This is a genomic window from Streptomyces sp. YS415 (genome assembly GCF_023544665.1).
GTDB lineage: Bacteria > Actinomycetota > Actinomycetes > Streptomycetales > Streptomycetaceae > Streptomyces.
On the sequence record NZ_JAMJFL010000014.1, the window covers coordinates 1 to 56,570 of the forward strand.

54 protein-coding genes, 2 tRNA genes and 1 riboswitch (1 of these 57 running past the window's edge) are annotated in these 56,570 nt (G+C 70.6%); of the genes, 34 read left to right on the plus strand and 22 right to left on the minus strand.

Annotated features, from left to right (window positions below):
* A partial coding sequence (locus tag M8H82_RS19310) for a mycoredoxin (protein WP_250075753.1) occupies positions 1–217 on the minus strand: 217 nt, incomplete at its 3' end.
* 184 nt (positions 218–401) lie between these two features.
* Between M8H82_RS19310 and M8H82_RS19315 the strand changes: the two genes are divergently transcribed.
* From M8H82_RS19315 to M8H82_RS19335, 5 genes are all read left to right on the plus strand, one after another.
* Positions 402–2,597, plus strand: a complete 2,196-nt coding sequence (locus tag M8H82_RS19315) for an ATP-dependent DNA helicase UvrD2 (RefSeq protein ID WP_250075755.1) — start codon at positions 402–404, stop codon at positions 2,595–2,597.
* A 165-nt stretch (positions 2,598–2,762) separates the two neighbouring features.
* A complete protein-coding gene (locus M8H82_RS19320; protein ID WP_250075757.1) occupies positions 2,763–3,092 on the plus strand; it encodes a hypothetical protein in 330 nt (109 codons plus the stop codon).
* 172 nt (positions 3,093–3,264) lie between these two features.
* Complete coding sequence (locus M8H82_RS19325) at positions 3,265–3,633, plus strand: WhiB family transcriptional regulator (protein ID WP_250075759.1); 369 nt, start codon at positions 3,265–3,267, stop codon at positions 3,631–3,633.
* Positions 3,630–3,953, plus strand: coding sequence for a hypothetical protein (locus M8H82_RS19330; protein ID WP_250075761.1), 324 nt, complete (start codon positions 3,630–3,632; stop codon positions 3,951–3,953). Before M8H82_RS19325 ends, M8H82_RS19330 begins: the two co-directional genes overlap by 4 nt.
* A gap of 135 nt (positions 3,954–4,088) precedes the next feature.
* Positions 4,089–4,298 (plus strand): hypothetical protein, encoded by a 210-nt coding sequence (locus M8H82_RS19335; protein ID WP_250075766.1) that lies wholly within the window; start codon positions 4,089–4,091, stop codon positions 4,296–4,298.
* 4 nt (positions 4,299–4,302) lie between these two features.
* Here the strand turns inward: M8H82_RS19335 and M8H82_RS19340 are convergent, their stop codons facing one another.
* Together M8H82_RS19340 and M8H82_RS19345 are read right to left on the minus strand one after the other, a co-directional pair.
* Positions 4,303–5,670, minus strand: a complete 1,368-nt coding sequence (locus M8H82_RS19340) for an AarF/ABC1/UbiB kinase family protein (protein WP_250075768.1) — start codon at positions 5,668–5,670, stop codon at positions 4,303–4,305.
* Positions 5,663–6,880, minus strand: coding sequence for a TOMM precursor leader peptide-binding protein (locus tag M8H82_RS19345; protein ID WP_250075770.1), 1,218 nt, complete (start codon positions 6,878–6,880; stop codon positions 5,663–5,665). The genes M8H82_RS19340 and M8H82_RS19345 overlap by 8 nt, the downstream gene beginning before the upstream one ends.
* A gap of 237 nt (positions 6,881–7,117) precedes the next feature.
* Here M8H82_RS19345 and M8H82_RS19350 point away from each other — a divergent pair, with 237 nt between their 5' ends.
* The 4 genes from M8H82_RS19350 (at position 7,118) to M8H82_RS19365 (ending at position 11,046) form a co-directional block, all read left to right on the plus strand.
* Entirely contained in the window at positions 7,118–7,714 is a 597-nt protein-coding gene (locus M8H82_RS19350; protein ID WP_250075773.1) for a M48 family metallopeptidase, read from the plus strand.
* Positions 7,715–7,846: 132 nt separating this feature from the next.
* Complete coding sequence (locus tag M8H82_RS19355; protein ID WP_250075776.1) at positions 7,847–9,580, plus strand: TerD family protein; 1,734 nt, start codon at positions 7,847–7,849, stop codon at positions 9,578–9,580.
* A 13-nt stretch (positions 9,581–9,593) separates the two neighbouring features.
* Positions 9,594–10,274: an AIM24 family protein gene (locus M8H82_RS19360; RefSeq protein ID WP_015657951.1), complete on the plus strand. Its 681-nt coding sequence runs from the start codon at positions 9,594–9,596 to the stop codon at positions 10,272–10,274.
* Positions 10,275–10,290: 16 nt separating this feature from the next.
* A complete protein-coding gene (locus M8H82_RS19365) occupies positions 10,291–11,046 on the plus strand; it encodes an AIM24 family protein (protein WP_250075777.1) in 756 nt (251 codons plus the stop codon).
* A 44-nt stretch (positions 11,047–11,090) separates the two neighbouring features.
* Here M8H82_RS19365 and M8H82_RS19370 read toward each other — a convergent pair whose 3' ends face one another.
* Together M8H82_RS19370 and M8H82_RS19375 are read right to left on the minus strand one after the other, a co-directional pair.
* A complete protein-coding gene (locus tag M8H82_RS19370) occupies positions 11,091–11,606 on the minus strand; it encodes an NUDIX hydrolase (protein ID WP_250075779.1) in 516 nt (171 codons plus the stop codon).
* Positions 11,603–13,030: a zinc-dependent metalloprotease gene (locus tag M8H82_RS19375; RefSeq protein ID WP_250075780.1), complete on the minus strand. Its 1,428-nt coding sequence runs from the start codon at positions 13,028–13,030 to the stop codon at positions 11,603–11,605. The genes M8H82_RS19370 and M8H82_RS19375 overlap by 4 nt, the downstream gene beginning before the upstream one ends.
* Before the next feature lie 193 nt (positions 13,031–13,223).
* Between M8H82_RS19375 and M8H82_RS19380 the strand changes: the two genes are divergently transcribed.
* The 3 genes from M8H82_RS19380 to M8H82_RS19390 all read left to right on the plus strand — a co-directional run bounded on the left by M8H82_RS19380 (position 13,224) and on the right by M8H82_RS19390 (position 16,341).
* A complete protein-coding gene (locus M8H82_RS19380; protein ID WP_250075782.1) occupies positions 13,224–14,336 on the plus strand; it encodes an SDR family oxidoreductase in 1,113 nt (370 codons plus the stop codon).
* Between the two features lie 133 nt (positions 14,337–14,469).
* A complete protein-coding gene (locus M8H82_RS19385; protein ID WP_250075783.1) occupies positions 14,470–14,931 on the plus strand; it encodes a molybdenum cofactor biosynthesis protein MoaE in 462 nt (153 codons plus the stop codon).
* A gap of 315 nt (positions 14,932–15,246) precedes the next feature.
* The gene (locus M8H82_RS19390) at positions 15,247–16,341 is read left to right on the plus strand and encodes a PDZ domain-containing protein (protein WP_250075786.1); all 1,095 of its coding nucleotides are present in this window, start codon (positions 15,247–15,249) and stop codon (positions 16,339–16,341) included.
* A gap of 16 nt (positions 16,342–16,357) precedes the next feature.
* Here M8H82_RS19390 and M8H82_RS19395 read toward each other — a convergent pair whose 3' ends face one another.
* A complete protein-coding gene (locus M8H82_RS19395; protein ID WP_250075788.1) occupies positions 16,358–16,900 on the minus strand; it encodes a PPA1309 family protein in 543 nt (180 codons plus the stop codon).
* Between the two features lie 164 nt (positions 16,901–17,064).
* On the opposite strand from M8H82_RS19395, the gene M8H82_RS19400 reads away from it, so the two are divergent.
* The 4 genes from M8H82_RS19400 to M8H82_RS19415 all read left to right on the plus strand — a co-directional run bounded on the left by M8H82_RS19400 (position 17,065) and on the right by M8H82_RS19415 (position 22,279).
* Positions 17,065–20,001: a UPF0182 family protein gene (locus M8H82_RS19400; protein ID WP_250076145.1), complete on the plus strand. Its 2,937-nt coding sequence runs from the start codon at positions 17,065–17,067 to the stop codon at positions 19,999–20,001.
* A gap of 41 nt (positions 20,002–20,042) precedes the next feature.
* Positions 20,043–20,116: transfer RNA gene (locus M8H82_RS19405), tRNA-Met, on the plus strand.
* A 208-nt stretch (positions 20,117–20,324) separates the two neighbouring features.
* Entirely contained in the window at positions 20,325–22,118 is a 1,794-nt protein-coding gene (locus M8H82_RS19410; protein WP_250075790.1) for a tetratricopeptide repeat protein, read from the plus strand.
* 87 nt (positions 22,119–22,205) lie between these two features.
* Positions 22,206–22,279, plus strand: a tRNA-Met gene (locus M8H82_RS19415).
* Positions 22,280–22,407: 128 nt separating this feature from the next.
* On the opposite strand, the gene M8H82_RS19420 is transcribed toward M8H82_RS19415, so the two are convergent.
* Positions 22,408–22,827 carry a Fur family transcriptional regulator gene (locus tag M8H82_RS19420; RefSeq protein WP_250075792.1) on the minus strand — a complete coding sequence of 140 codons (420 nt, stop codon included), beginning with the start codon at positions 22,825–22,827 and terminating at the stop codon, positions 22,408–22,410.
* A gap of 142 nt (positions 22,828–22,969) precedes the next feature.
* Here M8H82_RS19420 and M8H82_RS19425 point away from each other — a divergent pair, with 142 nt between their 5' ends.
* Positions 22,970–24,442 (plus strand): catalase, encoded by a 1,473-nt coding sequence (locus M8H82_RS19425; protein ID WP_284049099.1) that lies wholly within the window; start codon positions 22,970–22,972, stop codon positions 24,440–24,442.
* A 79-nt stretch (positions 24,443–24,521) separates the two neighbouring features.
* On the opposite strand, the gene M8H82_RS19430 is transcribed toward M8H82_RS19425, so the two are convergent.
* Together M8H82_RS19430 and hisN are read right to left on the minus strand one after the other, a co-directional pair.
* Positions 24,522–24,914 (minus strand): cyclic nucleotide-binding/CBS domain-containing protein, encoded by a 393-nt coding sequence (locus M8H82_RS19430; protein ID WP_250075796.1) that lies wholly within the window; start codon positions 24,912–24,914, stop codon positions 24,522–24,524.
* Between the two features lie 116 nt (positions 24,915–25,030).
* The gene (gene hisN / locus M8H82_RS19435) at positions 25,031–25,831 is read right to left on the minus strand and encodes a histidinol-phosphatase (RefSeq protein ID WP_250075797.1); all 801 of its coding nucleotides are present in this window, start codon (positions 25,829–25,831) and stop codon (positions 25,031–25,033) included.
* A gap of 155 nt (positions 25,832–25,986) precedes the next feature.
* On the opposite strand from hisN, the gene M8H82_RS19440 reads away from it, so the two are divergent.
* Complete coding sequence (locus M8H82_RS19440) at positions 25,987–26,595, plus strand: TetR/AcrR family transcriptional regulator (protein WP_250075799.1); 609 nt, start codon at positions 25,987–25,989, stop codon at positions 26,593–26,595.
* Positions 26,596–26,600: 5 nt separating this feature from the next.
* Here the strand turns inward: M8H82_RS19440 and M8H82_RS19445 are convergent, their stop codons facing one another.
* The 4 genes from M8H82_RS19445 to M8H82_RS19460 all read right to left on the minus strand — a co-directional run bounded on the left by M8H82_RS19445 (position 26,601) and on the right by M8H82_RS19460 (position 30,200).
* Positions 26,601–26,924 (minus strand): multidrug efflux SMR transporter, encoded by a 324-nt coding sequence (locus M8H82_RS19445; RefSeq protein WP_250075801.1) that lies wholly within the window; start codon positions 26,922–26,924, stop codon positions 26,601–26,603.
* Between the two features lie 120 nt (positions 26,925–27,044).
* Positions 27,045–28,055, minus strand: coding sequence for a ribosome small subunit-dependent GTPase A (gene rsgA / locus M8H82_RS19450; RefSeq protein ID WP_250075803.1), 1,011 nt, complete (start codon positions 28,053–28,055; stop codon positions 27,045–27,047).
* Between the two features lie 16 nt (positions 28,056–28,071).
* Positions 28,072–29,388 (minus strand): 3-phosphoshikimate 1-carboxyvinyltransferase, encoded by a 1,317-nt coding sequence (aroA, locus tag M8H82_RS19455; RefSeq protein WP_250075806.1) that lies wholly within the window; start codon positions 29,386–29,388, stop codon positions 28,072–28,074.
* Positions 29,389–29,486: 98 nt separating this feature from the next.
* Positions 29,487–30,200, minus strand: a complete 714-nt coding sequence (locus tag M8H82_RS19460; protein ID WP_250075809.1) for a M50 family metallopeptidase — start codon at positions 30,198–30,200, stop codon at positions 29,487–29,489.
* Between the two features lie 50 nt (positions 30,201–30,250).
* On the opposite strand from M8H82_RS19460, the gene M8H82_RS19465 reads away from it, so the two are divergent.
* From M8H82_RS19465 to M8H82_RS19510, 10 genes are all read left to right on the plus strand, one after another.
* Positions 30,251–31,066 carry an SOS response-associated peptidase gene (locus M8H82_RS19465; RefSeq protein WP_250075811.1) on the plus strand — a complete coding sequence of 272 codons (816 nt, stop codon included), beginning with the start codon at positions 30,251–30,253 and terminating at the stop codon, positions 31,064–31,066.
* Position 31,067: 1 nt separating this feature from the next.
* Complete coding sequence (locus tag M8H82_RS19470) at positions 31,068–31,697, plus strand: alpha/beta family hydrolase (protein ID WP_250075813.1); 630 nt, start codon at positions 31,068–31,070, stop codon at positions 31,695–31,697.
* A 257-nt stretch (positions 31,698–31,954) separates the two neighbouring features.
* A complete protein-coding gene (gene sigR / locus M8H82_RS19475) occupies positions 31,955–32,650 on the plus strand; it encodes an RNA polymerase sigma factor SigR (RefSeq protein ID WP_250075816.1) in 696 nt (231 codons plus the stop codon).
* Positions 32,647–32,949, plus strand: a complete 303-nt coding sequence (gene rsrA, locus M8H82_RS19480) for a mycothiol system anti-sigma-R factor (protein WP_250075818.1) — start codon at positions 32,647–32,649, stop codon at positions 32,947–32,949. The genes sigR and rsrA overlap by 4 nt, the downstream gene beginning before the upstream one ends.
* A gap of 123 nt (positions 32,950–33,072) precedes the next feature.
* Positions 33,073–34,365 carry an HD-GYP domain-containing protein gene (locus M8H82_RS19485; protein ID WP_250075820.1) on the plus strand — a complete coding sequence of 431 codons (1,293 nt, stop codon included), beginning with the start codon at positions 33,073–33,075 and terminating at the stop codon, positions 34,363–34,365.
* A complete protein-coding gene (locus tag M8H82_RS19490) occupies positions 34,362–35,609 on the plus strand; it encodes an HD-GYP domain-containing protein (RefSeq protein ID WP_250075822.1) in 1,248 nt (415 codons plus the stop codon). Before M8H82_RS19485 ends, M8H82_RS19490 begins: the two co-directional genes overlap by 4 nt.
* 118 nt (positions 35,610–35,727) lie before the next feature.
* Entirely contained in the window at positions 35,728–36,708 is a 981-nt protein-coding gene (locus M8H82_RS19495; protein WP_250075824.1) for a hypothetical protein, read from the plus strand.
* A gap of 61 nt (positions 36,709–36,769) precedes the next feature.
* Positions 36,770–37,420 carry a peptide deformylase gene (def, locus tag M8H82_RS19500; protein ID WP_250075826.1) on the plus strand — a complete coding sequence of 217 codons (651 nt, stop codon included), beginning with the start codon at positions 36,770–36,772 and terminating at the stop codon, positions 37,418–37,420.
* Positions 37,421–37,710: 290 nt separating this feature from the next.
* Positions 37,711–38,796 (plus strand): epi-isozizaene synthase, encoded by a 1,086-nt coding sequence (gene cyc1 / locus M8H82_RS19505; protein WP_250075828.1) that lies wholly within the window; start codon positions 37,711–37,713, stop codon positions 38,794–38,796.
* Complete coding sequence (locus tag M8H82_RS19510; RefSeq protein ID WP_250075830.1) at positions 38,793–40,169, plus strand: cytochrome P450; 1,377 nt, start codon at positions 38,793–38,795, stop codon at positions 40,167–40,169. Before cyc1 ends, M8H82_RS19510 begins: the two co-directional genes overlap by 4 nt.
* Positions 40,170–40,173: 4 nt before the next feature.
* On the opposite strand, the gene M8H82_RS19515 is transcribed toward M8H82_RS19510, so the two are convergent.
* The 7 genes from M8H82_RS19515 to M8H82_RS19545 form a co-directional block, all read right to left on the minus strand.
* On the minus strand, positions 40,174–41,139 hold the full coding sequence (locus tag M8H82_RS19515; protein WP_250075832.1) for a GlxA family transcriptional regulator: 966 nt from the start codon (positions 41,137–41,139) through the stop codon (positions 40,174–40,176).
* A 241-nt stretch (positions 41,140–41,380) separates the two neighbouring features.
* Positions 41,381–42,394, minus strand: a complete 1,014-nt coding sequence (locus tag M8H82_RS19520) for a ribonucleotide-diphosphate reductase subunit beta (protein WP_250075834.1) — start codon at positions 42,392–42,394, stop codon at positions 41,381–41,383.
* Complete coding sequence (locus M8H82_RS19525) at positions 42,394–44,745, minus strand: ribonucleoside-diphosphate reductase subunit alpha (protein WP_250075836.1); 2,352 nt, start codon at positions 44,743–44,745, stop codon at positions 42,394–42,396. The genes M8H82_RS19520 and M8H82_RS19525 overlap by 1 nt, the downstream gene beginning before the upstream one ends.
* A gap of 123 nt (positions 44,746–44,868) precedes the next feature.
* Positions 44,869–45,011, minus strand: a riboswitch (cobalamin riboswitch).
* A gap of 35 nt (positions 45,012–45,046) precedes the next feature.
* Positions 45,047–45,553, minus strand: coding sequence for a GNAT family N-acetyltransferase (locus M8H82_RS19530; protein WP_250075838.1), 507 nt, complete (start codon positions 45,551–45,553; stop codon positions 45,047–45,049).
* A gap of 72 nt (positions 45,554–45,625) precedes the next feature.
* Positions 45,626–47,221, minus strand: a complete 1,596-nt coding sequence (mctP, locus tag M8H82_RS19535; protein ID WP_250075840.1) for a monocarboxylate uptake permease MctP — start codon at positions 47,219–47,221, stop codon at positions 45,626–45,628.
* Positions 47,218–47,472, minus strand: coding sequence for a DUF3311 domain-containing protein (locus M8H82_RS19540; RefSeq protein ID WP_250075843.1), 255 nt, complete (start codon positions 47,470–47,472; stop codon positions 47,218–47,220). Before M8H82_RS19540 ends, mctP begins: the two co-directional genes overlap by 4 nt.
* A 254-nt stretch (positions 47,473–47,726) precedes the next feature.
* Positions 47,727–48,491, minus strand: a complete 765-nt coding sequence (locus tag M8H82_RS19545; protein WP_250075845.1) for a GntR family transcriptional regulator — start codon at positions 48,489–48,491, stop codon at positions 47,727–47,729.
* A 308-nt stretch (positions 48,492–48,799) separates the two neighbouring features.
* Here M8H82_RS19545 and M8H82_RS19550 point away from each other — a divergent pair, with 308 nt between their 5' ends.
* The 5 genes from M8H82_RS19550 (at position 48,800) to M8H82_RS19570 (ending at position 54,269) form a co-directional block, all read left to right on the plus strand.
* Positions 48,800–50,077 (plus strand): extracellular solute-binding protein, encoded by a 1,278-nt coding sequence (locus M8H82_RS19550; protein ID WP_250075847.1) that lies wholly within the window; start codon positions 48,800–48,802, stop codon positions 50,075–50,077.
* Positions 50,078–50,153: 76 nt separating this feature from the next.
* On the plus strand, positions 50,154–51,146 hold the full coding sequence (locus tag M8H82_RS19555) for a carbohydrate ABC transporter permease (RefSeq protein WP_250075849.1): 993 nt from the start codon (positions 50,154–50,156) through the stop codon (positions 51,144–51,146).
* Positions 51,143–51,973 carry a carbohydrate ABC transporter permease gene (locus M8H82_RS19560; RefSeq protein ID WP_250075851.1) on the plus strand — a complete coding sequence of 277 codons (831 nt, stop codon included), beginning with the start codon at positions 51,143–51,145 and terminating at the stop codon, positions 51,971–51,973. Before M8H82_RS19555 ends, M8H82_RS19560 begins: the two co-directional genes overlap by 4 nt.
* Positions 51,974–51,982: 9 nt before the next feature.
* Positions 51,983–53,470, plus strand: coding sequence for a glycoside hydrolase family 3 protein (locus M8H82_RS19565; RefSeq protein WP_250075853.1), 1,488 nt, complete (start codon positions 51,983–51,985; stop codon positions 53,468–53,470).
* A gap of 124 nt (positions 53,471–53,594) precedes the next feature.
* On the plus strand, positions 53,595–54,269 hold the full coding sequence (locus M8H82_RS19570; RefSeq protein ID WP_250075854.1) for a DNA alkylation repair protein: 675 nt from the start codon (positions 53,595–53,597) through the stop codon (positions 54,267–54,269).
* A 65-nt stretch (positions 54,270–54,334) separates the two neighbouring features.
* Here the strand turns inward: M8H82_RS19570 and nagB are convergent, their stop codons facing one another.
* Positions 54,335–55,120 carry a glucosamine-6-phosphate deaminase gene (gene nagB / locus M8H82_RS19575; RefSeq protein WP_250075857.1) on the minus strand — a complete coding sequence of 262 codons (786 nt, stop codon included), beginning with the start codon at positions 55,118–55,120 and terminating at the stop codon, positions 54,335–54,337.
* Between the two features lie 153 nt (positions 55,121–55,273).
* Here nagB and M8H82_RS19580 point away from each other — a divergent pair, with 153 nt between their 5' ends.
* Complete coding sequence (locus M8H82_RS19580) at positions 55,274–56,347, plus strand: SIS domain-containing protein (protein WP_250075858.1); 1,074 nt, start codon at positions 55,274–55,276, stop codon at positions 56,345–56,347.
* Positions 56,348–56,518: 171 nt separating this feature from the next.
* On the opposite strand, the gene M8H82_RS19585 is transcribed toward M8H82_RS19580, so the two are convergent.
* On the minus strand, positions 56,519–56,570 hold the 3' end of the coding sequence (locus M8H82_RS19585; RefSeq protein WP_250075860.1) for an SDR family oxidoreductase. The gene runs 701 nt beyond the window's last position; 52 of the gene's 753 nt are visible here — the last part of the coding sequence; its start codon lies off the right edge, out of view; the stop codon is at positions 56,519–56,521.

The following is a 56,570-nucleotide window of genomic DNA, read 5'->3' on the forward strand; positions in this document are numbered from 1 at the left end:
GCGCCAGCGACGGGTTGGTGAGGGTCGAGCCGTCCGGGAAGAGCACGGTCGGCACCGTCTGGTTTCCGCCATTGGCCTTCTCGACGAACGCCGCGGAGGCCGGGTCCTGCTCGATGTTGATCTCGGTGTACGCGATGCCCTCGCGGTCCAGCTGCTTCTTCAGCCGCTGGCAGTAGCCGCACCAGGTGGTGCTGTACATCGTCACAGTGCCCTGCATGTCTCGCGCGCTCCTTCGATGGCTCGGGGACCAGGTCGTCCGAAGAGGGAACGCACGCGCCCGGCCCGCCATTCCCGCCCGGGGTATGGCCGCGGACGTGACGCCTGCCGCATTAGTACGACTGCGGGCCCCTGCCTGTGGACAACCGGCTCACCCGTCACCCACGACCTGGCAGCATGGCTGTGTGACAGCAGCAACGCACTCCCCGCTCTTCCCGCAGGTACCGGACTCGGCCGACGCGGTGCTCGAGGGACTCGACCCCGAGCAGCGCGAAGTGGCCACCGCCCTGCACGGACCGGTGTGCGTGCTGGCCGGGGCCGGCACCGGCAAGACCCGCGCGATCACCCACCGCATCGCCTACGGAGTGCGCGCCGGGATCCTGCAGCCGTCCAGCGTGCTCGCCGTCACCTTCACCAACCGGGCCGCCGGAGAGATGCGCGGCAGGCTCCGCCAGCTCGGCGCCGGGGGCGTCCAGGCCCGGACGTTCCACTCGGCGGCCCTGCGGCAGCTCCAGTACTTCTGGCCGAAAGCGATCGGTGGCTCCATGCCCCGGCTCGTCGACCGCAAGATCCAGCTCGTCGCGGATGCGGCCGCCGCCTGCCGCATCCGCCTGGACCGGGGCGAGCTGCGGGACACCACCGGCGAGATCGAATGGTCCAAGGTCACCCAGACCGTCCCCGCCGACTACGCGCTCGCCGCGGCCAAGGCAGGCCGCGACACCCCTCGCGACCCGGCCGAGATCGCCCAGCTCTACTCCGCCTACGAGGACCTCAAGCGCGAGCGGGGCGTCATCGACTTCGAGGACGTGCTGCTGCTGACCGTGGCGATCCTCCAGGACCGCCACGACATCGCCGAGCAGGTCCGCTCCCAGTACCAGCACTTCGTCGTCGACGAGTACCAGGACGTCAGCCCGCTCCAGCAGCGGCTGCTGGAGCTGTGGCTCGGCGACCGCGACAACCTGTGCGTGGTCGGGGACGCCAGCCAGACGATCTACTCGTTCACGGGAGCAACCCCCGATCATCTGCTCGACTTCCGCATCCGCCATCCCGGCGCGACCGTCGTCAAGCTGGTCCGCGACTACCGTTCCACCCCCCAGGTCGTCCACCTCGCCAACGGCCTGCTCGCCCAGGCCCGGGGCCGCGCCGCCGACCACCGCCTGGAGCTGATCTCCCAGCGCGAGGCGGGCCCCGAACCCGGTTACGCCGAGTACCCCGACGAGCCCGCCGAGGCCGAGGGTGCCGCGCGCCGCATCCGCGAACTCCTCGACTCCGGCGTCCCGGCCAGCGAGATCGCCGTCCTGTTCCGCACGAACTCCCAGTCCGAGACGTACGAGCAGGCCCTCGCCGACGCCGGGATCCCCTACCAGCTGCGCGGAGCGGAGCGCTTCTTCGACCGCCCCGAGGTACGCAAGGCCGGGATCGCGCTGCGCGGAGCGGCCCGCTTCGGCGGCAACGACTCCCTCCTCGACGACGCCGTGGACCTGCCCTCCCAGGTGCGCGCCGTGCTCTCCGGAGAGGGCTGGACCAGCGAGCCGCCCGCCGGATCGGGCGCCGTCAGAGAGCGCTGGGAGTCCCTGGCCGCCCTGGTCAACCTCGCCCAGGACTTCGCCGCCGCCAGACCCGCCGCCACCCTCGGTGACCTCGTCGCCGAGCTCGACGAACGGGCGAGCGCCCAGCACGCCCCCACCGTCCAGGGCGTCACCCTCGCCTCCCTGCACTCGGCCAAGGGCCTGGAATGGGACGTCGTCTTCCTGGTGGGTGTCGCCGAGGGCATGATGCCGATCACCTACGCAAAGACCGACGAGCAGATCGAGGAGGAGCGTCGGCTTCTCTATGTCGGCGTCACCCGCGCCCGGGAGCACCTCCATGTCTCCTGGTCCCTCGCCCGCTCACCCGGCGGCCGCGCCAACCGCCGGCCCAGCCGCTTCCTCGACGGACTGCGCCCCGGCTCCACCGGCACCGCGGGACGCGCCGGCGCGCTCCGGTCGGGGGGCGTGGAGCGCGGCTTCACCAGCAGACCGCAGGCCGCCCCGCGCCGCACCCAGCGCACCGTCGCGCGCTGCCGGGTCTGCGGACGCACCCTCACCGACGCCGGTGAGATGAAACTGATGCGCTGCGAGGACTGTCCCTCCGACATGGACGAGGGTCTGTACGAGCGGCTCCGGGAATGGCGCGCGGACCAGGCGCAGCGCAGCGGCCAGCCCGCCTTCTGCGTCTTCACCGACAAGACACTGATGGCGATCGCCGAGTCGAGCCCCGAGGAGGAGGGCGACCTCGCCCGGATCCCCGGCGTCGGCGTGCGCAAGCTCCACCGCTACGGTGCCGATGTCCTGGCCATCTGCGCAGGCCGGGAGCCTGGGGAAGAAGAAGACGGGCACTGATGCGAACTCGTCGAAGAAATAGTTTGCGCATGCCCCAGCAATCCCCATAGGTTCTTAGGCATTGGAACGGAGGCCTTCCTGGAGGCCCCAATTCCGTGTTGTACTTGCATACCCGTCGGACTGGCTCACCCCAGTCCCTCTAGACGCCGAGAGGAGGCGAGTCCAGTGGTCAGCATCAACAGCAGCTCCATCGTCAGCACCGTGAAACTGACCGATCCCTCGGTCATCGCCTCCCTGTGCATGCTCGGCGCCTCGAACGACGGCACCGGTCTGTCCGGCATCCGTGCCGTCCGTCCGGCCGCCTCCCTGTCCCTCGCGGGTCTTCCTGTCCGCGAGCGGAATGAGCGACCGACCAAGGCACTGGAAGCGGCAGTAGTGGCACAGGCACACGCCTATGCCTTTACGGCGACCGGTGCCGGATTCCGGAAGCAGACGACGCAGCACCACCAGATGTGGGCCTTCCGTGGGCCAGAACCCTGGAGTGATCCAGCCTGATTGATTCAGGCCGGCGCCTTCAGGGCCGCGGAACCCCATCCGGGATCCGCGGCCCTTCTGTTTGTCCCCGAACGGGGACGACGGAGCGAAGGGGCCTCGGGACAAGAAAAGAACCCGGTACCACCGCCACCCGGTCCCACCCGACCGGAACGACAGACGAGGAAGACGACCCGTGCAACTCGAAGCGCACGCCCCGTCCGTACCGCCTTCCGAAACGCTCCCCCCGCCCGGCCTCACGGAGGACTCCACCTTGACCCCGCTCACCGCGCTCACCGCGCTCGACGACGCCATCGAGAACCTGGGCGTTCCCGTCCCGTGCCGCTCCTACGACCCGGAGGTCTTCTTCGCCGAGTCGCCCGCGGACGTCGAGTACGCCAAGTCCCTGTGCCGCACCTGCCCGCTGATGGAGGCCTGCCTCGCCGGCGCCAAGGAGCGGCGCGAGCCCTGGGGCGTCTGGGGCGGCGAGCTGTTCGTCCAGGGTGTCGTCGTCGCCCGGAAGCGGCCGCGCGGCCGCCCGCGCAAGAACCCGGTCATGGCATGAACACCCCAGGAACGATCGACCGCCCCCTCACGCACGACCCCAAGAAGCAGGCCCCGATGAAGCCGTCCCTCAACGAGCACGCAGGCGCCACGCCTGAAGACTTCACCACCACCGGCGCGTTCGACTCGCGCCAGAACAGGACCCGCGAAATGCAACTCATCCCAGAAGCCCTGGCACGTGCGCATATGCACGAGCGCCTGCACGCGGCGGAGCAGGAACGCCAGGCGCAGCGCCTGGTGACCGCGCGCCGTATGCAGCGCCGCGCCGAGCGTGCCTCGATGCGCGCCCGCCGCGCGATCGCCATGGCGGTCATGCAGTAACCGATCCGACTGAAGCCAGTCGCCTCCCGGCACGGGAGGAAGCAGCTCCCCGCTGGGGCCGGTCCGTCCGAACGGACCGGCCCCCGCGGTGCGTTGTCTCCGCGGAGGCGCCGACGGCGGCGATATCGTCGCGGGGTGACGAGTCTTCCCGGAGGCAGTGACGACGCCGGCTCCGCCCCGGAGCCGCAACCCCTGATGTGTGCCGGGTGCGGCGCCACGGCCGAGGGCCCGCAGGCCACCTGGACCTTCTCCGTGGAGAACGGCGAGCGCCGCTACTTCTGCGACGTCTGTTCCCGGAAGAACCTCAGAGCGATCGAGGGGCGGCTGGACTCCTCCTGGTGGTAGCGGCTCAGGCCTCCGCGGCCGACTCCTGCGGGGCCTCTTCCTCCGGGACGAATCCGGGCAGCCACTCCTCCAGCTCCTCCCGCAGCCGGACGGTGGCACCCAGCTGGCACAGGACACCGATCGTGCTCAGCGTCACCCGGTGGATCAGCAGGTAGGCGGGGGGCAGGTTGAGCTGCTTGCCCAGCTGGTAGGCGGGGGAGCGGGGGTCGGCGACCCGGGCCGCCTGACTGCGCATCCAGCCCCGGCTGAAGGCGAACGCGTCGACCTCGGCCGGTTCGATGATCGGGAGGAGGTAGTCCAGGACGGCGTCCGGGTCCAGCTCTATGGACTCCTTGACGAAGCCCTCCCGGCGCAGCAGTTCGTAGACGCCCTCCGCGTCGCTGTCCAGGGTCATGCGCAGCGACTCGCCGATCGGGGTGGGCAGGCCGCCGGGGAGGCGGTCGACCGTGCCGAAGTCCAGGACCCCGAGGCGCCACTCCTCCTCGTCGTCCGGGCCGCCGGGCAGGAGGCGGAAGTTGCCGGGATGCGGGTCGGCGTGCAGCAGGCCGGTACGGGCCGGACCGGAGAAGAGGAAGCGGGCCAGCAGCTGGCCGGCACGGTCGCGCTGCTCCTCGGTGCCGTCCGCGATGATCTCCGACAGCGGTATGCCGTCGATCCACTCGGTGACCAGGACCTGGTCGCACTGGTGGACCACGTCGGGAACCACCACGTCCGGGTCGTCCGCGAACTCCTCGGCGTGGGCGCGCTGCGCCTGGGCCTCGAGGCCGTAGTCCAGCTCCTCGGAGACCCGGTCCTTGAGCTCTGTGATCAGCGGCTTGATGTCCATGCCGGGGACCAGGGGCCCCAGCAGCCGGGCGAACCGGCTCAGCTGGGTGAGATCGGAGAGCAGGGCCTCACCGGCCCCGGGGTACTGCACCTTGACCGCCACGGCACGGCCGTCCTGCCACACCGCCCGGTGCACCTGGCCGATGGAGGCCGCAGCGGAGGGCTTGTCGTCGAACTCGGCGAACAGTTCGCGCCAGTCCTCCCCGAGCCGCTCGGCGAGCACCGCGTGCACCGTGCGGGTCGGCATCGGCGGCGCCGCCTCCTGCAGCTTCGTCAGGGCCGCGCGGTAGGGACCCGCGACCTCCTCGGGCAGCGCCGACTCGAACACGGACAGGGCCTGCCCGAACTTCATCGCACCGCCCTTGAGCTCGCCGAGCACCTTGAACATCTGGTCGGCGGTGCGCTGCTGCAGTTCTCTGCCGACGAGTTCCGCGGACTCGCCCACGATTCGCTTGCCCAGTCCCCAGGTCGCCCGTCCGGCGAAGCCGAGCGGGAGCGCGGCGAGCTTGGCGGTGCGGGTGACCGCCTTGCGGGGAAGATCAGACATGCGCCCTCCAGGTCCCAGCCGGCCGTGCGTCTGCCTGACGGCGTGACATTCTTGACGGCCGTTGCTCCGCCATTGTCTCGTGCGCCTCCCCCTCCTTGGGTGTGTGTCCTTCCTTACCTTTCTCCGCGGCCCCGCACGGACATGCGGGATGGGCCCAGACCGGGCGCGCGTGCCAGGTCAGACCGGGCAGCGACACCTCCCAGCGGGCGCCGGCGCTGGACGGGGTCCCGCCGTCGAGGAACGCCAGGGCGTGTGCCGCCGCCAGTCCCGCGACCATCGCCGCCAGTGCCAGGTCGCAGGCCGGCACCGGGCGGGCCCGGCCCACGCCGGAACGCCACTGGGCGACCAGCCGGGGCCAGACCGGGTCCCGGTCGGTGCGGCCCTCGTGGAGACAGCCCGCACAGCCGGTCTCGCCCGGCAGGACGAGCGGACCGACGACACCGGTTCCCTCGACCACTCCGGCGTACAGATGAGGAGTGCCGGAAGCGATCAGCGGCTCGGCGGTGGAGGGCAGCGGCGCGTGCACCCCGACCTCGTCCCGCGGGGCGAGGATCACCAGGGAGTGTCCCGGGTCGGCGTCACCGGGCCCCGACCCCGGGCCGCGGCGGGGCGGGCGGTCGGGGGCGGCCCGGCGTACCGCCCGGCGGGCGGCCTCCTCCCGGCGCTCGCCGATCGCCTCGGCGGCCAGTCCACCCGGTGCCACGTCCCACGGCTCGACCCGGCCGCCGTCGCGCACCTCGACCTCGCCGACGCCCGCACCGGACAACAGGGAGGCCAGTACCGCCCCCACCCGGCCGGCACCGCGCACCTGGACGCGCAGGGAGCCGCGGGCGGTCAGCCGGTGCATGGCCTCGCCGGGCTCGGACGTGGTCAGGGAGAGCGAGGCCAGGTCGGGGCGGAGCCGGTCCATGGCCTCCTTCCTCCCGCGCAGCTCGGCACCGCGGGGGCCGCCCCCGCGCGCGTCGTCGAGCAGCCCGGCCCGGGTCAGCCGCGTCACCAGCCCGTCGACATGGCCGTCGGGCAGGCGCATCCGCCGTCCCTCGGCGCGCAGGAGGTCCATCCCCCGGGTGCCGTTGAGCAGGTCGAGGAAGCTGCCGGTCGCCGTGTCCATCGGGCCGAGCGTCATCGCGTGCGCGGGCGTCATCCCGAACTGCACGGTGTTGAGGTCGCGCCAGCCGCGCCTGAGCGCCGGCTTCACCATCGGATGCATGACAGGCCCCCGTAAGTCATGGTTCGTCCCCGTGTGCCGAGGGCCGTCGTCGCCTGCCCGTAGCAGTCGGTCGCGGTCGCCCCGGCAAGAGCCAGCATGCCCGCAGGCGGGGTCCGGCGCCGAAAGTTGTCCACAGGCCGCGGAAATCTTCGTACAAATCAAACGCCTGGTGGGGTCTCGGCGCGGAACCGTACCGGAGTCGGGACTTCCCCCGTGTGCAGCGGGTAACGTCGGGGCGTGTCCGTCGACCCACTGCACCGCGCCGGAACGCCACAGCGCCGCACGCCGAGCCCGCCGCCGAACGGTTCGGGGGCGAGCGCGATCGAGGTGCGCAGAAGTTCCCGTCGGCGCCGGACGGTCTCCGCGTACCGCGAGGGCGATCGCACCGTCGTGCTGATCCCCGCGCGCATGTCCGAGGCGGAGGAGCGGCGCTGGGTGAGCGTCATGCTCGACAAGCTGGCCGCCCAGGAGAGCAAGCGGGTGCTGGGCGACGCCGAGCTCGCGGAGCGCGCGGAGCGGCTCTCCGCCCAGTATTTCGACGGCCGGGCCCGGGCCAGCTCGGTCCGCTGGGTCACCAACCAGAACACCCGCTGGGGCTCGTGCACCCCGTCCGAGGGCAGCATCCGGCTGTCGCACCGCCTCCAGGGCATGCCCGAGTACGTCGTCGACTACGTCCTGCTGCACGAGCTGGGTCATCTGCTGGTGCCCGGACACGGCCCCCGGTTCTGGCGGCTGCTGGAGGCGTATCCGCGGACCGAGCGGGCCCGGGGGTACCTCGAAGGAGTGGTCGCCGCCGATCGGTTGCCGCACCTGCCCGGCACAAGCGGAGAGTGACCGCCCGCCGACCTTCCGGTACCGAGGGGCGCCGGTTCTGTACCGGCTCTGTACCGACATCGTCCGGTGTCCGAGTTTGCCGTTAGCCTGTCGCGACGCACTTGTATTCGGGATGGGGGACGGTCGTTACGCATGGCCAGGGAATTCCAACGCGGCCACAAGGCCAGGATCAGTGACCTCACCGCGGGCACGGATCTGTACGTAGGCGTGCAGATCTCCGGTCCCGGTCTGACCTTCGACATCAGCTGTTTCGGTCTCGACGCCGATGAACGGCTCTCGGACGACCGTTACTTCGTCTTCTTCAACCAGCCGAAGTCCCCGGAGGAGTCCATTCAGCTCCTGGGCGCGCAGGCCGGTGACACGGAGTCCTTCCGGGTCACGCTGGACCGGATCCCGCCGCAGATCCACAAGCTGTCGTTCACCGCGACACTCGACGGCGCCGGGCAGATGTCGCAGATCAACCCCGGATACATCCGCATCGTGGCCGGTGGCGAGGAAGTCGCCCGGTATGCGTTCAACGGCTCGGAGTTCAGCACCGAGCGGGCCGTCATGCTGGGCGACTTCTATCTGAAGGACGTCTGGCGGTTCGCCGCGGTCGGACAGGGTTTCGACGGCGGTCTGGACGCGCTGCTGAAGAACTTCGGCGGCGAGGTCGCGGAGGAGGAGGCTCCCGCTCCGGCCCCGCAGCAGCCGCAGCCCGGTGCCAATCCCGGGTTCGCGCCCCCGGCGCAGGCCACCGCGCCCCCCGCCTTCGGCGCCCCGGCTCCGGCACCCGCACCCGCTCCGGCCCCCGCGCCGCAGCCCGCCCACCAGGGCTTCGCGCCCCCGCCGGGAGCCACGCCCCCGCCGCCGGCACCGGCCCCGGCGCCGTCGGTCCACGCCCAGCCGACGATCATCGCGCCGATGACACCGCCCGGCGGCACCCAGGTCCCCCCGCCGGCTCCGGCCCCCGCGCCCTACGGCCAGCCCGCCCAGCCGCAGCAGCCCTACGGCCAGCCGCCTCAGCCGCAGCAGCCGTACGGCCAGCCGCCTCAGCAGCAGCCCTACGGCCAGCCGCCGAGCGCACCGCTGCCTCCGGGCTACGGCCAGCCCGGGGCCCCGCAGGCACCGCAGGGGTACGGCCAGCCGGCGCCGCCTCCCGGCTACGGCCAGCAGCCCGCGTACGGACAGGTCCCGGGCCAGGCCGCCCCGCACGGCGCCCAGGCGCCCGGCGTGGCCGGCGCGCTGGACCAGTTCAGGGAGACGCCCACCGGGCAGCGCTGGACGCAGCAGAACAAGAAGATGGTCCGGGTCGACCTCGGCATCGGCGGTCAGCCGGTGCTGGCCCGGCAGGGCAGCATGGTGCTCTACCAGGGCAAGGTCGACTTCAGCTACAAGGGCGCCGGGTTCGCGGGCCGGATCGCGGGCAACGCCACCGGCCAGGAGATGCAGCTGATGCGCTGCACCGGCCAGGGCCAGGTGTTCCTCGCCGAGAACTCCACGATGCTGCACCCCATCGAGCTCCAGGGTGACGGGATCTGCGTCTCCGCCGAGAACGTCCTCGCCTTCGACGAGAGCCTCCAGTACGAGGTCCGCCGCATCGAGGGGCACGGCATCCCCGGCGGCGCGCTGTTCACGATGCAGTTCACCGGCACCGGCACGATCGTCGTCAAGACGCACGGCACGCCCGTGGTGCTGCCGGTCACGCCCACGACGTTCGCCGACTGCAACGCCGTGGTCGCCTGGTCGGCCGCCGCCCAGGTGGTCGTCTCCAGCCAGGTGCGGATGCGGCGCAACGCCTACCCCGGCGACACCGGAGAGAGCGTCAATCTCCAGTTCCGGGCCGCTCCCGGCAACTTCATCGTCGTCCAGCCGTACGAGATCTGAGGGAGAGCCCGTCATGAACCAGCCGCTCGCGGGCTACGCTCCCGCGCCCGTGACCGCCCGCATGGAGAACCACGGCAACCACATGCTGAAGGTCGCCATGCAGACGGGGAACGACCTCCTCGCGCGCGTGGGGTCGATGGTCGCCTACGAAGGGTTCGTCCAGTACGAGCCCAACCCGCCGGCCGTGCGCCAGATCGCCAAGGACTGGATGACCGGCGAGGGCGCGCCCCTGATGAAGTGCTCCGGCGACGGACTGCTCTACCTCGCCGACTACGGCGCGAACGTCGTCGTGATCAACCTCAACGGCGACGGCATCTCCGTCAACGCCACCAACCTGCTGGCCTTCGACGCCCACCTCACCTGGGGCGTCGAGCGGGTGAAGGGCCTGGCGAAGTTCGCCGGACAGGGCCTGTGGAACACCAAGATCTCCGGGCAGGGCTGGGTCGCGCTGACCTCCCGGGGCAAGCCGATCGTCGTCGACTGCGGCGGCGGCGAGAACGAGACGTACGTCGACCCGGACGCACTCGTCGCCTGGTCCCCGAACCTGAAGGTGAAGGGCAAGCGCAGCTTCAAGGCGCAGTCGCTGATCGGCCGGGGCAGCGGCGAGGCGTACCAGATGGCCTTCTCCGGCCAGGGCATCGTCGTCGTCCAGCCCAGCGAGGACAGCACCGACCGTCTCCGGGTCCGGGGCTGAGGGGGAGCACCACACCATGCAGAGTTCGCTTTTCGCCCACAACGACCAGCAGACCCAGGAGCGCTGGAGCCTGCAGAACAAGCAGATGCTCCGGCTCACCCTGGAGGGCCACGACGACATCCTCGCCCGCAAGGGCACCATGGTCGCCTACCAGGGCCTGATCGAGTTCGACGCCGAGTACCAGAGCAACGACCAGGGACGCTCGCGCGCCCACACCGGTGAGGGCCTGGACCTGATGCGCTGCCACGGGCAGGGCACGGTCTACCTCGCCAACCTCAAGCAGCACATCCATCTGATGGACGTCGACCAGGACGGGCTGACCGTCGACAGCAGCTATGTGCTGGCGATGGACTCCTCGCTGCACCACGAGGTCATCGCGGTGGACAGCCTCTACGGCATCTCCGGCTCCGGGAAGTACCAGCTCAACATCACCGGCCGCGGCAAGGTCGCCCTGATGACCTCGGGCATGCCGCTGATGATGCAGGTCACGCCGGACAAGTACGTCAACTGCGACGCCGACGCGATCGTCGCCTGGTCCACCAGTCTGCGCGTGCAGATGCAGGCCCAGACGCACTCCTCCGGGGTGTGGCGGCGCCGTGGCAACACCGGCGAGGGCTGGGAGCTGAGCTTCATGGGCAGCGGCTACGCGCTGGTGCAGCCCAGCGAGCTGCTGCCGCCGCAGAACGCCCAGCTCGGCTCGGGCGTCGCCGCCCAGTACGGCATGGGCCAGCAGGGCGCCCGCGGCCAGAACCAGGGCAACGTCTGGAGCTGAGACCGGGTGAGGGGTGACCGCGAGGGCGGTCACCCCTCACGGCGTCACAGGCTCGCGCGGGTCGCGTCGAGCAGCCGTACGACGGAGTCGTCCGCCACGTCCGCCACCTCGCCGTAGGCGAACCAGCGCAGGTCGAGCGACTCGTCGCTGATCGCCTCCACGGCCCCGCTCGGGGCTATGGCGGCGTACTGCACGTCCAGGTGCCATGCACAGGGCGTCCGGTGCCGGTCCAGGCGGACCGGGGTGCCGCGCAGCAGGCGCAGCGCAGGGATGCCCGACTCCTCCGTGGCCTCCCGGAGCGCGGCGCCCGCGAGCGTGTCGTCGCCGGGTTCGCAGTGACCGCCCATCTGGAGCCACATGCGCAGCTTCTTGTGGAGCGTGAGCAGGACGCGCTCACGCTCCGGGTCGATCACCAGGGCGCTTGCCGTGATGTGCCCGTCCCCGCAGCTCTTCCACATGCCGTCCGGATGGCCGTCCAGATGGTCCAGGTAGACCTGGCGGAGCTCCTGCTGGTCCTCGTAGGCCTTCAGCACCTGGACCGCGTCGCCGTGCAGAGTCACTCGGAGTCGTCGTCCTTCTCCGGCTTCCCGGCGGAGCCGTCCGCCGCCTCCCCGAGCATCTTGTCGAGCTCGGAGAAGTCCAGCTGCTCGCGGTGGACGAAGCCGTCCGGGTCGTCCAGGTCGGTCGCCGTCGGCAGCATGTCCGGGTGGGACCACAGGGCGTCCCGGCCGTCCACCCCGCGCGCGTCCGTCAGCGACGCCCACAGACGCGAGGCGTCGCGCAGCCGGCGCGGACGCAGCTCCAGACCGATCAGCGTGGCGAACGTCTGCTCGGCCGGGCCGCCCGAGGCGCGGCGGCGGCGCAGGGTCTCGCGCAGCGCGTCCGCGGACGACAGCCGCGGCTTCGCGGCCGCGTGCACCACCGCGTCCACCCAGCCCTCGACCAGTGCCAGCGCCGTCTCCAGACGGGCCAGGGCGGCCTTCTGCTCGGGCGTGTCCTCCGGCTGGAACATGCCCTGCTGCAGCGCGTCCTGCAGCTGCTCGGGGTTCTGCGGGTCGAACTGGCCGACCACGTCCTCCAGCTTGGCGGTGTCGACCTTGATCCCGCGCGCGTAGCCGTCGACCGCGCCGAACAGGTGCGAGCGCAGCCACGGCACATGCGTGAACAGGCGCTGGTGGGCGGCCTCGCGCAGGGCGAGATACAGCCGCACCTCCTCCTTCGGCACGCCCAGGTCCTTGCCGAAGGCGTCGATGTTGACCGGCAGCAGCGCGGCCTTGCCGGCCGGACCGAGCGGCAGGCCGATGTCGGTGGAGCCGACGACCTCGCCCGCGAGCACGCCGACGGCCTGCCCGATCTGCGTGCCGAACATGGCGCCGCCCATGGACCGCATCATGCCGATCAGCGGGCCCGCCATGGCCTGCATCTCCTCCGGCAGGACATCGCCCATGGCGGTGCCGACGCGCTCGGCGACCGGGTCCACGAGCTCCTTCCAGGCCGGCAGCGTCGCCTCGACCCACTCCGCGCGGGACCACGCCACCGCGGAGCCGGCACCCGAGGGCAGCGACGTCGCGTCGTCGAGCCACAGGTCGGCGAGGCGGACGGCCTCCTGGACGGCGGTGCGGTCGGCGGGGCCGACACTCGCGTCCTTGGTGCCGTCCGACGTGCCCTGGGAGACCGTCTGGCGGGCGATCTGCTTGGCCATGTCCCAGTTCACCGGGCCGCCCTCGTACGAGAGCATCTGGCCGAGCTGCTGGAACGCGGCGCCCAGGTCGGTGGGGTTCAGCGAGCCGAACATGGCAGCGAACGGGTTGTCGGCACCTGGACCGCCCGGGCCGCCGAAGCCCCCGCCACCGGGCAGGTCGCCGAAACCGAACGGGTTGGCAGGTCCCTGACCACCACCGCTCTCCTGGTCCTTCTTCTTGCCCTCGTCGCCGTCGTCCGGCTCCTCCGGCGGAAGGCCGAATCCGAATGGGGTGTCACTCACGGGATTCCTCGGCTGGTAAGGCCGCCGGTTCTGCTCCGACGGCACGACTGCCCGATAACACCACCCAGCGTAGACACCAAGCGCGGATAGGGCCTCGGTGCTTCGCCGACTCTCGGCCTGCGGCAGGATGGATGCCACCTGGTACGGACGCGTCACTCGCGCCCGTACTGAAGACAACCGCTGGAGACGCCCGGTGAGTTCCCCTGATCCGCAGGTTCGCGCAGCGCGAAACCAGTCAAGCAGTCCCGCCGCGCGCGGGCCCGTCGTGGCGGTCACCGGTGCCGCGTCCGGCGTAGGAGCGCTGCTCACCGAGCGGCTGGCCGCGTCCGAGGAGATCAAGCAGGTCATCGCCATCGACGAGCGGCGCGGCGAGTGCGCGGACGCGCTGTGGCACATCCTGGACGTGCGGGATCCGGCCATCGCGGAGAAGCTGCGCGGCGCCGACGTGGTCGTCCATCTCGCGCTCGACCTCGATCTGGAGACCGACGGCGCCGCCCGGACGGCCTACAACGTCCGGGGGACCCAGACCGTGCTGACCGCCGCCGCGGCGGCCGGGGTGCACCGGGTCGTGCTCTGCACGTCCGCGATGGTCTACGGCGCCCTTCCCGACAACGAGCTGCCGCTGTCCGAGGACGCGGAGCTGCGGGCGACCGCGGAGGCCACCGGTGTCGGGGATCTGCTGGAGGTCGAGCGGCTCGCCCGGCGGGCGCCCCGGGCGCATCCGGGGCTGAATGTGACCGTGGTGCGGCCCGCCGTTCTCGTCGGCGGCACCGACACCGCGCTGACCAGGTACTTCGAGTCGCCACGGCTGCTGGTGGTGGCCGGGTCGCGGCCGGCCTGGCAGTTCTGCCATGTCGAGGACCTGTGCAGCGCCCTGGAGTACGCCGTCCTGGAGAAGGTCGACGGAGAGCTCGCCGTCGGGTGCGACGGCTGGCTGGAGCAGGAGGAGGTCGAGGAGCTCAGCGGGATCCGGCGGATGGAGCTGCCCTCCGCGGTCGCGCTCGGAGCGGCGGCCCGCCTGCACCGGATCGGGCTGACGCCGTCGCCGGCCGGGGACCTCGCCTACACCATGTACCCCTGGGTGGTGAGCGGGAGCCGGCTGCACGCCGCCGGCTGGCGGCCCCGGTGGACCAACGAAGAGGTGCTGGCCCAGCTGCTGGAGGAGGTCACCGGGCGGCACACGGTGGCCGGACGGCGGCTCGGCCGGAAGGACGCGACGGCTGCCGGGGCGGCCGGGGCGACGGTGGCCCTGCTGGGCGCGGCCGCGGTCGTGCGGCGGGCGCGGAAGGCCCGGCGGCGGATCTGACGGGGCGCCCGCTGCCGCCACGGCCCGGCTGCCGTCGGCAGCCGCCGCCTGTAGGAGGCTCCAAAGCCGCACGCGTGTGTGCCGGGTGATTTCGGTATTCCGCGGGTTCCTCCGGGTGGGGCACGATGGGGGCATGGCACCCATGAACGACCACCCCGGCGAGCTGGCCGGGCAGGACCCCATCAAGTTGATCGCCGTCCGGGAGACCGCGCTCTCGCTCGACGAGGTCTTCCGGGCCGTCGGGGACGACGCCGCCGGGGGGACCGCCCTGTTCGTCGGGACCGTGCGCAACCATGACGGGGGTGCCGACGTCGACGAGCTGGGGTACTCCTGTCATCCCAGTGCCGAGAGCGAGATGCGGCGGGTCGCCGAGAAGGTGGTCGGTGCGTACCCGGTGCGGGCGCTCGCCGCGGTGCACCGGATCGGGGATCTCCGGGTCGGCGATCTGGCCGTGGTCGTCGCCGTCTCCTGCCCCCATCGCGGTGAGGCCTTCGAGGCCTGCCGGAAGCTGATCGACGATCTCAAGCACGAAGTGCCCATCTGGAAGCACCAGAAGTTCTCCGACGGCACCGAGGAGTGGGTCGGCGCCTGCTGAGCCGTGCCCCGCCTGCCTGTCCGGTTGCGTAACCGCACCCCTGCCCCGAGCGTTGTCACTGCGGATGGTTAATCTGCTGATCAGTCAGTTGCGGTCGCTCATCGGGGTTGGGAGGACGGCATGGCGGCGCTCGCCTGGTTGCTGATTCCGCTTGTCGCTGCGATCGGCGCCGGTCTGTGGGGCAGTTGGGCCCACCGGACCCGGAAGGCCCGTAGCGACGGTCCTGAGCTGGACGGATATGCCCGGTTCCGCGCGGCCATGGAGAAGACTCGGCCCTGACGGGACGCCGACAGGGGTGTCCCGTACTGTCGAGGCATGCCACGCCGCACCGCGACGATGCTCGCCTCCACCCTGATGCTGATCGCGCTCCTGTGCGCGGGAGTGTTCATCCCCGTGCCGTACTCGGAGATGTCCCCGGGGCCGACGGTGAACACCCTGGGAGACCACGGCGGCGAGCCGGTGCTGCAGATCTCGGGACGCAAGACGTACGCCACCAGCGGGCATCTGAACATGACCACGGTCCGCGTCACCAGCGCCGACTACCGGATGAACCTCGTCGAGGCGGTCTACGGCTGGCTCGCGCACGACAACAAGGTCGTGCCGCACGAGACGCTCTACCCCAACGGCAAAACGGAGGAGCAGTCCACCCAGGAGAACGCCGAGGAGTTCAGCCAGTCCCAGGAGAGCGCGAAGGTCGCCGCCCTGGAGTCGCTGGACATCCCGGTGCAGTCCTGGGTGATCGTCTCCACGGTCGTCAAGGACTCCCCGGCCGAGGGCAAGCTGCACGCCGGTGATGTGATCAAGGCCGTCGACGGCACGGTCGTGCGGGAGCCGGCCGACGTCGCCGAACTGGTGACCGAGCACCAGCCCGGCGAGGCCGTCGAATTCACCATCGTGCCCGCCAAGGAACAGGCCGCGGCCGAGAAGGAGCAGCGGGCGGCGACCAGGACGCAGAAGGTGACGATCACCACCGCGGAGGCCGACGACGGCGGCGAGAAGCGCGCCATCGTCGGGATCTCCGCCGGGACGGACCACACCTTCCCGTTCAGCATCGACATCAAGCTCGCCGACGTGGGCGGGCCGAGCGCGGGTCTGATGTTCGCGCTCGGCATCTACGACAAGCTCACCCCGGGCAGTCTCACCGGCGGCTCCTTCGTGGCCGGCACCGGCACCATCGACGACGACGGCAAGGTCGGCCCCATCGGCGGCATCGAGATGAAGACCGTCGGCGCCCGCGACAAGGGCGCCCGGTACTTCCTCACCCCGGCCGCCAACTGCGCGGCCGCCGCCCGGGACACCCCCGACGGGCTCACCCTGGTCAAGGTCGGCACCATGGACGACGCGCTCGGTGCCCTGAAGGACATCCGCGCCGGGGACACCGCCGACCTGCCGAAGTGCAGCGCCGGCTAGGACGACCTCCGGGACCTCAGTCCTCGAACGTCGCCGTCAGCGCCTCCGCCAGACCCGGCACCAGGTCCTTGCCCGTCAGGACCTCCGTCGGCGTGTCCTTCTCGCGCAGCCGCAGGGCCGACTCCCGGGTGCCGTCGCGCAGCACGGCGACCGTCATCCGGACCTCCTGCCGCTCGGGGTGGTTCGCCACCCACTTCGTCAGCGCGGCCCCGCTCAGATCCTGCGGCACCTGCGCCTCCGCGGACGGCGGCAGCATCAGCCGCTCCACGGTGAGCGCGCAGCCGGTCACCGCGTCGGGCCAGGCGATGGTGCCGAGGAACTCGTCGAGCGGCTTGCCCGTGGGCACTTCGTCCTGCTCGATGGGGGTCAGGGCGGAGGTCGCCTGCTCGTCCTCCAGGCCGAGCTGGGCGGCGAGACCGGGTTCCTGGGCCCGCAGCCGTGCGGTGTCTACGAGGGCGAACAGACGGGCGGGCTGGTCCCAGCCGAGGCCGGAGGCGTACTCGTCGATCTCGAGTACGGCCCGGGTGAGCGGGCTCGCCGCCATGGGAGTGTTGGACATGGTCACAATCCTGCCTCGTTCCCACCCGGAATCGGGAACCGAGTAAAGCGTGAGTAAGTTGCATAGGTGTGGGCCTACGATCACGAGGCCCCCCGGAGGGCTCGATCAGACCAGGGCCTGACGGATCAACAGCGAACTTCGAGGTGCGCACCTTGGCTTTCCAGATGCCGGACCGCGGCGGAGGCCCGACGGGGCCACGGATCAGAGTGGGCCGCCCGTCCCGGCGTGTCCGGACCCTGCTCATGACGCTGGGCGTCCTTGCCGTACTCGGCATGGCGTTCACCATGTTCGCGGGCTTCTGGACGGACTGGCTGTGGTACCGGTCGGTGAACTATTCGTCCGTCTTCACGACGACCCTGTGGACGAAGATCGGTCTCTTCTTCGTCTTCGGCCTGCTGATGGCCCTTTCGGTCGGCCTCAACATCTGGCTGGCGCACCGGCTGCGCCCGCCGCTGAGCGCCATGTCGATGGAGCAGCAGAGCCTCGACCGCTACCGCATGGGCATCGCGCCGTACAAGAAGTGGCTGCTGCTCGCGATCACCGCCCTGGTCGGACTGATCGCCGGCGCGTCCGCCTCCGGCCAGTGGCGGACCTGGCTGATGTGGGTCAACGGCGTCTCGTTCGGGCAGAAGGACCCCCAGTTCAATCTGGACGTCTCCTTCTACGCCTTCGACCTGCCCTGGTACCGGTTCCTGCTCGGCTTCGGCTTCGCCGCCGCGATCCTGTCCCTGATCGCCGCCGCGCTCACCCACTACCTGTACGGCGGGCTGCGCATCACCAGCCCCGGCGCGCGGGCCACCTCGGCGGCCACCGGACATCTGTCGGTGCTGCTCGGCATCTTCGTCGCGCTGAAGGCGGTCGCCTACTGGCTCGACCGGTACGGCCTGGCCGTGAAGTCCAGCGACTTCAAGGCGACCGACAACTGGACCGGTCTGCGGTACGTCGACGCCAACGCCTACCTGCCGGCCAAGACGATCCTGTTCTGCATCGCGGTCATCTGCGCCCTGCTGTTCTTCGCCACGCTGTGGCGGCGCACCTGGCAGCTGCCCGTCATCGGCTTCGGCCTGATGGTGCTCTCGGCGATCCTCATCGGGGGCCTGTACCCGGCGATCGTCCAGAAGTTCCAGGTCCAGCCGAACGAGCAGGCCAAGGAAGCGCCCTACGTCGAGAAGAACCTCCAGGCGACGCGTGAGGCGTACGGCATCGACGACGCGGAGGTCGACGACTACCCGGGCACCAGCAACACCGAGGACAAGACGCAGCTGCGCGACGATGTGGACGCGACCGCGAGCCTGCGCATCCTGGACCCGAATCTCGTCTCGCCGACATTCCAGCAGCTCCAGCAGATGCGGAAGTACTACGCGTTCCCGACCAACCTGGACGTCGACCGCTACAGCAAGGACGGCAAGGACCAGGACACGGTCATCGGTCTGCGCGAGCTGAACCTCGGCGGCGTCGACAAGCAGAACTGGATCAACAGCCACTTCCGCTACACGCACGGCTACGGCGTGGTCGCCGCCAAGGGCACCGAGGCCACCGAGGGCACCTCGCCCGGTCGCCCGGTCTTCACGGAGTCCGACCTGCCCTCCAAGGGCGATCTCGGCAAGTACCAGCAGCGGATCTACTACGGCGAGAAGACCTCGACGTACTCGATCGTCGGCGGTCCCCAGAAGGAGATCGACTACTCCGACGACTCCGGTGAGAAGACCTACAGCTACGAGGGCAACAGCGGGGTCAACCTCTCCAACCCGGTCAACCGCGCCGCCTACGCGGTGGCGTTCAGCGAGCCGCAGATCCTGTACTCCGGGGCCATCGGCGAGGGTTCGCGGATCCTCTACAACCGCACGCCCAAGGAGCGCGTCGAGGCGGTCGCCCCCTGGCTGACCATCGACGGTGACGCCTACCCGGCGGTCGTGGACGGCAAGATCCAGTGGATCGTCGACGCCTACACGACCACCAACGGCTATCCGTACGCGTCCCGTACGACCCTCGGGGACACGACGGCCGACTCGCTGACGGCGACGAACGACTCCCGCGCGGTGGTGGCCCAGCAGAACCAGGTCAACTACATCCGCAACTCGGTGAAGGCGACCGTCGACGCGTACAGCGGTGAGGTCAAGCTCTACCAGTGGGACACCCAGGACCCGGTCCTGAAGACCTGGATGAAGGCCTTCTCGGGCACGGTGAAGCCCAAGAGCGAGATCTCGCCCGAGCTGATGGCCCATCTCCGGTACCCGCAGGACCTCTTCAAGGTCCAGCGCGAGCTGCTGACCCGCTACCACGTCCAGGACGCCGACACATTCCTCAGCGGCAGCGAGGTGTGGCAGGTGCCCGACGACCCGACCAACAAGTCGGGCAACGCGGTGCCGCCGTACTACCTGAGCATGAAGATGCCCGACCAGAAGGCGCAGGCGTTCTCGCTGACGACGACGTTCACGCCGAACGGCAGGGACAACCTCAGCGCGTACATGGCCGTCGATTCAGAGGCGGGCACCAGCGACTACGGCAAGATCAGAATCCTGAAGGTGCCGACCAGCTCGACGGTCGACGGCCCCAAACAGGTGCAGAGCCAGTTCAACTCCAACTCGCAGCAGAACATCGCCGAGTTCGTCCGGCTGATCAGAGGCGGCGATTCGGAGATCGAGTACGGCAACCTGCTGACCGTGCCGCTGGACGGCGGACTGCTCTATGTCGAGCCGGTCTACGTGCGCGGCGGTGGTCTCAAGTACCCACTGCTGCGCAAGGTGTTGGTCACCTACCAGGGCACGACCGCTTTCGAGAACACCCTCGACGAGGCTCTGGACAAGGTGTTCGGAGCCAAGGGTTCGGCCACGGAGCCACCGGAGGACGACGGTGACCCCAGCAAGCCGACGCCACCGCCGTCGACCGAGGACCCGACGGTCCAAGAAGCGCTGAACGACGCCCAGAAGGCCTTCGAGGACGGCCAGCAGGCGCTGAAGGACGGCGACTGGGAGGCGTACGGCCGGGCGCAGGAGGCACTGGAGGACGCGCTGCGGCGGGCGGAGGATGCCCAGGCCGGCGAGTCCGGTGACGGCGGGGACGCGAGTCCCAGCCCCAGTCCCAGCCCGGACAGCAGCTGATCAAGCCCACTCCGCGCCGTGATACTGTTCAAGAACAACGGCGCGGGGTGGAGCAGCTCGGTAGCTCGCTGGGCTCATAACCCAGAGGTCGCAGGTTCAAATCCTGTCCCCGCTACTGATGGCGAAGGCCCGGATCCTCAACAGGGATCCGGGCCTTCGTGATGTGCGAACGCATGTGCCGAGGGGTGGGTACGGCCGTGCCGCGATGGGGAGTTGGCCCATCTGTGTTTGACTTGTCTCTCTGTGGGCATGTCGACAAAACGCTGAAGTGACCTCACTGGCTGCGGTATACGAGGTGTACCCAGGTTGCAGGTGGTGCGACGATGGACGTTATGGGGGACAAGGCAACTCTGTTGGAGACAGGGCGTTTTGTGCAGTCTTCCGACCGGGACGAAGCCGGTGAGGCCGCCGAGGAACTGAGCCTGCGGCTCGCGGCGGAGGCCGGTGACGCCGAGGCGATGAGCGTCCTCGGCGCCCTGCTGCTGCGCCGCGGTGATCTCGACGGAGCCGAGCCCCAGTTGCGTGCCGCCACCGCCGCGGGGGACCGCGCCGCCGCCAACAACCTGGGAGTCCTCCTTCATCAGCGCGGGTACGCCGACGAGGCCGCGGGCTGGTGGCGGGTCGCCGCCGTCGCCGGATCGGCCGCGGCCGCGCACGCGTTGGGCCGCCACCACCGTGAGCGCGGGGACGAGCCGGCCGCCGAGTACTGGCTGCGCCAGTCCGCCGAGCAGGGGCACGCGCTGGGCGCGTACGCGCTCGCGGACCTGCTGGAGCACCGCGGTGACGCCGCGGCCGAGCAGTGGATGCGGGCGGCGGCCGAGCGGGGGCACCGGGAGGCCGCGTACCGGCTGGCCCGAGCGCTGGACCGGCGGGGCGCGGGGGAGACCGACGGTGACAACGGTGTCGGCGCCGGGGCGGAGGCCGAGCAGTGGTACCGCCAGGCCGCCGCGCGGGGACACCGGCGGGCCGCCCTGCACCTGGGCGCGATCCTGGAGCGGCGCGGGGAACTGCGGGAGGCCGGGCGCTGGTACCTGACGTCCGCCAAGGACGGCGAGGCACGCGCCGCCTGTGCGCTCGGGTTCCTGCTGCGCGACGCCGGAGACACCGAGAGCGCCGCCGTGTGGTGGCTGCGCGCCGCTCAGGAGGGCGACGGGAACGCCGCGAACGCGCTCGGCGCGCTGCACGCCGAGCGGGGCGAGACCCAGACCGCCGAGCGGTGGTACCGGGCCGCGATGGACGCCGGTGATGTGAACGGCGCGTACAACCTCGGGCTGCTCTGCGCCGAGCAGGCGCGCACCGCCCAGGCCGAGCAGTGGTACCGGCGCGCGGCGTACGCCGGGCACCGGGAGGCGGCCAACGCGCTCGCCATCCTGCTGCTGCAGGGCGGGGACACCGCCGGCGCCGAGCCGTGGTTCTCCAAGGCCGCGGAGGCGGGCAGCGTCGACGCCGCCTTCAACCTGGGCATTCTCTTCGCCGGGCGGGGGGAGGACGCCGTCGCGCTGCGGTGGTACGAGCGGGCCGCCGCCGCCGGTCATACGGAGGCGGCGCTCCAGGTCGGCATCGCCCGGCTGCGGGACGGGGACGAGAGCGGGGCCGAGCGGTACCTCCGGTGCGCCGCGGGTGGCGGCAGCGCGGAGGCCGCGTACCGGCTGGCCACCGTGCTGGACGCCCGGCGCCCGCCGGCGCCCACGCATGAGCTCGGGGAGGCCGTGCACGAGAAGAGCGAGTGCGAGGAGTGGTACGAGCGGGCCGCCGGGCAGGGGCACCGGCGGGCGCAGGTGCGGGTGGGGATGCTGGCCGCCGCGCGGGGCGATGTCGTGGAGGCGGCCCGGTGGTACCGGGAGGCCGCGGAGGCCGGCTCCCGGAACGGCGCCTTCAACCTCGGGCTGCTGCTTGCCCGGGAGGGCAGTGAGCCGGAGGCCGCCGTGTGGTGGACGCGTGCCGCGGATGCCGGGCACGGTCGGGCGGCGTTGCGGCTGGCCCTGGTCTACGCGCGTCGCGGGGAGCTGGCGGAGGGGCAGCGGTGGGCCGACCGGGCGGTGGCCCTGGGGCCGGGGGAGGTCGCGCAGCGGGCGGCCCGGCTGCGGGACGCCCTGCGGGAGGAACTGTCGGCGTAGCGCGGCCCCGGAGATCTTCCTGCTGGCGCTCCCGCGTAAAGCGATTTGCTTCCGTACGCGGCCTTGACGTAACGTTGCATTCACCGACGCGGGGTGGAGCAGCTCGGTAGCTCGCTGGGCTCATAACCCAGAGGTCGCAGGTTCAAATCCTGTCCCCGCTACTGAAGACCAAGGGCCGGAACCCATCAGGGTTCCGGCCCTTGGTGTTGCCCCGGCCGATGTCATCCGGCGGCCACCAAAAAACCCCGGCACCGTCGAAACGGTGCCGGGGCTCCTCGCGGGCGTCTGGTTACGCGACCGCCGCGCAGTTCGGGCAGAGGCCGCGGTACGTCACCTCGACGTCGGAGACCGTGAAGCCGAAGCGCTCCGAGGAGGGCAGGTCGGCCAGCGGGTTGCCGGTCGGGTGGACGTCCCGGATCGCGCCGCACTGGGCGCAGACCAGGTGGTGGTGCGGACGGTGCGCGTTCGGGTCGTACCGCTTGGCGCGCTTGTCCGTGGCGACCTCGAGCACCTCACCGAGGGTCACCAGCTCGCCCAGGGTGTTGTAGACGGTCGCGCGAGAGATCTCCGGCAGCTTGGCGACTGCCCTGGCGTGGACCTCGTCGGCCGTCAGATGGACGTGTTCGCCGTCGAGTACCTCGGCCACGACGCGCCGCTGCGCGGTCATCCGCCATCCACGTCCGCGCAGTCGTTCCAGAAGGTCGCTCATGCGCACCAGCTTAACAGCAGGAGGACCAGATCCCGAATAGGTGTGACTTTGGAACCTTATTTGACTTAGACATTGTCTAGGTTAGGATCGGTAACGGCTTTAGGTCAGGGACAGGCAAGGCCCGGGACAGTCGGGGCAAGGAATGGCGCAGGAGGCAGACGTGACGCAGGGACCGCTCACTACGGAGGCCGGTGCACCGGTGGCCGACAACCAGAACAGTGAGACCGCGGGCGTCGGTGGCCCCGTGCTCGTGCAGGACCAGCTCCTCCTGGAGAAGCTGGCCCACTTCAACCGTGAGCGCATCCCGGAGCGTGTGGTCCACGCCCGCGGTGCCGGTGCCTACGGCACCTTCACGGTGACCGCCGACGTCACGCGGTACACGCGCGCCAAGTTCCTCTCCGAGGTCGGCAAGCAGAACGAGACGTTCCTGCGGTTCTCGACGGTGGCCGGCAACCTCGGTGCCGCGGACGCCGTCCGCGACCCGCGCGGCTGGGCGCTGAAGTTCTACACCGAGGAGGGCAACTACGACCTCGTCGGCAACAACACCCCGGTGTTCTTCATCCGGGACGCGATCAAGTTCCCGGACTTCATCCACACCCAGAAGCGCGACCCGTACACGGGTTCCACCGAGGCGGACAACGTCTGGGACTTCTGGAGCCTGAGCCCGGAGTCCACGCACCAGGTGACCTGGCTCTTCGGCGACCGGGGCATCCCCGCCTCGTACCGGCACATGGACGGCTTCGGCTCGCACACCTACCAGTGGAACAACGAGGCCGGCGAGGTCTTCTGGGTCAAGTACCACTTCAAGACCGACCAGGGCATCAAGAACCTCACCCAGGCCGAGGCCAACCGGCTCGCCGGCGAGGACCCCGACTCCCACCAGCGGGACCTGCGCGAGGCCATCGAGCGCGGCGACTTCCCGAGCTGGACCGTGCAGGTGCAGATCATGCCGGCGGCGGAGGCGGCGACGTACCGCTTCAACCCGTTCGACCTCACCAAGGTGTGGCCGCACGCGGACTACCCGCCGATCGAGATCGGCAAGCTGGAGCTCAACCGCAACCCGGAGAACATCTTCGCCGAGGTCGAGCAGTCGGTCTTCAGCCCCGCCCACTTCGTGCCCGGCATCGGCCCGTCCCCGGACAAGATGCTCCAGGGCCGCCTCTTCGCCTACGGCGACGCCCACCGCTACCGCGTCGGCATCAACGCCGACCACCTGCCGGTGAACCGCCCGCACGCCACCGAGGCGCGCACCCACTCCCGCGACGGCCTCCTCTACGACGGCCGCCACGGCGGCGCGAAGAACTACGAGCCGAACAGCTTCGGCGGCCCGGCGCAGACCGGCCGCCCGCTGTGGCAGTCCTACGACGGCTTCGCCGGCGGCACGGGCAACCACCCGGCGCCCGTGCACGCCGAGGACGACGACTTCGTGCAGGCGGGCAACCTCTACCGGCTGATGTCCGACGACGAGAAGGAGCGCCTGATCGAGAACCTGGCGGGCTTCATCGCGAAGGTCTCGCGCGAGGACATCGTCGAGCGGGCGATCGGCAACTTCCGCACCGCGGACGGGGACTTCGGCAAGCGGCTGGAGGCCGCGGTCCAGGCCCTGCGCGGCTGACACACCCACCAGCACTGGATCGCTTGCCGAAGCGGGCCGGACCTCCCGGGGAAGGGGGTCCGGCCCGTTCGCGTGCGCGTCAGGCCGGGATCTGCTGCCGCAGCGGCGCCCAGCAGCCGATGATGTCGCGGACCGAGACGATCCCGACGGGTTCGTCGTGGTCCAGGACGATCAGATGGCGGAAGCCGCCGTGCGCCATCGCCTGGGCCGCTCCCTCGAGCGTCCAGGACGGTGCCGCGAAGACGACGTCGGTGGTGGTGTGGGCGTGGGCGTGTTCCGCGTCCGGGTCCTGGCCCAGGCCGACGGAGTTGAGGATGTCGCGTTCGGTGAGAATGCCGATGCCGCCGGCGTCGGGGTCGAGGACGACGGCCGCGCCCACCCGGCGGGCGGACATCAGCGCGGCGGCCTGGCGAAGGGTATGGGTGGGGCCGATGGTGAGGACCACGGTGCTCATGGCGTCGCGGACGAGCATGGATGCAGCCACCTCCTGTGGGGTCCCGCCGTTCGTTCACCGTTTCACAAATGCACAAGGGCGGGTGCCTTCAGAGTGGCAGGCAAAGAGGGGGTCAACAAGAGGGCGCGTGAGGCTCAGCAGCGCTCGTTGAGATAACCCAGGAGCTCGTCGTGGAGCAGGCCGTTGGAGGCGGCGGCGTTGCCGCTGTGCGGCCCCGGGCGGCCGTCGAGGCCGGTGAAGGTGCCGCCGGCCTCCGTGACGACGATGGCGTTGGCGGCCATGTCCCACAGGGAGAGCTCGGGTTCGGCACACATGTCCACGGAGCCCTCGGCGACCATCATGTACGGCCAGAAGTCGCCGTACGCGCGGGTGCGCCAGACCTCGCGGGTGAGGTCCAGGAAGCCGTTCAGCCTGCCCTGCTCCTCCCAGCCGCTCAGCGAGGAGTACGCGAAGGAGGCGTCGCTCATCCGGGAGACACGGGAGACCTGCAGGCGGCTCGCGGAGGTGAGGCTGCGGCCGGAGTAGGCGCCGTGGCCCTTCGCGGCCCACCAGCGGCGGCCCAGGGCGGGCGCGGAGACGACGCCGACGACGGGCTGGAAACCGCCCTCACCCGCCTCCATCAGGGAGATGAGGGTGGCCCAGACGGGCACGCCGCGGACGTAGTTCTTGGTGCCGTCGATCGGGTCGACGACCCAGCGGCGGGGCCCGGTGCCCTCGATGCCGTACTCCTCGCCCAGGATCGCGTCCCGGGGGCGGGCGCGCTGGAGCTGGCCGCGGATGAGTTCTTCCGCCGCCTTGTCCGCCTCGCTGACCGGGGTCATGTCCGGCTTGGTCTCGACCTTGAGGTCGAGCGCCTTGAAGCGGGCCATGGTGGCGGCGTCGGCGGCGTCCGCGAGGACGTGGGCGAGGCGGAGGTCGTCGTGGTAGTCGGGCATGTGGTGAACGGTAGCCGCCGGTCGTCGTACGAGGCCACCGGGGGCCGAGTGCGTTCACGCGCCCCTCACCACCCGGCACACCGCTCCGCGACCCCTTGACAGTGCCGCCGGGCGCGTCAAATCTGGGCGCAGAGCCGGGGCCCTGGGAGGCGACGATGCCTGCAGCGCGGGAATCTCTGCTGGATGCCGCTTATACGGCGCTTGCGCGCCGGTCGTGGTCGGCGGTGCGGATGGTGGACGTGGCCGCCGCGGCCGGAGTGTCGCGGCAGACCCTCTACAACGAGTTCGGGAGCAAGGAGGGGCTCGCCCGCGCGCTCGTGCGACGGGAGGCCGACTCCTATCTCGCCGGTGTGGAGCGGGCGTTGCACACCCAGGCCGACGCGCGCGACCGCCTCACCGCCACCGCCGAGTGGACCGCCTCCGCCGCCCGCGACAACGCCCTCGTCCGGGCCTTGCTCACCGGGTGCTGGAGCGAGCGCCTGCCCGCGCCGCCCCTCTCGGCCGTCCCGTCCACCTCCGGCGTACCGGCGCAGCGCCGCGCCGACGGCCCGCTGCCCTCACCCGGCGACTTCGTCGGACTCGTCCGCGACCGTGCCGTGGCCGCCCTGTCCGCACCCGGCACGGGCAGGTCCGACAACGGCGAACTCGCGCGCTCCTGCGAACTGGTCGTCCGGCTGGCGCTGTCGTGCGTGGCGGCGCCGCCGGGGGAGGGCGGAGTGGCCGACCTGGTACGGGTCGCCCTGCCCCGGCAGTTGCCGGTCTGAAAGCGCTAGTGCGCCGAGCCCGACAGCTGGAGGCCGATGACGCCCACGATCACCAGGCTGATCGAGACGATCTTCAGCGTGGAGACGATGTCACCGAGGAAGATCATTCCGTAGATCGCGGTACCGGCCGCGCCGATGCCGGTCCACACCGCGTACGCCGGGCCGACGTCGAGCTTCTTCAGGGACAGGGTCAGCAGACCGAAGCTGCCGAGCGCGAAGACGCAGAACGCGATCGTCGGCCACAGTCTCGTGAAGCCGTGGGACAGTTTCAGACAGACGGCGAACCCGGTTTCGAGCAGTCCCGCCACAACGACCAGCAGCCACGCCATGTGCTGTCCTCCCGTATCCCCGCATACTGTGACCGCTTCGTCAGGCTCTGGTCAGGCTTGCTTCCGGCTCGGTGCGATTATGCCCTTACCGGACTCGGGTGCGGACAAACAACGCGGAGGTCAGTCGCCTTCCGTGCGCTCCCTCGTGGCCAGCAGCCGGCGCAGCGAGTACAGCCGGGCCGGGTCCGCGTGACCCTCGGCCACCCAGGCGTCGAGAGCGCAGTCCGGCTCGTCATGACTGCACGCGCGCGGGCAGCCCTCGGTTCCCGCTGCCAGGTCCGGGAAGGCGTGGATGACCCGGGACGGATCGATGTGGGCGAGCCCGAAGGACCGCACGCCCGGGGTGTCGACCACCCAGCCCGCGCCCCCGGCCAGCGGAAGCGCCAGCGCCGACGTGGTCGTGTGCCGGCCCCGGCCCGTCACCGCGTTGACGTGACCGGTCAGCCGCCGCTGCTCCTCCGGGACCAGCGCGTTCACCAGGGTCGTCTTGCCCACCCCCGAATGCCCCACGAACGCGGTGATCTTGCCGTCCAGTTCTGCCCGCACCCGGTCCGCCGCGCTGCCGCTCTCCAGCTCCTCGCGGCTGGTGACCACGTACGGGATGTCCAGGTGGCCGTAGAGCTCCAGCAGTTCGTCGGGCTGGGCCAGGTCCGACTTCGTCAGGACCAGAAGGGGGGTCAGACCGCCGTCGAACGCGGCCACCAGGCAGCGGTCGATCAGGCGCGGGCGGGGTTCGGGGTCGGCGAGGGCGGTGACGATGGCCAGCTGGTCGGCGTTGGCGACGACCACGCGCTCGAAGGGGTCGTCGTCGTCCGCCGTGCGGCGCAGCAGCGAGGTGCGCGGCTCGATGCGGACGATGCGGGCCAGGGTGTCCTTCTCGCCGGTGAGGTCGCCGACGATGGCCACCCGGTCGCCGACGACGGCGGCCTTGCGGCCGAGTTCGCGGGCCTTCATCGCCATGACCACCCGGTCCTCGACCAGGCAGGTCAGCCGGCCCCGGTCCACGGTGAGGACCATGCCCTCGACCGCGTCCTCGTGCTTGGGACGGATGTTCGTACGCGGCCGGTTGCCCTTGCGGTTCGGGCGGCTGCGGATGTCGTCCTCGTCGGTGTGCTTGCTGTAACGGCGCATGATCCCGGTCCGCCCGTCAGTTCCCGAGCATCCCGGTCCACAGTTCGGGGAAGTCCGGCAGGGTCTTGGCCGTCGTCGCCACGTTCTCGATCTGCACGCCCTCGACCGCGAGGCCGATGATCGCGCCGGCGGTCGCCATGCGGTGGTCCTCGTACGTGTGGAAGATGCCGCCGTGCAGCCTGCGCGGCCGGATGTGGAGGCCGTCGGCGGTCTCGGTGACGTCACCGCCGAGTTCGTTGATCTCCTTGGTGAGCGCGGCCAGCCGGTCCGTCTCGTGCAGCCGCAGATGCGCGACCCCGCGCAGTGTCGAGGGGGAGTCCGCGAGGGCGGCGACCGCCGCGATGCCCGGCGTCAGCTCGCCGACGTCCCCGAGGTCCACGTCGATGCCGTGCACGGCGCCCGAGCCGTTGAACTCCAGGCCGTACTCGGTCAGTTCGCAGGAACCGCCCATTTCGGTGAAGATCTCGCGCAGCCGGTCACCGGGCTGGGTGGTGCGGGCCGGCCAGGCGGGGATCAGCACCTTGCCGCCGGTGATCAGGGCCGCCGCCAGGAACGGCTGGGCGTTGGACAGATCCGGCTCGACCGTCAGGTCACGGCCCAGCAGCGCGCCCGGCGTGACCCGCCAGACGTTCGGCTCACCGCCCGACTCGGGGGTGTCCACCTGGGCGCCGACCGCGCGCAGCATGTCCACCGTCATTCGGATGTGCGGCAGCGAGGGCAGCGTGGAGCCGGTGTGCCGGACCTCGACGCCCTGGTTGAAGCGGGGGCCCGACAGCAGCAGCGCCGACACGAACTGCGACGAGGACGAGGCGTCGATCTCCACCGGACCGCCGTCCAGGGCGCCGCCGCCGTGCACGGTCAGCGGCAGCGCGCCCCGGCCGTCGTCGTCGATCCGGGCACCGAGGACGCGCAGGGCGTCGATCACGCCGTGGAGGGGGCGCTCGTACGACCTCGGGTCGCCGTCGAAGCGCACGGTGCCGTCGGCCAGGGCGGCGACCGGCGGCAGGAAGCGCATCACGGTGCCGGCGTTGCCGACGTCGACGGTGGCGGGACCGCGCAGCCCTGCGGGGAGGACCCGCCAGGCCTCGCCGGAGCCGTCCGGGCCGACGCCCTCCTCGATCTGGATGCCCATGGCGCGCAGCGCGCCGGCCATCAGGAGGGTGTCGCGGGAGCGGAGGGGGCGGCGGAGCCAGCCGGGTTCGCTGGCCAGGGCCGCGAGCACGAGGGCTCGGTTCGTGACCGACTTGGACCCGGGCACGTGGACGGTCGCGTCGACGGCACCGCGCGCGTGGGGGGCGGGCCAGAGGGCGTTGTGTGCGTCGTTCGGGGCCATGGCCCCACTCTATAAGGACGCGGTTGTCCGGGTGCGGCGCCGTTGTGGCTGGTCGCGCTGTTCGCACGGCCCTGTGCGGTCGCCCCTTCAGGGCGTCGTCACACCTCCAGCAGCCACCTGCCCCCTCCTATCAGCGAGCACAGCGACACCGCGTGGAAGAGGAACAGCCACAGGCCCGCCGGCACATGCGTCAGCCGCGACAGCTGGTCCGCGTCCGAGTCCCCTGCCCCGCCCCTCGCCCGCTTCGCCTGTAGCTCGAAAGCGGGACGCACACCGCCGATCAGCAGGAACCACACCACCGCGTACGCGAACGCCGCCTGCACCTGGGGCCCCGCCAGCCAGGAGACCACCACGAAGGTGCCGCCGGTCAGCACGACCGTCAGCGCGCCGTACGCGTTGCGGATCATCACCAGCATCGCCAGCAGCAGGGCCGTGGCCAGCCACAGCAACAGGGTGATGCGGCCCGCGCCGAGCAGGGCCGCACCGCCCAGGCCCAGCAAGGGGGGAGCCGTGTAGCCCGCCGCCGCCGTGAGGATCATGCCGAGACCGTGCGGCTTGCCCCTGCTGACGGTGAGGCCGCTGGTGTCGGAGTGCAGCCGTATGCCGGTCAACTGGCGGCCGGTGAGCAGCGCCACCAGGCCGTGCCCGCCCTCGTGGGCGATGGTGATCGCGTTGCGGGCGAGACGCCACACGCCCTGCGGGACGACCACTGCCACCGCGGCGGCCAGGGTCGCGATCACGACCCACAGGTCCGGGTCGCTCTGGGTACCGGCGAGTTCGTCCCAGAGAGAGGTCGCTGTGCTGCTGTCCATGTGTCCGGGGTGCTCCCTCTGTTCCTGCGGAGTCTGGCAGTGTGGCACGTATGTGCGGACGGTATGCATCGAGTCGTAGGCCCGAGGATCTCGCAGGAATCTTCGAGGTCGAGAAGTGGGAGCCCGAGGAGATCCTGGAGCCCGACTACAACGTCGCTCCCACCAAAGAGGTCTACGCGGTCCTGGACCGCCCAGTGAAGGACGCCGACGACACGCGCCCGGTTCGGCAGCTGCGCAGGCTCAAGTGGGGGCTCGTCCCGTCCTGGTCCAAGACGCCCGAGGGCGCCGCCCGGATGATCAACGCGCGGGCCGAGACGGTCCACGAGAAGCCGTCGTACCGCCGGGCCTTCGCCACCCGCCGCTGCATCCTGCCCGCCGACGGCTACTACGAGTGGGTCACCGGCAAGCAGGAGCGGGACCTGGAGGTCGAGGGGAGGAAGAAGCGGCCGCGCAAGCAGCCCTACTTCGTGCTCCCCGCCGACGGGTCGGTGTTCGCGATGGCCGGTCTCTACGAGTTCTGGCGCGACAAGACCCTCCCCGACGACCACCCCGGGGCCTGGTGGGTCACCTGCTCCGTGATCACCACCGAGGCGGAGACGACCCCGCTCGCCGTGGCCCCCGCCGAGGGCCCGCACGCGCTCGCCGAGATCCACCCCCGGATGCCGCTGATGCTCACCCCCGACCGGTGGGACGCCTGGCTCGACCCGTCCCGCACCGACGCCGACGACCTGCTCGGGCTGCTCGCCCCGCCGCCCGCCGGGCTGATGCGCGCCTACCCGGTGTCCACCGCCGTCAGCAGTGTCCGCAACAACGGCCCGGAGCTGCTGAAGGAGCTGGAGGGCCCCGAGGAGGGCACACTCTTCTGATGTGACGACCGAGATCATCAGCACCGACGCGGGAGACGCCCGCGTCACCTGGCACCGGGCGAGGACGGCACGGCTCGTGCTCGCCCTCGGCCATGGCGCGGGCGGCGGCATCGAGGCGCGCGACCTGAAGGCGCTCGCCGCGGTCCTGCCCGCGCACGGCGTGAGCGTCGCCCTCGTGGAGCAGCCCTGGCGGGTGGCGGGCAAGAAGGTCGCCCCGGCCCCGAAGACCCTCGATGCGGGCTGGCGGGGCGTCTGGCCCGCGCTGGCCGCGCCCGGCCTGCCGGTGATCTCCGGCGGCCGCAGCGCCGGCGCCCGCGTCGCCTGCCGCACCGCCACGGAACTCGGCGCCCATGCCGTCCTCGCGCTCGGCTTCCCGCTGCACCCGCCGGGCAGACCCGAGAAGTCTCGCGCCGGGGAGCTGCTCGGCGCGGGGGTGCCCACCCTGGTCGTCCAGGGCGGCAACGACCCCTTCGGCCGGCCCGAGGAGTTCCCCGACGGCCCATACGACCTGGTCGAGGTGCCCAGCGGCGACCACGGCTTCGCCGTGCCGAAACGGGCGGACATCACCCAGGAGCAGGCCGTCGCGGTGGTCACCGACGCGGTGGTGCAGTGGACCGGGTCACGCGGGTGACGCCGCGGGAATGCTGCGCTCCGGAGCACTGTTGAGGCGGACATGAGTGCTGGCGACCAGCACCGACGTTCGTAGGAGAGGAAGTCCGCCGCATGGGTTCTACCTTCTGCCCGGCCCGCAGCAGTCGCAGCGATCTGGACTGGACCGTGCTGCACGCGGGCAAGGCCGCTCCTATTCGAGGGGCGGCGGCAACGGGTAGTCGTCTATCCTCCGATTCTGGTGGCACCGGCTTCGGTGCTGCCCGGAATCTTGAGGAGGTGGGTCCGGTCACCGGTACCGACGCAGGGACCGACGACGGCCAGGCGGAGCTGCCCGAGGGCCAGGGCGCGAGCACGGACACGTCCGCGGAGACCACCGCCGAGCGCACCGCGCGCTTCGAGCGGGACGCGCTCGAATTCCTCGACCAGATGTACTCGGCCGCCCTGCGCATGACGCGCAACCCGGCCGACGCCGAGGACCTGGTGCAGGAGACCTACGCCAAGGCGTACGCGTCCTTCCACCAGTTTCGCGAGGGCACCAACCTCAAGGCCTGGCTGTACCGGATCCTCACCAACACCTTCATCAACTCGTACCGCAAGAAGCAGCGTGAACCCCAGCGCTCCGCGGCCGAGGAGATCGAGGACTGGCAGCTGGCGCGTGCCGAGTCGCACATGTCGACGGGTCTGCGCTCGGCGGAGTCGCAGGCGCTGGACCACCTGCCCGACTCGGACGTGAAGGAAGCACTCCAGGCGATCCCCGAGGAATTCCGCATCGCCGTCTATCTCGCGGATGTCGAGGGCTTTGCGTACAAGGAGATCGCGGACATCATGGGGACACCCATCGGTACGGTGATGTCCCGGCTGCACCGGGGCCGCCGTCAACTGCGCGGCATGCTGGAGGACTACGCCCGTGAGCGCGGGCTGGTCCCGGCGGGCGCCGGAGAGTCGAACGAAGCGAAAGGCTCGGGCTCATGAGCTGCGGAGAGCCGCACGAGACGGACTGCAGTGAAGTCCTGGACCACCTGTACGAGTTCCTCGACAGTGAGATGCCGGACATCGACCGCGACAAGTTCAAGCAGCACTTCACGGAGTGCTCGCCGTGCCTGGAGAAGTACGGGCTCGAAGAGGCCGTGAAGAAGCTCGTCAAGCGCTGCTGCGGTCACGACGACGTCCCGACCGACCTCAGGGCCAAGGTCCTGGGGAGGCTGGACCTGATCCGCTCGGGTCAGGCCGTGCCCGAGCACGATGTCACCGTGACCCCGCAGGAGTCCTGAACTCCCGCCCCGGCACAGACGGTCGTCACTCGAACGTGCTAATCGGCGGGTGATACGCCCGCACTCTCCCCCTGGCCGTCCTAGGCTCCGGAGCCCGGACAGGCATGGTCAGGGGAGGGGCAGATGGAGGGGATTCCCGCGCGGGCGCGTGTGTACGTTGCCTGCGCCGCCCTCGGCGCCCTGCTCTGTCTGCTCCCGCTGCCGGCTCTCCGTACCCCCTGGTGGGCCGTAGCCCTCCTGGCCGCGCTGTACGCCGGCTGCGAGCAGATCGCCCGCCGGCGCTTCGCCGGCACCTGCTACCCGGTCCTGCTCGCCGGCGCCTTCCTGCTGCCCGCGCCCGCCGCCGCGCTGGTGGCGGTACCCGGGGCCCTGCTCTCCCAGGGCGCGGCCCTGCGACGGGTCTGGCGGGCCGCCCAGTCGGCGCTCGCCGTCTGGACCGCCGCCCGGGTGCACTGGGCGCTGGACGGGCGGGACGCGGTCGTCGCCCCCGACTTCCCGTACGCCCTGGTGCCCGCCGGGGCCGCGGTCCTGGCCTTCTGCCTGGTGCTCGCCCTGCTCGACGGAGGCATCCGCGCGCTGGCCGAGCGGGTGCCGGTGCGCCGGGCCTGGCGCGGGCTGTTCCTGCGCTCGCTGGCACCCGTCGCCGTGCACGGCCTCGCCGGGCTGATGATGGCCGTCCTGTGGCGCAGCCCCTACGGGCCGGTCGCCGCGCTGCTCGTGCTGCTGCCGATGTGCGTGTCCTGGTGGGTGTTCGCGCAGTACCACCGGGAGCGGGCCGCCCACCAGGCGACCATCCGGGCGCTCGTGCAGGCCGTCGACATCAAGGACGGCTACACCCGCGGACACAGCGAGCGCGTCGGGCAGGCCTCGATGATGATCGCCCGCGAGCTGGGCATGGACGCGGAGCGCGTGGAGGTGCTGCGGTTCGCCGGGATCCTGCACGACGTGGGCAAGCTCGGAGTGCCCACCCGGCTGCTGCGCAAGGACGGGCCCCTCACCCCGGAGGAACGGCGCGTCATCGAGCTGCATCCGGAGTACGGCCACGAGATGGTGCGGGGCATCTCCTTCCTCGGCGAGGCGCGGGCCGCCGTGCTCCATCACCATGAGCGGCTGGACGGGAGCGGGTACCCCTACGGGCTGGTGGGCGGGCAGATTCCGGAGCCCGCGCGGGTCGTGGCCGTCGCCGACGCCTTCGACGCGATGACGTCCACCCGGTCCTACCGGCGGGCCCGGCCCGTCCCCGCGGCCCTGGCGGAACTGCAGCGGTGCGCGGGATCGCAGTTCGATCCACGGATGGTGGCGGCGCTGACGCGGGTGATCGAGCGGTCCGGGTGGCAACCGGAGGTCACCGCGGGCGAGGGGCGGGTGCCGGCGCAGGGCAGGCCGGTCACCGGCCGGCCGGGAGCGCGGCGATGAGCCCGGCCCGGCCCGGGTGGATCCTCGTCCTCATCCACGGTTCGGCCGCCCTGCTGGCCGCCGTCGCCCTCGTCGGCACCCTCTGGAGCGGCCTGGAGGAACGTCCCGTCGCCCTCGCGTTCGGGCTGCTCATCACGGTGGGGGAGTTCGCCCGGTGGACCGGCGCCCAGGTCCGCGAGGCCGCGCCGCTCGGGGCGGCGGGCGCCCTGTCCTACGCCCTGCTCGGCGAGGAGGCGGGGCAGCCCACGCATCACGGCGTGCTCCAGGTCGTCACCATCGTCGTCCTCGCCGCCCTCCTCGGCGGCGCCCCGCACATCGCCCGCGGCCGCAGCGCGGAGCCCGACCACCTCGCCCGGCGGGTGCTCACCGTGGGCTTCGCCGCGGTCTGCTTCCAACCGCTGTACAACCGGGGCACCTTCGACGAGTGGAGCGGCGCCGCCTACGCCTTGCTGCTGCTCGCGCTGCTGGCCCTCACCGCCCTGTGCGACGCCGTGCTCGTCGCCGCGCTCGCGCACTCCCGGACCGGATGGCCGTTCGGCCCGCTGCTGAGGGACGAGCTGCGGGCGCTGCTCGGCATCGGCTCGGCCGTCTGCGCGACCGGCGCCGTGATGGCGCTCGCGGTGGCCGTCGTCGGCCTGTGGGCGCTGCCCGTGTTCTGTCTGCCGCTGCTGCTCACCCAGCTCTCCTTCCGCCGCTACGCCGCCGTCCGCGCCACCTACCGGCAGACCATCGCCTCCCTCGCCCGGGCCACCGAGGTCGCCGGATACACCCCGGCCGGTCATGCCCGCCGGGTCGCCGCGCTCAGTGTCGCCGTCGGCCGGGACCTGGGCCTGGCCGGGGCCGAGCTCACCGTGCTGGAGTACGCGGCCCTGATGCACGACATCGGGCAGCTCAGCCTGGTCGACCCGGTCCCGGGCGGTGCCACCGCCGGTCTGCCCGCCGCCGAACAGCGCAGGATCGCCCTGCTCGGCGGTGCCGTGGTCCGCCAGACCGGTGTGGACGGCTCGGTCGCCGTGGTCGTCGAGCGGCAGGCCGACCCCTACCGGGAGCAGCCGGTGGCCGCGCGGATCGTACGGGCGGTGAACGCCTACGAGGAGAAGGCCCAGGGTGCCGGGCCGGGCGGGCCGCTGACGGCGCTGGAGGAGCTGAGACTGGGCACCGCGGGCGACTACGCGCCCGAGGTCGTGGAGGCGCTGGCCAGAGTACTGTCAAGAGACTGTCTGACCCTGGGCCCGGTGGGGTAACCCATGGGTAATGAGCGCCCCTCCAGCGGTACGTGGTTGGATGCGAAAGGGAGAGGGTCTCCGAGAGGTTGTCCGGGGGCACAGCCGGCCCACTCCACGGAACTGGCAGGCGGGAATCGTGAGGATCTTCGGCAAGGGACGTCACCGGCCCTCCGCCTCCTGGCGGCAGGCCACCGACCGCGCGTTCACACTGATCGGCGACGGTCGGTACGAGGACGCCGGCGCGCTCCTGACACGAGCCGCCGATCTGGAGCCCTGGCTGTCCGAGTCCTGGTTCAATCTCGCCCTGCTGCACAAGTTCCGGCACGACTGGGAGCAGGCGCGGGCGGCGGGCCTGCGGGCCGTGGCACTGCTCGACCGGGAGACCGGGGCGCCCGACTGGTGGAACGTCGGCATCGCCGCCACCGCCCTCCAGGACTGGCCGCTGGCCCGGCGGGCCTGGCAGGCCTACGGGCTGCGGGTGCCGGGCGGCGCGACCGACTCCGGTGAGCCCCTCGGCATGGACCTCGGCAGCGCGGCCGTACGGCTGTCCCCGGAGGGGGAGGCCGAGGTGGTGTGGGGCCGGCGGCTGGATCCGGCGCGGATCGAGGTGCTGTCGATCCCGCTGCCGTCCTCCGGGCGGCGCTGGGGCGAGGTCGTCCTGCACGACGGCGTCCCGCACGGCGAGCGGACCACCGCCGCCGGGCACGCGTACCCCGTCTTCGACGAGATCGAGCTGTGGGCGCCCTCTCCGGTGCCGACCTGGGTGGTGCTGCTGGAGGCGGCGACCGAGGAGGACCGGGACGCGCTGGAGCAGCTCGCGGCGGACGCCGGGTTCGCCGCCGAGGACTGGTCGTCCTCGGTACGGCTGCTGTGCCGGACCTGCTCTGAGTCCCGGATGCCCTCCGACGAGGGCGACGGGGAGCACCTGGATCCGCACGACCACAGCGAGCCGGGGCATCCGGGGCCGCTCGGGCACCGGACCGACGGGCAGTTGTGGGTGCCGGAGCGCGAGTGCGGGGTGGCCGCGCCGGCTTCCCTGGTGCGGGGGTTGCTGGACGGCTGGGTCGCGGACAGCCCGGATTCGCGGGACTGGCGGGATCTGGAAGAGGTCTGCTGACACATCGCCGTACCCTGTATCCGCACCGAATCCCAGTTTTCCAGGAAGGCGTACGTCGGTCATGGCGCAGCAGGACACCGATCAGCAGCACGCGGGCGTGCTCCCCGTGGACGACGAGGGTTTCGTCAACGACACCGAGGAGACCGAGGAGCGCGAGAGCGCCTGGCGCGAGCGGGGTGTCTCGCGGCCGATCACGGTGGTCGGGAACCCGGTCCTGCACAAGGAGTGCCAGGACATCACCGAGTTCGGCCCGGAGCTGGACCAGCTGATCGCGGACATGTTCGCCTCGCAGCGCACCGCCGAGGGCGTGGGCCTGGCCGCCAACCAGATCGGGGTGGACCGCAAGGTCTTCGTCTACGACTGCCAGGACGACCAGGGCGTGCGGCACGTCGGCGTCGTCTGCAACCCCAAGCTGGTGGACCTGCCCGCGGAGAAGCGCCGGCTCGACGACAGCAACGAGGGCTGCCTGTCCGTGCCGACCGCGTACGCGCCGCTCGCCCGTCCCGACTACGCCGAGGTGACCGGGCAGGACGAGAAGGGCAACCCGATCAAGGTGCGGGGCACCGGCTACTTCGCGCGCTGCCTCCAGCACGAGACCGACCATCTGTACGGCTACCTCTACATCGACCGGCTCTCCAAGCGGGAACGCAAGGACGCGCTGCGGCAGATGGCCGAGAACGAGCCTCGCTACCCGGTCGTCGCGAACGACTGACGCCCCGCGAGGTTTCCTCCGTAACAAACGCACGACGCCTGGTCAGGAACCCCTTCCTGACCAGGCGTCGTTCGTCTGTGCGTCGCACGTTCGATCCCATGTGCGCAGCTACTGATCCATAATCAGTCACACAAGGGGAGATTCTCGGCACTGTGGGGTAGTGAATGGAGCAAATCCGTTCCCAGATCGGTCAGTTGTGGTGCTGAATGGGAAGTGCGGGGATACGCAACGGCGCACGCCCGGCACGGCGGGAGGGGTGTGCGCAACTGGCGGCTGAGAGGGGTTAGTTCGTGCATGCTTTCTCACACAGCACCACATCGACGCCGACGGCGGTCGCGGTCCCACCATCGCTGTGCCTTCCGGTGATCGAGGCGGCGTTTCCCAGGCAACTGCACCCGTATTGGCCGCGGCTTCAGGAGAACACCCGCACCTGGCTGCTGGAAAAACGGCTCATGCCGGCGGACAAGGTGGCGGAATATGCCGACGGTCTTTGCTACACCGATCTCATGGCGGGGTACTACCTGGGCGCCCCCGAGGATGTCCTCCAGGCCATTGCGGACTACAGCGCGTGGTTCTTCGTCTGGGACGACCGGCACGACCGGGACATCGTGCACCGCCGTCCGTCCGCCTGGCGGCGCCTGAGGTTCCGGTTGCACACGGCCCTCGACTCACCCCAGGACCACCTGCACCACCAGGACCCCCTGGTGGCCGGGTTCGCGGACAGCATGGTGCGGCTGTACTCGTTCCTGCCGCCGACCTGGAACGCCCGGTTCGCCCGGCACTTCCACACGGTGATCGAGGCGTACGACCGGGAATTCCACAACCGCACGCACGGAATCATCCCCACCGTCGAGGACTACCTCGCCCTGCGCCGCCTCACCTTCGCGCACTGGATCTGGACCGATCTGCTGGAGCCCAGCGCCGGGCGTGAACTCCCGGATTCGGTGCGGAAACACCCGGCATATCGACGGGCGGCGCTGCTGAGCCAGGAATTCGCCGCCTGGTACAACGACCTCTGTTCGCTGCCCAAGGAAATAGCGGGCGATGAGGTGCACAATCTCGGAATCAGTCTTATCAAGCATCACGGGCTGACTCTGGAAGAAGCGGTGGTGGAACTCAGGCGGCGCATAGAGGAATGCATATCCGAATTCCTGGTCGCCGAGCGGGCCGCCCTTCGCCTTGCCGACGATCTCGCCGACGGCACCCTGCGGGGAAAGGAAATGAGCGCCGCCGTGCGGGCCTGCGTCAGCAATATGCGGAACTGGTTCAGCACCGTCTACTGGTTCCACCACGAGTCCGGCCGGTACATGGTCGACAACTGGGACGACCGGTCCACGCCCCCGTACGTCAACAACGAAGCGGCAGGTGAGAAATGACCGTCGAGTCTGTGAAGCCCGAATCGCAGATATATGCGGAATCGGAACTCCGCGAGCCGCCCGTGGCCGGCGGTCGTGTCCCGCTTCTCGGCCACGGCTGGAAACTGGTGCGCGACCCGCTCGCTTTCATGGCGGCGCTGCGCGAGCACGGCGATGTCGTCCGGCTGAGGCTGGGCCCGAAGACGGTGTACGCGGTCACCGCTCCGCACCTCACCGGCGCCCTGGCCCTCAGCCCCGACTTCAAGATCGACGGGCCGCTGTGGGAGTCCCTCGAAGGCCTGCTCGGCAAGGAGGGCGTGGCCACCGCCAACGGCCCCCGGCACCGGCGCCAGCGGCGCACCATCCAGCCCGCGTTCCGGCTCGACGCGATCCCCGCGTACGGGCCGATCATGGAGGAGGAGGCGCATGCGCTGACCGTGCGCTGGCGCCCCGGCGAGACGATCGACTGCACCTCGGAGTCCTTCCGGGTGGCCGTCCGGATCGCCGCCCGCTGTCTGCTGCGCGGCGACTTCATGGACGAACGCGCCGAGCGGCTGTGCATTGCGCTCGCCACCGTCTTCCGCGGTATGTACCGCCGGATGGTGATACCGGCCGGGCCGCTCTACCGGCTGCCTCTCCCGTCCAACCTCAAATTCAACCGGGCGCTGGCCGATTTGCATCTCCTGGTGGACGAGATCATCGCCGAGCGGCGGGCATCTGGTCAAAAGCCGGACGATTTGCTGACGGCCTTGCTGGAGGCGAAGGACGACAATGGCGAACCGATCGGGGAACAGGAGATCCACGACCAGGTCGTCGCGATACTCACCCCCGGCAGCGAAACCATCGCGTCCACGGTCATGTGGCTGCTGCAGGTGCTCGCGGAACATCCCGAGCACGCCGACCGGGTGGCCGCGGAGGTCGAATCCGTCACCGGCGGCCGACCCGTCGCATTCGCGGATGTCCGGGCGCTCCGGCACACGAACAATGTCGTCGTCGAGGCGATGCGTTTGCGTCCGGCCGTCTGGATATTGACGCGCCGGGCGGTGGCCGATACCGAGCTGGGCGGGTATCGCATTCCGGCGGGGGCGGACATCGTGTACAGCCCCTATGCGATCCAGCGCGATCCGAAGTCGTACCGGGACAACCTCCGGTTCGACCCCGACCGCTGGCTTCCCGAACGTGCGCAGGAGGTCCCGAAATACGCCATGAGCCCGTTCAGCGTGGGCAACCGCAAGTGCCCGAGCGACCACTTCTCCATGGCGCAGCTGACGCTGATCACGGCGGCGGTGGCCTCGAAGTACCGCTTCGAGCAGGTGTCCGGATCGCAGGACGGCACCCGGGTGGGCATCACGCTCCGCCCGCACAACCTGCTGCTCAAGCCGGTGGCCCGGTGACCTCTCAGGCCGGCTCGGGGCCCCGGAAGGTGCGCCGGTAGGTGTTCGGGGTGGTCCCGAGGGCGCGGACGAACTGGTGGCGCAGCGCCGCCGCGGTGCCGAACCCGGTCCGGCTCGCGACGGCGTCCACCGTCTCGTTCGTGGTCTCCAGCAACTGCTGCGCGAGCAGCACGCGTTGCCGCAGGATCCAGCGGTAGGGGGTGGTGCCGGTCTCCTGCTGGAAGCGGCGGGCGAAGGTGCGCGGGGACATGTGCGCGAGGTCGGCGAGCTGCTCGACGGTGACTTCCTCGTCGAGATGCCGCTCCATCCAGGTCAGGACATCGCCGACCGTGTCGCACTCGGAGCGGGGCAGCGGGCGGTCGATGTACTGCGCCTGCCCGCCGTCCCGGTGCGGCGGCACCACCATGCGCCGGGCGATGGCGTTGGCGACCTCCACGCCCTCCTCCTTGCGCACCAGGTGCAGACAGGCGTCGATGCCGGCGGCCGTGCCCGCCGAGGTGATCACCGGGTCCTCGTCCACGTACAGCACGTCGGGCTCGATCACCGCGCGCGGGAAGCGCCGGGCGAGCTCGTCGGCCTGCCGCCAGTGCACGGCGCAGCGCCTGCCGTCCAGCAGCCCGGCCGCGCCGAGCACGAAGACGCCGGAACAGACGCTGAGCACTCGGGTGCCCCGGTCCACGGCCCGGACCAGGGCGTCGAGCAGCGCGGGCGGATACTCCCGGCCGAGGTAGCCGTCGCCGGCCGGCACGGCGATCAGATCGGCCTCCTCCAGGCGGTCGAGGCCGTACGGGGTGGAGACCGTGAACCCGGGGATGTGCGTGCTCAGCGCGGGGCCCTCGGCCGAGACGACCGCGAAGTCGTAGACCGGGAGCCCCTCGTCGCCGCGGTCGAGTCCGAAGATCTCGCAGACGACCCCGAGTTCGAAGGGGTGCACGCCGTCGAGGAGGGCGACCGCCACGTTTTTCAGCATGCGGCCAGTGTGCCACGGGCGTGGCAGTTATTCGACGGTGTGCGGCAGTCCTGCCACTGTTCGTAAGGAGTGTCCGGCGCGACATTGGTGACATGACCAGTGAACAGGCACAAGCACTCATCGGAATGATCGTGGTCCTCGGGATCCTCGTCCTGCTCGTCCTCCCGGCACTGCTCGGCATCGCCCACGACCGGCGCGTGGACCGTCAGCTCCGGGAGGCCGAGAAGCGGCGCACCCCGGGTCAGAAGTCCTCGTCCAGGTCTACGGTGCCCTCCACCGCGACCTGGTACGCCGAAGGACGCCGCTCGAAGAAGTTGGTGAGCTCCTGAACCCCCTGCAACTCCATGAAGGAGAAGGGGTTCTCCGAGCCGTACACCGGAGCGAAGCCCAGGCGGGTCAGCCGCTGGTCGGCGACGCACTCCAGGTACTGCCGCATCGAGTCGGTGTTCATGCCCGGGAGGCCGTCACCGCACAGGTCGCGCGCGAACTGCAGCTCGGCCTCGACGGCCTCCCGCAGCATGTCGGTGACCTGCTCCTGCAGCTGTTCGTCGAAGAGCTCCGGCTCCTCCTTGCGGACGGTGTCGACGACCTCGAAGGCGAAGCTCATGTGCATCGACTCGTCGCGGAACACCCAGTTGGTGCCGGTGGCCAGACCGTGCAGCAGGCCCCGGCTGCGGAACCAGTAGACGTATGCGAAGGCGCCGTAGAAGAACAGGCCCTCGATGCAGGCGGCGAAGCAGATCAGGTTGAGCAGGAAGCGGCGGCGGTCGGCCTGGGTCTCCAGGCGGTCCAGCTTCTCGACCTCGTTGATCCACTTGAAGCAGAACCCGGCCTTCTCGCGGATGGAGGGGATGTTCTCCACCGCGTCGAAGGCCGCCGCCCGGTCCTCGGGATCGGGCAGGTAGGTGTCGAGCAGCGTCAGGTAGAACTGGACGTGCACGGCCTCCTCGAAGAGCTGGCGGGACAGGTACAGCCGCGCCTCGGGGGAGTTGATGTGCTTGTACAGCGTCAGCACCAGGTTGTTCGCGACGATCGAGTCGCCCGTCGCGAAGAACGCGACCAGCCGGCCGATGAGGTGCTGCTCGGAGGGCGTCAGCTTGGCCAGATCGGTGACGTCCGAGTGGAGGTCGACCTCCTCGACGGTCCAGGTGTTCTTGATGGCGTCCCGGTAGCGCTCGTAGAAGTCGGGGTAGCGCATGGGGCGCAGGGTCAGCTCGAAGCCCGGGTCGAGGAGGTTCTGGTTACGGGGGGTCATCACTGGCAGGCCTCGCAGGACTCGGGGTTCTCAAGGGAGCAGGCGACGGCCTCTTCGGAGGTCGCCTCCTGGAGGGGCACGCTGGCCCGGGCCGCGCGGGCGATGCGGGTCGCCGGGCGCGAGCGCAGGTAGTACGTCGTCTTCAGCCCGGACTTCCAGGCGTACGCGTACATCGAGGAGAGCTTGCCGATGGTGGGCGTCTCCAGGAAGAGGTTCAGGGACTGGGACTGGTCCAGGAACGGGGTGCGGGCCGCGGCCATGTCGATCAGGCCGCGCTGCGGGATCTCCCACGCCGTGCGGTACAGCCGCCGTACCTCCTCCGGGATCCACCCGAAGTCCTGCACCGAGCCGTTCGCCTCGCGCAGCGCCTCGCGGGTGCGGGCGTCCCAGACGCCGAGTTCCTTGAGGTCGGCGACCAGGTAGGAGTTGACCTGGAGGAACTCGCCGGACAGCGTCTCGCGCTTGAACAGGTTGGACACCTGCGGCTCGATGCACTCGTAGACGCCGGCGATGGAGGCGATGGTGGCGGTGGGCGCGATGGCCAGCAGGAGGGAGTTGCGCATCCCGACCTCGGCGATCCGGCTGCGCAGCGCCTCCCAGCGCTCGGGCCAGGTGAGTTCGGTGTCGTAGTGGTCGGGGTGCAGGACGCCCCGCGCGGTGCGGGTCTTCTCCCAGGCCGGCAGCGGGCCGTTGCGCTCGGCGAGGTCGGCGGAGGCCTCGTAGGCGGCGAGCATGATGCGCTCGGCGATCCGGGTGGAGAGCGCCTTGGCCTCCGGCGAGTCGAAGGGCAACCGCAGCTTGAAGAGGACGTCCTGCAGGCCCATCGCGCCGAGGCCGACGGGACGCCACTTGGCGTTGGAGCGGCCCGCCTGCTCGGTCGGGTAGAAGTTGATGTCGACGACGCGGTCGAGGAAGGTGACGGCCGTGCGGACCGTCTCGTCCAGGCGTTCCCAGTCGATGTCGCCGTTGTCGACGAAGGCTCCGAGGTTCACCGACCCCAGGTTGCAGACCGCGGTCTCCCCGTCGTCCGTGACCTCCAGGATCTCCGTGCAGAGGTTGGAGGAGTGGACCACGTGGCCCGGCAGGGCGGTCTGGTTGGCGGTGCGGTTGGCGGCGTCCTTGAAGGTCATCCAGCCGTTGCCGGTCTGCGCGAGGGTGCGCATCATGCGGCCGTACAGATCACGGGCCGGGATGGTCCTGCGGGCCAGCCCGCTCGCCTCCGCCTTGCGGTACGCCGCGTCGAACTCCTCGCCCCACAGGTCGACCAGCTCGGGGACGTCGGCGGGGGAGAACAGGCTCCACGGCTGGTCGGCGTTGACCCGGCGCATGAACTCGTCCGGCACCCAGTGCGCGAGGTTGAGGTTGTGCGTACGGCGGGCGTCCTCGCCGGTGTTGTCCCGCAGCTCCAGGAACTCCTCGATGTCGGAGTGCCAGGTCTCCAGGTAGACCGCGGCGGCTCCCTTGCGGCGGCCGCCCTGGTTCACGGCGGCGACGGAGGCGTCGAGGGTCTTCAGGAACGGGACGATGCCGTTGGAGTGCCCGTTGGTGCCGCGGATCAGCGAACCCCGGGAGCGGATCCGGGAGTACGACAGCCCGATGCCGCCGGCGTGCTTCGAGAGCCGGGCGACCTGGTGGTAGCGGTCGTAGATGGAGTCCAGCTCGTCCTTGGGGGAGTCGAGGAGGTAGCAGGACGACATCTGGGGGTGCCGGGTGCCGGAGTTGAACAGCGTGGGGGAGGAGGGGAGGTAGTCGAGACGGCTCATGAGCCGGTAGAGCGCGGCGACTTCGTCCAGCGCGCGGACGGTGTCGTCCTCGGCGAGGCCGGCGGCGACGCGGAGCAGGAAGTGCTGCGGGGTCTCGACGACCTTGCGGGTGATGGGGTGCCGCAGGAGGTACCGGCTGTGCAGGGTGCGCAGTCCGAAGTAGCCGAAGCGGTCGTCGGCGTCCTGGTCGACCAGCGCGTCGAGGCGCTCGGCGTGGATCCGTACGAACTCGGCGGTCCGGTCGGCGATGAGCCCCTCACGGTGGCCGACCGCGACCGACCCGGTGAAGGACGTAACGCCCTGGGAGGCGGCCTCCTCGCGGATGCCGAGGGTGAGCAGCCGGGCGGCCAGCCGGGAGTAGGCGGGGTCCTCGGAGATGAGTCCGGCCGCCGCCTCGGTGGCCAGCTCACGCAACTCCGCCTCGTCCGCGCGGGCGGACCGGCCGCGCAGGGCGGCGGCGGCGACCCGGCCGGGGTCGGCGTCGGGGAGGTCGGCGGTCAGCTCGGTCAGGGTCCGCAGCAGCGCGGTTCCGGGACCGTCGGTCTCCACCTGGGCGGCTGAAGCCGGGTCGGCTGGCGCGATGGTCACTGGGGGGCTCTCCCTCGCTCGGCACGGGGCCTTGCGGAGGGCAGGAGGCAGCACACGAGCGCACGGGGGCGTCGCGTCCACCGGCCCATTCCTCGAGGCCCGGACGTCGGGCACCCGGACCGGTCGGCCGGGTGCGCTGTCGGCAGGTCCTCGGACTGACACTCGGGCACAGCTGTGCACAAGTACACCGTTGCGGGACAGTTCCGGATTCGCACCGGATTCCCCTGCGACGACAGCGAGCACGAGCATACATCTTGTGCCGCCTCGCGCTGTCACCCCCAGATGTTGTGTCGCGTCGGCTTCAGAGCGTCAACTCATAGGTGAGGAGAGTGAAGTCGCCGTGCTCCGGGACGGGGTTCCAGTCGCGCTCCGGGGCGCGCCGGAAGCCGAGGCGTCCGTAGATGCGGTGGGCGGTGTGCATCAGGGACTGGGTGGACAGGACGACGCCCGTGCACCCCGCGGTCGCTCTCGCCCGGTCGACGCAGGCGCGGACGAGGGCTTCTCCCACGCCCCGGCCGCGGGCCGCGTGCGCCACCGCCAGCATGCGGATCTCCGCCTCCCCGGGGCGCGCGAGGTCGGCCAGGGGGCCGCCGGCCGGGACGAAGGTGATGCCGCCGAGAAGCCGGCCGTCCTCCACGGCCACCAGCACGTCGGCGGCTGCCGCCCGCTTGGCGACGTTTCTGAGTTCGCCGAGGTACCCGTCGCTCTCGCCGAAGGTGAGGAGGCCGTCCTGGAGGTAGGCGCGGGCGGTGATCTCGCCCAGTTCATCGTGTTCGGCGGGGTCCACCGGCCGGATCTGGAAGTCCATGCGGTCGATTGTGGACGACGACGGGCCGCCGAAGGTCCTAAAGTTCGGCGGCCCGCTGCGGTGCGTTCCCGGTCAGGGAATCGGCTCCAGGTCCTTCTTCACGCCCGGGTCGCCCGCGTCCGCCGTGTAGTCCTCGGGGCTCGTCTCGTCGATGCCCTCGGGGGCCTTCGCCGCCCGCAGGACGAAGGTCAGGACCACGGTGACGACCAGGTTCAGGACGAACGCCGTCAGGCCGATGTAGCCGATCTCCCCGATGCCGGGGATCTCCTTCGAGGAGCCGCCGAAGTGCTTCTGCGTCGGCGAGGCGACACCGTACGCCGCCACCGTGCCGTAGATCATGCCGACCGCCCAGCCGCCGAGCAGCGCCCAGCGGTGGAACCAGCGGGTGAACAGGCCGCCGACCAGGGCCGGGAAGGTCTGCAGGATCCAGATGCCGCCCAGCAGCTGGAAGTTGATGGCGACCGTCTTGTCCATCGTCAGGACGAAGGCCAGCGCGCCCACCTTCACCAGCAGGGACACGATCTTGGAGACCTTGGTCTCCTGCTGCGGGGTGGCGTCCGGCTTGATGAAGTCCTTGTAGATGTTGCGGGTGAAGAGGTTCGCCGCCGCGATGGACATGATGGCCGCCGGCACGAGGGCGCCGATGCCGATCGCCGCGAAGGCCACGCCCGCGAACCAGTCCGGGAACATGTTCTCGAACAGCTGCGGGATCGCCAGCTGGCCGTTCTCCACCTTCACCCCGGCCGCGATCGCCATGAAGCCGAGCAGCGCGAGCAGACCGAGCATCAGCGAGTACAGCGGCAGGATCGTGGTGTTGCGGCGGATCACCTCACGGCTCCCCGAGGAGAGGGTCGCGGTGATCGAGTGCGGGTACATGAACAACGCCAGCGCCGAGCCCAGCGCGAGGGTGGCGTACGTCCACTGGCCGGCCTCCGGCGGGACGAGACCGCCCACCCCGTTGGTCGTGAACTTCTCGCCCGCGTCGGCGAAGATGTCGTCGAACCCGCCCAGCTTGATCGGGATGTAGATGATCGCCACCGCGATCACCAGGTAGATCAGGGTGTCCTTGACGAAGGCGATCAGCGCCGGGGCGCGCAGCCCCGAGGAGTAGGTGTACGCGGCCAGCACACCGAACGCGATCAGCAGCGGCAGGTCCTTGATGAACCAGTTGGTGTCCTCCCCGCCGCCGACGCCCATCACGTCCAGCACCGCCTGGATGCCGACGAGTTGCAGCGCGATGTACGGCATGGTGGCGAGGATGCCGGTCAGCGCCACCGCCAGCGACAGGCCCTTGGAGCCGAAGCGGCCGCGCACGAAGTCCGATGTCGTCACGTATCCGTGCTTGTGCGAGACCGACCACAGGCGGGGCAGGAACGTGAAGATCAGCGGGTAGACGAGGATCGTGTACGGCACCGCGAAGAAGCCCGCCGCGCCCGCCGCGTAGATCGCCGCCGGGACCGCCACGAAGGTGTACGCCGTGTACAGGTCGCCGCCGAGCAGGAACCAGGTGACCCAGGTGCCGAACGAGCGTCCGCCCAGGCCCCATTCGTCGAGGCTGTGCTCGTTCTCGGCCTTGCGCCAGCGCGCGGCGAGGAAGCCCATGACCGTGACGGCCAGGAAGAAGAAGATGAAGACGGCGAGTGCGACGCCGTTCACGCCGTCGTTCACTTGCTGCCTCCACGGCGGGCGCGCTGGTCACGCTGCCACAGCTTGTACGCGATCATCGTCAGCAGGGTCGACAGGAGCACCCAGGCCATCTGGTACCAGTAGAAGAACGGGATGCCGATGAAGGCCGGATCGGCCTTCGCGTACGACCCGACCCACAGCATCGCCACGAAGGGCGCGAACAGGCAGAGGGCGATGACGACGCGCGCGGGCGTCACCACCGGCTCTCCGCTCGTCTCTGGGGCTTGTGACATCTGACGGCTCCGTCCCCTCGCTGATCACCAGTGAAACGCGCAGGCAATCTAGGTCACGGCGTCGCAGAAACGGAACCCCTCGTCCGCATATCGGTCCGGCCAACTGGCCTCAGCAGCAGCGGAAACCTGGCGCGGGTCCGACTCCTGCCGGTCCGTCCGCATGGTGCGTTCCGCCGGGGTGGCCCGGGACCGGTCGGCGGGAACAACAGAGGCGCTGCACCGCGAGCACTACGTCTGCCGAAGCTTCGAGGGACCTAGTCCTGCGGGCGCTTCAGGCGGGCGACGAACTTGTAGCGGTCGCCCCGGTACACCGACCGCACCCATTCCACCGGCTGCCCGTCGCGGGCCAGCGAGTGGCGGGAGAGCATCAGCATCGGCAGGCCCACGTCCGTGCCGAGCAGGCCCGCCTCGCGGGGCGTGGCCAGCGAGGTCTCGATGGTCTCCTCGGCCTCGGCGAGATGGACGTCGTAGACCTCGGCCAGCGCGGTGTAGAGGGACGTGTACTTCACCAGGCTGCGCCGAAGGGCCGGGAAGCGCTTGGCCGACAGGTGAGTCGTCTCGATCGCCATCGGCTCGCCGTTGGCCATGCGCAGGCGCTCGATGCGCAGCACGCGGCCGCCGGCGGTGATGTCGAGGAGCCCGGCGAGGCGGTCGTCGGCGGTGATGTAGCCGATGTCCAGCAGCTGCGAGGTCGGTTCGAGGCCCTGGGCGCGCATGTCCTCGGTGTACGAGGTGAGTTGGAGCGCCTGGGAGACCTTCGGCTTGGCGACGAAGGTGCCCTTGCCCTGGATCCGCTCCAGGCGGCCCTCGACGACCAGTTCCTGCAGGGCCTGGCGCACGGTCGTGCGGGAGGTGTCGAACTCCGCCGCCAGCGTCCGCTCGGGCGGGACGGGGGTGCCCGGCGCCTGGGTCTCCGTCATGTCCAGCAGATGCTTCTTCAAGCGGTAGTACTTGGGCACGCGCGCGGTACGGACGGTCGCCCCACCCTCGTTCTCCGCACTGCTGACGTCGGTGCTCATGCTCTGCCTTCCCGGCTCCGGATGCGGCTCACCTCGTGATCCCCTCTGTATACCGTCACCACCACTTTTGGTCTAGTCCATAGAGCCAAGTGGTCTAGCGGACGAGAGTACTCCGGTGCCGTTGTTTTCGCTGGCTTCTTACTTAAAGGTTCCTGCATATGTAGGTCGCATAACGGCTGGTCAGAGCGGGTTCCGGCACCCTTGACAGGAATTTTGGTCTGGTCCAAGCTCCGGGTACTGGTCTACACCATTGGTCCAGGTCCCGGCCCATGGGCGGGGGGTTCATGGGCATCCCTGAGGAGGGTGGCGTGAAGCGCAAGCTGATATCCGCGATCGGTGTCGCGGCAATGATGGTCTCCATCGCGGCGTGCGGGGGCGACGACGGCGACGAGGGCGGCAAGGCCGGCGCGGACGGTTACGCGGGCCAGACCCTCACCGTCTGGGTGATGGACGGTTCCTCCCCCGACCAGTGGCAGAAGGACGTTGCCGCCGCCTTCGAGAAGAAGACCAAGGCCAAGGTCAAGTTCGAGATCCAGCAGTGGAACGGCATCCAGCAGAAGCTGACCACCGCCCTGTCGGAGGAGAACCCGCCGGACGTCTTCGAGATCGGCAACACCCAGACGCCGGCCTACGCCAAGACCGGCGGCCTCGCCGACCTGGCCGACCTCAAGAGCGAGATCGGCGCCGAGTGGACCGAGTCGCTGAACAACTCCTCGGTCTTCGAGGGCAAGCAGTACGCGGCGCCCTGGTACTTCGCCAACCGCGTCGTCCTCTACAACAAGAGCGTCTGGGCCGAGGCGGGCATCAAGGACACCCCCAAGACCCGGGACGAGTTCTACGAGGACCTGAAGACGATCGGCGAGAAGACCGACGCCGAGCCGATCTACCTGCCGGGCCAGAACTGGTACCACTTCGTCGGTCTCACCATCGGTGAGGGCGCCGAGCTGGTGAAGAAGGACGGCGACAAGTACGTCTCCAACCTCGCCGACCCCAAGGTCGCCGCCGCCATGGAGACGTACAAGAAGTTCCAGTCCCTCTCCGACGCCCCCAAGGACAAGGACGAGGCCACCCCGCAGCAGGGCGAGGTCTTCGGCAAGGGCGACGTCGGCGCCTTCATCGGCATGGGCTGGGAAGCCGGCATCGCCATCGAGGCCAACCCGAAGATCGAGAAGGAGATCGGCTACTTCACGATCCCCGGTCCCACGGCCGACAAGCCCGAGGGTGTCTTCCTCGGCGGCTCCAACCTCGCCGTCGCCGCGGGCAGCAAGAAGCAGGAGCTGGCCAAGGAGTTCCTGCGGATCGCCCTGTCCGACAAGCACGAGGGCCAGCTCGCCAAGCTCAACGGCGTCATCCCCAACAAGGAGTCGCTGCAGAGCAACCTCGAGGGCAACGTCGTCGCCGAGGCCGCCGCACCGGCCGCCGCGGGCGGTGGCACCACGCCGCTGATCGCCGAATGGGCCGCCGTCGAGAACGCGCCCAACCCGATCAAGACCTACATGACCGCCGTGCTGAACGGAAAGTCCCCGGCCGAGGCGGCAGCCCAGGTCGAGGAGGAGTTCAACAAGCGTCTGTCGCAGCAGCAGTAGACGCGCCGGGCCGGGGGCCGCTCGCAGCGGCCCCCTTCCCGCGTTCAGGCAGGTCTAGGAGGAAGAGAACGCGAGCATGACCGTGCAGACCGAACGGCCGCCCTCCGGCCCGGCGGACGTCCACAAGGACTCCTCGGGATCCCGCGGGCCCACCCCGAGAGCAGCCTCCCGCATCGGCGCGCTGGCTCCGTACCTCCTGCTGCTGCCCGCCTGCGCGGCCTCCGTGCTGCTGCTCGGCTGGCCGCTGCTGAAGGACGCGCTGCTGTCGTTCCAGAACCTCAACATGGCGCAGCTGATCCAGCACGTCACCGAGTGGAACGGCATCGACAACTACACAGAGGTCCTCGGCAGCGAGGACTTCTGGCGCGTCACCCTGCGCTCGATCCTGTTCACGGCGGTCAACGTCGTCCTGACCATGGTCCTCGGCGCGCTCGTCGGCCTGCTGCTCGCCCGCCTCGGCCGGCGGATGCGGTTCACCCTGCTGATCGGCCTGGTGCTGGCCTGGGCGATGCCCGTGGTCGCCGCCACCACCGTCTACCAGTGGCTCTTCGCCCAGCGCTTCGGCGTGGTCAACTGGGTGCTGGACAAGCTCGGCTGGCACTCGATGGCCGACTACAGCTGGACCAGCCACCAGATGTCGACGTTCTTCGTCGTCACCCTGCTGATCGTGTGGATGTCGATCCCGTTCGTGGCGATCAACCTCTACGCGGCCACCACCACCATCCCCGCCGAGCTCTACGAGGCCGCCTCCCTCGACGGCGCCGGCGCCTGGAAGAGCTTCGCCACGGTCACCTTCCCGTTCCTGCGGCCCTTCCTCTACGCGACCACGTTCCTCGAGGTCATCTGGATCTTCAAGGCGTTCGTGCAGGTGTACACGTTCAACCAGGGCGGCCCCGACCGCCTCACCGAGATCCTGCCGGTCTACGCCTACATCGAGGGCGTCGGCAACCAGCACTACGGCATGGGCGCCGCCATCGCCCTGCTGACCATCCTGATCCTGCTCGGCCTCACCGCCTACTACCTGCGGATCGTGCTCAAGCAAGAGAAGGAAGAGGAGGCCGGGCTGTGAAGCGCTCGCTCTTCGGCCGTGTCTGGCCCAACGCCACGGCCGTCATCCTGTTCATCGGCTTCGTCTTCCCCGTGTACTGGATGTTCGCCACGGCCTTCAAGCCGACCGGCGACATCATCTCGGAGGACCCCGTCTGGTTCCCGACGGACATCACCTTCGAGCACTTCAAGACCGCCACCGGCGTCGACAACTTCTGGACCCTGGTCACCAACTCCCTGACGGTGACGGTCCTCGCGGTCGTCTTCTCCCTGGCCATCGCGCTCGCCGGCGCCTTCGCCCTGGCGCGGATGAAGTTCAAGGGACGGCGCGGCTTCATCATCGGCTTCATGCTGGCCCAGATGGCGCCCTGGGAAGTCATGATCATCGCGATGTACATGATCGTCCGGGACGCGGACATGCTCAACAGCCTCGTCCCGCTGACGGCCTTCTACACGATGATGATCCTCCCCTTCACCATCCTCACCCTGCGCGGATTCGTCGCCGCCGTCCCGGCCGAACTGGAGGAGGCGGCGATGGTCGACGGCTGCACCCGGGCGCAGGCCTTCCGCCGCGTCATCCTGCCGCTGCTCGCCCCCGGACTGATGGCCACCTCGCTGTTCGGCTTCATCACCGCCTGGAACGAGTTCGCCCTCGTCCTGGTCCTCAACAAGGAGGCCGAGGCACAGACCCTCCCGCTGTGGCTGACCAGCTTCCGCACCGTGTTCGGCGACGACTGGGGCGCCACCATGGCCGCCTCCTCGCTCTTCGCCGTCCCGATCCTCATCCTCTTCGTCTTCCTCCAGCGCCGAGCCGTCAGCGGGCTGACCGACGGCGCCGTGAAGGGATAACGCCCACCGATGACGACATTCGCCAGCGACACCCTGACACGGGACGCGCTGACCGTCCTGCAGCCCGGCTTCCCCGGCACGCAGGCCCCCGACTGGCTGCTGCGCCGCCTCGGGGAGGGCCTCGCCTCCGTGGGCCTGTTCGGCCGCAACATCGCCACGCCCGAGCAAGTCGCCGCGCTGACGGCCCAGTTGCGCGCCGAGCGCGAGGACGTCCTCGTCGCCATCGACGAGGAGGGCGGCGACGTCACCCGCCTCGAGGTGCGCACCGGCTCCTCCTTCCCCGGCAACCACGCCCTCGGCGCGGTCGACGACACCGACCTCACCCGCCAGGTAGCCCAGGAACTCGGCCGCCGCCTCGCGGCCTGCGGCGTCAACTTCAACTGGGCGCCATCCGCGGACGTCAACTCCAACCCGGCCAACCCGGTCATCGGCGTCCGCTCCTTCGGCGCCGACACCGCACTGACCGCCCGGCACACCGCCGCCTATGTCACCGGCCTCCAGGCCGCGGGCGTGGCGGCCTGCACCAAGCACTTCCCGGGCCACGGCGACACCGCGATCGACTCCCACGAGGCCATGCCCCGCATCGAGGTGGGACGCGATGTGCTGGCCGAGCGCGACCTGACCCCGTTCCGCGCGGCCATCGCCGCGGGCTCCCGCGCGATCATGACGGCGCACATCCTGGTCCCGGCCCTCGACCCGACACGCCCGGCCACCCTCTCCCGCCCCGTGCTGCGCGACCTGCTGCGCGGTGAACTCGGTTACGACGGCCTCATCGTCACCGACGGCATGGAGATGCAGGCCATCGCCGCCACCTACGGCATCGAGCGCGGCAGCGTTCTCGCCCTGGCGGCCGGAGCCGACGCGATCTGTGTGGGCGGCGGCCTGAACGACGAGAACACCGTCCGCCGCCTGCGCGACGCCCTGGTCACCGCCGTCCGCACCGGTGAACTCCCCGAGGAGCGCCTCGCGGACGCCGCGGAACGCGTCCGCGCCCTGGCCCGCTGGACCCGGTCCGCGGCCGTCTCCGAGGACCGGGTTCCGTCCGACATCGGCCTGCTGGCGGCCCGCCGCGCGGTCCGGGTGACCAGGACGGCCGCCCACCCGCCCCTGACCGAGGCCCCTTACGTGGTCGCGCTCAGCCCGGTGGCGAACATCGCGGTGGGCGACGAGACCCCGTGGGGCGTCGCGGCGGAACTCGCCGAACTGCTCCCCGGCACCGAGACCGCCACCCACACCGACGAGTCGGCGGCCCAGGCGACCCTGGACGCGGCGGGCACCCGCCGGATCGTCGCCGTGGTCCGCGACGAACACCGTCACGAGTGGATGGCCAAGACGCTGGACACCCTCCTGAGCGAGCGCCCCGACACCATCGTGGTCGAGATGGGCGTGCCCCAGTCCCCGCCCAGAGGCGCCCTGCACATCGCCACCCACGGCGCGGCCCGGGTGTGCGGCCGAGCGGCGGCGGAGATCATCGCGGGCCGGCAGACGGCCCGGTAGAGGGGCCGGCAGGGGTTACGACGACGAAGGCGCCGGTTCCCGGATGGGGGCAACCGGCGCCTTCGTCCCGTGCCCGGCCCGTCGTAGGCTGAGCCGCGCACTGGAGGAGACAGGGAGGCTCGACATGACCGGAACCGCACTGGCCGAGGTGATGGCCGAGCTGGCCGGACTCGAGGACCCGAAGGCCCGCGCCGTCAACGAGCGGCACGGCGACGACCACGGAGTGAACCTCGGCAGGCTCCGCGCCCTCGCCAAGCGGCTCAAGACCCAGCACGACCTCGCTCGCGAGCTCTGGGAGACGGACGACACCGCGGCGAGACTGCTGGCGCTGCTGATCTGCCGCCCCAAGGCCTACACCCGGGACGAACTGGACGCCATGGTGCGCCGGGCGCGCGCCCCCAAGGTGCACGACTGGCTCGTGAACTACGTGGTGAAGAAGAACCCGCACGCCGAGGAGCTGCGCCTGGCCTGGACCGCCGACCCCGACCCCGTGGTCGCGAGCGCCGGCTGGGCGCTGACCACCGAACGCGTGGCGAAGCGGCCCGAGGGCCTCGACCTCGAAGGGCTCCTAGACGTCATCGAGGCCGAGATGAAGGACGCCCCCGACCGCCTCCAGTGGGCGATGAACCACTGCCTGGCGCAGATCGGCATCGAGCACCCCGAGCACCGCCCCCGGGCCCTCGGCATCGGCGAGCGCCTGGGCGTCCTCAAGGACTACCCGACCTCCCCCGGCTGCACCTCCCCGTACGCCCCCACCTGGATCACCGAGATGGTCCGCCGCCAGAACGCCAAGGCCTGACGAAAGCGCCGCCCGCCCCCGAGGGGGCCGAGCGACGCCGGGGTGATCCGAACGAGAGGGCGGCCCTAGATGCCCTGCCAGTCGGGCTTGTTGGCGTAGGTGTGGCGGAAGTAGTCGGACAGCTTCAGCTTGGACGCGGCCGCCTCGTCGACGACGACCGTCGCATGCGGATGCAACTGCAGCGCCGACGCCGGACACACCGCCGCCACCGGCCCCTCCACGGTCGCCGCGACGGCATCGGCCTTGCCCTCGCCCGTCGCCAGCAGCACCAGATGCCGTGCCTCCAGGATCGTCCCGATCCCCTGGGTGATCACGTGATGCGGCACCTGCGCGATGTCCCCGTCGAAGAACCGCGCGTTGTCCACCCGGGTCTGCTCGGTCAGCGTCTTGATCCGGGTCCGTGAGGCGAGCGACGAACACGGCTCGTTGAACCCGATGTGCCCGTCCGTCCCGATCCCCAGCAACTGCAGGTCCACGCCCCCGGCCTCCGCCAGCGCCGCGTCGTACGCCTCGCACGCCGCCTGTACGTCGTCCGCGGTCCCGTCCGGCCCCATGAAGGCCGGCATCCCGATCCCGAGCGGCTCCAGCACCTCGCGCCGCAGGACCGAGCGGTAGGACTCCGGATGCTCGGCGGGCAGCCCCACGTACTCGTCGAGCTGGGCGATCCGCGCCCGCGAGGTGTCCACGGCACCGGAGCGCACCTTCGCCGCCAGCGCCTCGTAGACGGGCAGCGGCGTCGAGCCGGTGGCCACGCCGAGCAGGGCGTCGGGCTTGCGCCGCAGGAGCTGAGCCATGGCCTCGGCGATGAGCTCGCCACCCGCCTTGGCGTCCGGAACGATGACAACTTCCACGCTGGACCTGCCGATCTGGAGAGGGGACTCAACCGGTACCCGAGAGGGCTATGTGGTTTAGACCAATCTAACAGGCGGCGTTCACCGTGGGGGAGTGCAATGGGGGTGGCTCCAGCAGATGCGGTCTCCGCTCCCCATCCCGAGAGGACTCCCATGACCAGCCCCGCGACACCGCACCCCCTGAGCGAGCTTCCCGGCCGGATCATGGCCCGTGAGACGGCGGAGCAGCCCGCCGTCCTGCGCCGGCTCCTGGAGGCGGGCGCCCCCGGCATCCGGCAGGTCGCTCAGGAGATCGCCGCCCGCAAGCCCCGCTTCGTGCTGCTCACCGCCCGCGGCACCTCCGACCATGCCGCGCTGTACGCCAAGTACTCCCTGGAGATCCGCCTCGGCATGCCCTGCGGTCTGACCTCCATGTCGACCTTCACGGCCTACGGCGCCCGTCCCGACCTCACCGACGTCCTGGTCGTCACGGTCAGCCAGTCCGGCGGCTCCCCGGACCTGGTGGCCTCCGCCCGGGCCGCCCGCGCGGCCGGCGCCATCACCCTCGCCGTGACCAACAACCCCGACTCCCCGCTGGCCGGGGTGTCCGAGTACCACATCGACATCATGGCCGGACCCGAGAAGGCCCTCCCCGCGACCAAGACCTACACGGCCTCCCTCCTCGCCCTCTATCTCTTCGTCGAAGGACTGCGCGGCGGCGACGGGGCCGCCGCGAAGCCGCTCCCGGACCTCGCGGAACAACTGCTCGCCCGGAGGGACGAGGTCCACGCCCTGGCCGCCCGCTACCGCTTCGCCGAGCGCATGGTGATCACCTCCCGCGGCTACGGCTACCCCACGGCCAAGGAGGCCGCCCTCAAGCTGATGGAGACCAGCTACATCCCGGCCCTCGCCTACTCCGGTGCCGACCTGCTGCACGGCCCGCTCGCCATGGTCGACAACGTCTCCCCGGTCATCGCGGTCGTCACCGACGGCAAGGGCGGCGAGGCCCTGCAACCCGTCCTCGACCGCCTCCGCGGCCGCGGCGCCGACCTGGTCGTCGTCGGTCCGGCGGCTCAGGTGGAACGGGCCTCGGCGGGCTTCGTCCTGCCCACGGAGGGCGTCGCCGAGGAACTCCAGCCGGTCCTGGAGATCATCCCGCTCCAGCTCCTGGCCCACGAGGTCACCATCGCCCGCGGCCAGGACCCGGACGCCCCAAGGGCCCTGGCGAAGGTGACGGAGACGCGCTGAGCCCGCGAGGAGCCGGGACACGGGGCGGCACAACAGGGACCCAGGCCGCTGGGTCCGGCGGCGACTACGGGCTGGTCCGGCGACTACTGCATGCTGCCCCGGCGGCCACTGGACGATGCTCCGGCGGTCACTGCACGATGCTCCGGCGGCTACGGCACGTTGCTCGGGCGGCTACTGCAAGCTCAGCAGCGATCCCCCCGTCGCGTCGATGTGCTGCCCCGTC

Coding starts and splice junctions, on each gene's coding strand:
- M8H82_RS19365 (WP_250075777.1), top strand. CDS start 10,291: ATGCAGAGTTCGCTTTTCGCCCACAACGACCAGCAGACCCAGGAGCGC.
- M8H82_RS19490 (WP_250075822.1), top strand. CDS start 34,362: ATGAGCCCGGCCCGGCCCGGGTGGATCCTCGTCCTCATCCACGGTTCG.
- M8H82_RS19440 (WP_250075799.1), top strand. CDS start 25,987: ATGCCTGCAGCGCGGGAATCTCTGCTGGATGCCGCTTATACGGCGCTT.
- M8H82_RS19510 (WP_250075830.1), top strand. CDS start 38,793: ATGACCGTCGAGTCTGTGAAGCCCGAATCGCAGATATATGCGGAATCG.
- rsgA (WP_250075803.1), bottom strand. CDS start 28,055: ATGCGCCGTTACAGCAAGCACACCGACGAGGACGACATCCGCAGCCGC.
- M8H82_RS19410 (WP_250075790.1), top strand. CDS start 20,325: ATGGACGTTATGGGGGACAAGGCAACTCTGTTGGAGACAGGGCGTTTT.
- M8H82_RS19400 (WP_250076145.1), top strand. CDS start 17,065: ATGCCGGACCGCGGCGGAGGCCCGACGGGGCCACGGATCAGAGTGGGC.
- M8H82_RS19385 (WP_250075783.1), top strand. CDS start 14,470: ATGGCACCCATGAACGACCACCCCGGCGAGCTGGCCGGGCAGGACCCC.
- M8H82_RS19340 (WP_250075768.1), bottom strand. CDS start 5,670: ATGTCTGATCTTCCCCGCAAGGCGGTCACCCGCACCGCCAAGCTCGCC.
- M8H82_RS19445 (WP_250075801.1), bottom strand. CDS start 26,924: ATGGCGTGGCTGCTGGTCGTTGTGGCGGGACTGCTCGAAACCGGGTTC.
- M8H82_RS19530 (WP_250075838.1), bottom strand. CDS start 45,553: ATGGACTTCCAGATCCGGCCGGTGGACCCCGCCGAACACGATGAACTG.
- M8H82_RS19345 (WP_250075770.1), bottom strand. CDS start 6,880: ATGCATCCGATGGTGAAGCCGGCGCTCAGGCGCGGCTGGCGCGACCTC.
- M8H82_RS19330 (WP_250075761.1), top strand. CDS start 3,630: ATGAACACCCCAGGAACGATCGACCGCCCCCTCACGCACGACCCCAAG.
- M8H82_RS19485 (WP_250075820.1), top strand. CDS start 33,073: ATGGAGGGGATTCCCGCGCGGGCGCGTGTGTACGTTGCCTGCGCCGCC.
- M8H82_RS19420 (WP_250075792.1), bottom strand. CDS start 22,827: ATGAGCGACCTTCTGGAACGACTGCGCGGACGTGGATGGCGGATGACC.
- M8H82_RS19355 (WP_250075776.1), top strand. CDS start 7,847: ATGGCCAGGGAATTCCAACGCGGCCACAAGGCCAGGATCAGTGACCTC.
- M8H82_RS19570 (WP_250075854.1), top strand. CDS start 53,595: ATGACCGGAACCGCACTGGCCGAGGTGATGGCCGAGCTGGCCGGACTC.
- M8H82_RS19390 (WP_250075786.1), top strand. CDS start 15,247: ATGCCACGCCGCACCGCGACGATGCTCGCCTCCACCCTGATGCTGATC.
- M8H82_RS19360 (WP_015657951.1), top strand. CDS start 9,594: ATGAACCAGCCGCTCGCGGGCTACGCTCCCGCGCCCGTGACCGCCCGC.
- rsrA (WP_250075818.1), top strand. CDS start 32,647: ATGAGCTGCGGAGAGCCGCACGAGACGGACTGCAGTGAAGTCCTGGAC.
- aroA (WP_250075806.1), bottom strand. CDS start 29,388: ATGGCCCCGAACGACGCACACAACGCCCTCTGGCCCGCCCCCCACGCG.
- M8H82_RS19580 (WP_250075858.1), top strand. CDS start 55,274: ATGACCAGCCCCGCGACACCGCACCCCCTGAGCGAGCTTCCCGGCCGG.
- M8H82_RS19460 (WP_250075809.1), bottom strand. CDS start 30,200: ATGGACAGCAGCACAGCGACCTCTCTCTGGGACGAACTCGCCGGTACC.
- hisN (WP_250075797.1), bottom strand. CDS start 25,831: ATGCCCGACTACCACGACGACCTCCGCCTCGCCCACGTCCTCGCGGAC.
- M8H82_RS19425 (WP_284049099.1), top strand. CDS start 22,970: ATGGCGCAGGAGGCAGACGTGACGCAGGGACCGCTCACTACGGAGGCC.
- M8H82_RS19465 (WP_250075811.1), top strand. CDS start 30,251: ATGTGCGGACGGTATGCATCGAGTCGTAGGCCCGAGGATCTCGCAGGA.
- M8H82_RS19555 (WP_250075849.1), top strand. CDS start 50,154: ATGACCGTGCAGACCGAACGGCCGCCCTCCGGCCCGGCGGACGTCCAC.
- def (WP_250075826.1), top strand. CDS start 36,770: ATGGCGCAGCAGGACACCGATCAGCAGCACGCGGGCGTGCTCCCCGTG.
- M8H82_RS19545 (WP_250075845.1), bottom strand. CDS start 48,491: ATGAGCACCGACGTCAGCAGTGCGGAGAACGAGGGTGGGGCGACCGTC.
- M8H82_RS19520 (WP_250075834.1), bottom strand. CDS start 42,394: ATGACCCCCCGTAACCAGAACCTCCTCGACCCGGGCTTCGAGCTGACC.
- M8H82_RS19395 (WP_250075788.1), bottom strand. CDS start 16,900: ATGTCCAACACTCCCATGGCGGCGAGCCCGCTCACCCGGGCCGTACTC.
- M8H82_RS19515 (WP_250075832.1), bottom strand. CDS start 41,139: ATGCTGAAAAACGTGGCGGTCGCCCTCCTCGACGGCGTGCACCCCTTC.
- M8H82_RS19565 (WP_250075853.1), top strand. CDS start 51,983: ATGACGACATTCGCCAGCGACACCCTGACACGGGACGCGCTGACCGTC.
- M8H82_RS19430 (WP_250075796.1), bottom strand. CDS start 24,914: ATGCTCGTCCGCGACGCCATGAGCACCGTGGTCCTCACCATCGGCCCC.
- M8H82_RS19540 (WP_250075843.1), bottom strand. CDS start 47,472: ATGTCACAAGCCCCAGAGACGAGCGGAGAGCCGGTGGTGACGCCCGCG.